The following is a 56,272-nucleotide window of genomic DNA, read 5'->3' on the forward strand; positions in this document are numbered from 1 at the left end:
GTTGACGCCGGTGACGGCATTGACCGTGCCGAGGGGCCGGCCGGGGGCGTCCGGCGACGCCTGCGCCTGGGCCTGGGCGGCGAACAGCGAGCCGCCGAGGGCCGCCACGACGAGCGCGCCTGCGGTCATCCGGCCGGCGCGGGTCACGAGTGTCCTGGACATGGAACTCCCTTGCGTGGTGTGAAAGGTGGAACAGGGCAATTGCCCAGGTTCCACATGACATCCCCCAATAAACGGGGACAAGTGAGTGAAGGACCCTGTGGGACACCGCCGTTCGGCCGAGCCTCAGCCTCCGCCATCTGGCCGCTTCCTGGCCCGGCTCGGCTGGACGCGCGGCGGTTCGCCCTTCATCTTGGGATGTTCGGGCGGATACGGCAGATCGCCCAGGCCGTGCTCCTGCTCGTCGCGGCGCGCCAGTTCCAGCGCGGCGTCCAGGACGCAGCGGTGGTCGTCCATGGCGGCGTGCACGTCGCCGAGCTCGGCGTAGCGGGCGGGCATGGTGACGATGTCGAAGTCCTCGGGGACGGCGCTCTCCAGCTCGTCCCAGCGCAGCGGGGCGGAGACGGGGGCATGGGGGCGGGGCCGTACCGAGTAGGCGCTGGCGATGGTGCGGTCGCGGGCGGTCTGGTTGTAGTCCACGAAGATCCTGGCACCGCGCTCCTCCTTCCACCAGGCGGTGGTGATGCGGTCCGGGTCGCGGCGCTCCAGTTCGCGGGCGACGGCGATGGCGGCGCGGCGCACCTGGACGAAGGTCCAGCGCGGGGCGATGGGGACGAAGACGTGCAGCCCCCGGCCGCCGGAGGTCTTGGGCCAGCCGGCCAGGCCCAGCCCGTCGAGGACGTCGCGGAGTTCGAGCGCGGTCCGCACGGCGTCCGCGTACCCGGTGCCGGGCTGGGGGTCGAGGTCGATGCGGAGCTCGTCGGGGTGGTCGGTGTCGTCGCGCCGCACGGGCCAGGGGTGGAAGGTGAGACAGCCAAGGTTGGCGGCCCAGAGCACGGCCGCGGTCTCCGTGGGGCAGATCTCGTCCGCGTACCGGCCGCTGGGGAAGGAGATCCGGCCGGTCGGGATCCACTCCGGAAGGTTCTTGGGCGCGCGTTTCTGGAAGAACGACTCGCCGTCGACGCCGTCGGGATAGCGCTCCAGCGTCGTGGGGCGGTCGCGCAGCGCGCGCAGGACGCCGTCGCCGACGCTCAGGTAGTAGCGGGCGACGTCCTCCTTGGTGAAGCCGCGCTCCGGGAAGTAGACCTTGTGGGGGTTGGACAGCCGTACCGTCCGCCCGCCGACGGTGAGCTCCAGCGTCTCTGCCATGCGGCCACGCTAGGTTCTGCGGGGTACGGCCGCCCGCCGGACAATCGGGATCATGGACCTTCCGGTGATGCCGCCCGTCGCCCCGATGCTGGCCAGGCCCGCCGCGGCGATCCCGCCGGACATGCAGTACGAGGCCAAGTGGGACGGCTTCCGGGCGGTCGTCTTCCGGGACGGCGCCGAGATCGAGATCGGCAGCCGCTCGGGCCGCCCGCTGACCCGCTACTTCCCCGAGCTGGTGACAGCGTTCACCGAGCACCTGCCCGCACGCTGCGTACTGGACGGCGAGATCGTGATCGCGCGCGAGGGCCGCCTCGACTTCGACGCACTGCTGGAGCGCATCCACCCGGCCGCCTCCCGGGTGCGTCACCTGGCCGAGGTCACCCCCGCCGGCTTCGTCGCGTTCGACCTGCTGGCCCTGGGCGACGCGGCGCTGCTGGAGACCCCGCAGCGCGAGCGCCGCACCGCGCTGGAGGAGGCGCTGCGCGACGCGGAGGACCCGGTGTTCACCGCGCCGGTCACCTACGACCTGGAGGTGGCCCGCGGCTGGTTCGAGCGCTACGAGGGGGCGGGCCTGGACGGGGTGGTCGCCAAGCCGCCCGGGCTGCCCTACCGGCCGGGCGAGCGCGTCATGGTCAAGGTCAAGCACGAGCGGACCGCCGACTGCGTGGTGGCGGGCCTGCGCCTGCACAAGAGCGGTCCGGTGGTCGGCTCGCTGCTGCTGGGCCTGTACGACGCGGCCGGGCGGCTCCAGCACGTCGGCGTCTGCGGCGCCTTCCCGATGAAGCGCCGCGCGGAGCTGATGGACGAGCTGGCGCCGCTGCGCATGCCCACCGCCGAGGGGCACCCGTGGCAGGACTGGGCCGACGCGGACGCCCAGGCGGCGTCCCGGCTGCCGGGCGGCCCCAGCCGGTGGACGGGCAAGAAGGACCTCTCATGGCTCCCGTTGCGCCCGGAGCGGGTCTGTGAAGTGGCCTACGACCACATGCAGGGCGACCGCTTCCGGCACACGGCCCGGTTCCGCCGCTGGCGGCCGGACCGGGAGCCCGGCGAGTGCGCCTACGCACAGCTCGAGGAGCCCGTGCGCTACGACCTCGCGGAGGTGCTCGGCAGCTGACCGCCCCCCGTACGGCGCAGCCCCCGACCCGTACAGCCGAACAAAACAAAACCTGACGACCCGCCATATTTGAGGCTGGTGTGGACCCCTGTTGCCCAGGTGAAGGGTGGAGTCCATGCACAGGCCGCGTACGGCCCGCATTTTCGTCGGCGCCCGGCGGACCGTCGTCCTGCTGGCGAGCGCGGGCACCATGTGCCTGCCGATCTTCGCCGTCCAGGCGGACGCCACGGGTGCCGGCCCGAATCCACCGTCCCCGTTCTGGGTGGAGCCGCTCGGCCGCGCGGCCCGGCAGGCACGCGTCTGGCGGGAACGCGGCCGGGAGGACGACGCGGACGCCCTGCGCCGCATCTCCGACCGGCCGACGGCCGTGTGGCTCACCGGCGACGACCCCCACGACCAGGCGGAGGAGGTCACCCGCCAGGCGGCCCGGAACGGCCGTGTGCCGCTCCTGGTCGCCTACAACATCCCGCACCGCGACTGCGGTCTGTACTCCTCCGGCGGGGCGTCCGACGCCGACGCCTACCGCGACTGGGTCGCCCGCGCCGCCGAGGGCATCGGCCCGCGGCGGGCCTGGGTCGTGCTGGAACCGGACGCGATCGCCCACCTGGCCTCGGGCTGCGTCGCCCCCGCCGAGGTCGCCCGGGAACGCCCGGAGCTGCTGGCCGAGGCCGTCCGCACCTTCAAGTCCCTGCCCCGCACCTCCGTCTACCTGGACGCGGGCAACGCGGGCTGGATCTCCGACCAGCGGCAGCTGGCCGGCCTGCTGAAACGGTCCGGGGTGGAGGAGGCGGACGGCTTCGCGCTCAACGTCTCCAACTTCCACACGACGCCGGTCACCCGCGAGTACGGAGGCCGGCTGTCCGCCCTGCTGGGCGGGGCCCACTACATCATCGACACCAGCCGCAACGGGAACGGGCCGCTGCCGCCGTCGCCCGGTGACAGGGAGACATGGTGCAACCCGCCCGGACGGGCGCTGGGCGCACCGCCCACCACCGTCACGGGTGACCCTCTCGTCGATGCACTGGTGTGGGTGAAACGACCGGGGGAGTCCGACGGGGCCTGTCGGGGGGCGCCGCCGGCGGGGCACTGGTGGGCGGAGTACGCGCTGGGGCTGGCGACGACGACGCCGTCACCGGTGGCGGAACGGCTCCCGGCGCAGCCACCGGCACCGTCCGCGGCCCCCGCGGCCCCCGCGCCGACGATTCCGACGCCCGCCGCTCCTCCTGCGCCCGCTCCGGTGCCGGCGCAGCAGCCGGCACCCGCGCGGGCGCCGGGGGCGTGAGAGACGCCCCTGGCCCGCCGGACGGGCTGAACAGCCCGTCCGGCGCTTGAGGACTAACGCGGCGAAGCCGCGTTGCGGGTCCGGGCGGAGCCCGGAAGAAACGGTGAAAGGGCGGGCCAGGGGCAAATCCCCCCCCCGCCTCACACCCGCGTCCGCTGCCCCACCGGCCGCACCGACTCCCCGTCCGCCCCCGCCCCCGCAACCGCCCCCTGTCGCCGCAGCGCCAGCAACTCCCCCTGCCACACCGCCAACGGCAACAACGTCGTCGTCAGCCCCAGCAACGCCCACACCCGCATCGCCGTATGCGCATGGCCGAGCACCACCGACGCGACCAGCGACAGCGTCAGCACCCCCGCCCACGTCAAGTGCGTACGGAACGTCACCACCCGGTCCGGGCTCGCGGAATCCCCCTTCGGGGTCACGACGAACCGCGAGCGCCGCCGCAGCAGCGCCTGGCTCAGGGAGCGGGCGTACACGGGCGCGGACAGCGCGGACATCAGCATGCCCGCCGTGCCGGAGGAGCCCGCCGGCTCGTGCGGGCTCACGTTGTGGCGGCGGTTCCAGACGTACAGCCCGATCTGCAGCGCCGCCGCGTCGCCGTAGAGCATCAGCCACACCTGCGACTCGACGTTGATCCCGGCCGCCCCGAGCCCCAGGAACAGGACGCACGACACCGCGCCCAGCACCCAGTTCATGGCCGCCATGGGGTAATAGGCCACCATCAGGCAGTAGTTGAGCACCCGTCCGGGCGACATGCTCCACACGGCCCGCCAGTACTGCCGCAGCAGCGTCTCGTACGTCCCGCGGGACCAGCGCAGTTGCTGGGAGAAGAAGTCGGTCCAGGAGGACGGGCCCTCGCCCACCGCGAGGACGTCGGGGGTGTAGACGGAGCGCCAGCGCCGGCCCGTCGCGGGGTTGCGGCGCCGGTGAATCTCCAGGCCGGTGGCCATGTCCTCGGTGATGGAGTCGAAGAGGCCGCCGATCTGGCGGAGCACGCCGACGCGGACGCAGTTGCTGGTGCCGACGAACATCGGCGCCCCGTAGGCGTTGCCCGCCCGCTGGATCAGCGCGTGGAAGAGGAACTGCTGGCTCTCGGCCGCCTTGGTCACGGCGGCCGTGTAGTTGCCGTAGACCTGCGGCCCGACGACGAACGCCACGTCGGGGTCGCGGAAGTAACCCAGCATCCGTTCGAGGAAGTTGGGCAGCGGGACGTGATCGGTGTCCACGCAGGCCATGAACTCGTAGTCGTCGCCGTGCGCGTCGAGCCAGGCGTTGTAGTTGCCGTGCTTGGTGCGGGCGCGGAAGCACCCGGACGGCTGGTTCCACCGCTCGATGCCCTTGCGGGTGAAGTGGCGTACGCCGAGCCGCTCGCAGAGCCTTTTGACCTCGGCGTCGTCGCCCTCGTCGAGCAGCCAGACGTCCAGCAGCCCCTCGTGCTTCACCTGCACCGCGCCCTCCAGGGTGGCGCGGACCATGGAGAGCGGCTCCTTGCCGGGGACGAAGCTGGTGAGGAACGCCACGCGGGTGCCCGGCTGGGCCCGTACGGGGACGGGGTCCCGCGCCACCCAGGTCGCATGCGCGTTGGAGACGACGTTGACCAGGCGGAACGTCTCGATGAGGCCGATGGAGACGATCAGCAGGACGTCCCCGGCGCGTTCCCAGCCGCTGATGAACGGCCGGGCCGCCCAGTGGTCGGGCAGCATCAGCCACACCAGCAGGACCAGGGACACCAGGGGCGCCGCCGTCACCAGGAGCAGCGCGCCCGCCTGTCCGCGCAGACCGCCGCGGACCAGCCGGCGGTAGCGCACCCGGTAGATCCCGGCGGGCGGCTCGGTCAGCTCCCCGGCGAGCCTGCTGAAGGTCGCGTAGTCGTAGTCCGGCCGGGCGCCCTGCGGGGACGGGGCGACGGGTCCGTCGGGACCGCCCGCCCCGGGTCCGCCGGGACCCTTGGAGCCACCGCCCGAGCCGGGGGAACCGGGGCCTCCGGGCGCCGATCCACCTCCGGGCCCGGGCACGCCATCGGCTGACGCTCCGTCATCTTCCGCCCTGCCCAGGGCTGTTCCCCCGGCCGTCCGGCCCGCGGCCCCTTCGCCGGGCGCCCGTGCCGCGGCGGGCTTCTCACGAGCCGCCGCCCGCCGGGCCTCACGTGCTGGAACCGCCACCACTACACCCCCAGCCACAAACGGACGAACAGGAAAGAGCGGAGAAAAACTAACAAAAAGGACCTACGATCATGTGACAAATTCACCGGACACACCTCGGCATCACCCACATGGCCCACACGTCGACGTACAACGCCCATGAGCCCTGGAAGTCATCGGTGAACTCGGACGGCCCCGATCCGGCCCGGCACCCTCCCGGCGCCGTGTTCTACGATGAGCGGATGGCGTTCGACGACCGGCCCACGGCGTCGGCGGGAACGACCGGCGACGGAAGAGCGGTAGGACAGTGAGCGGCGACGACGAGAAGTACGCCGAGAAGGCGATCGGCTGGCGCGTGCTGATCTACATCGTCCTCGGACACCTGCTGGCCGGCTTCATCTGGCTGCTCTTCTACCTCGGCTCGCACGCCTCGCACTGACCGGCGCCTCAGGGGCGGCCCACCTCCGGGGATCATCCCCATTCGCCCCATATTTGCCCGGAATTCCCAGCGCCCGGCGCCCTGCCGCACCACTGCCGCGCGCTATCGCATTTCACAAGGACAGGTGATTTCGGGAATCGCGGAATCCGGCCATGGGTATCCATGGATGCCACTCGGAATACCCGTCTGTCCTATGCCAGCGGAGATAACCGCGGCCGGGGCCCGGAGGCACGCCGCGCACGGCCGCGGGCACATGCCGAGGCGAACCGTACACCCTGGTCAACTCGCAGGTCAGCACTGCGGATCCATCCCCTCGAACCGGGGGCGGGGGCGGCCTTCCGCTGCTACTGTCCCCGGTCATGGAGGAGCTGTTCACCCCGGACGAACTCGACCGTATTGAAGCAGCGGCACACCGAGTGGGCCGTTCCCCGCACGATTGGGTCCGCGATCTCGTACTCAAACGTCTCTCGGGAGACTCGGAGCAAACGCATATTTCCCATCGCCGAACAATGCGCCCCGATTTCGAGGACGCGATCTGGCCGGTGACCCTGCACCGCCGCTCCGGTGGCGTCCTGCAGGAGCTGCACCACGCCGGATGCTGGGTGCCCAAGGGCGGCGAGGCCACCCTGACGACCGCCGAGGCCCGGGTGCAGATGGCCACGCACGATGTCCGCCCCTGCGACGCCTGCCAGCCGGAGCGTTTCCTCACCCCCTACTCCTGAGGCACCCTGCGGGCCTCCCCGGCCCACCAACTACGCTGTCCACGTCAAGATCATCAGACGGCGGGCGGGGTAGCGGGGCATGAGGGCAGGGACGCGGTTGACCGGGTGGGCGACGTTGCTCGTCGGGTACGCGACCGTACTCCTCGGCGCCCTCCCCGACCGTGAGCTGCCCCTCAAGCACGACCTGCCATGGTTCCTCGCCGCGACCGGGCTGTGCGGCCTGGGCTGGATCCTGGCCTCGGTGCTCGTCCGCGCGCAGCGGCGGGCCAGGCTGCGGAAGAAGACCTGGCGGCGGCGCTACGAGCCCTGGCCCGAACCGCGCGGGTCCCATGCACTCTCCTGGGCCCTGGGCCTCGGCATCGCCCTCGCCAGCGCCGCCGCGCTGACCCAGGGCGTCGGTCCCGACGGCGCCGACGGCAAGTGGCTCTCCGAGGTCACCCGGGCCGGCGGGCACACCCAGCAGCTGCGGGTGGCGAAGGTCGTGGGCCAGCCCGAGACGACCGGCTCGCGCACCGACGACGTGGAGGAGTTCAGCTCGACCATCGTGGTCACCGTCCCCTTCGACTCCGGTCCCCGGCAGGTGGCCGTGGAAGGGGTCCGCACCCAGGGCGAGCTCGAACAGGGCCGCTCCATCGAGCTGTTGTACGCGCCCTCCCGCCCCGACCTGGGCGTGCGGCCCCCCGTGGACAAGGACATCTCGTCCACCGTCGGCCGCCTCATCGCCCTGCCCGTCATCTGGATCCTCACCCTCACCGCCGGGCTGAGCAGCGCCGTCGCCATGCACCGCCGGGAGGCCGCCGTGGCCCGGGCCCGGCGCTTCGAGCCCTGGGTGCACCTGCCCGCGGCACTCCTGCTGCTGTGCGGCGCCCTGCTCGTCCTCCCGCTGCTCACCGGCTTCCCCGACACCGGCACCGGCTGGAGCCTGGCGATCGGCTCCGCGGCCACCCCGTGGCTGGCCCTGGCCTGGGTCACCCGCACCAGCTGAGGACGGAGACACGAAGCCGGAGACACGAAGAGGGCCGCCGGACGGCGGCCCTCTTCTTTCATGCGTGCCTGCGGTCAGCGGCGCCGGAACGCCTTGCGCACGAAGTGAACGATCAGCCAGATGACGGCGATGACGATCAGGATGAAGATGATCACCAGCACGATCAGGAAGATGCCCAGCTTCTTGAAGAAGCCCTTCTTCTTTTTCTTCTCCTTCGCCAGCGTCACCTGGCCGGCGTCCGCCTGCCGGACCTGAGCGACCGGCCGAACGCCCGTCTCCTGTGCTGCGGCGGCCGTGCCGCGGGTCTCCGTGCCCGTTACCGCCGCCGTCGCATGCTGTGCCGTACGGGCCGACGGGTGTGCGCTGACGGCCGACGCGGCGGGCGCGGCCAGCAGAGCGGTACCCAGCGCCAGAGCCACGACGGCGGAGAACCGGCGGGCCAGGCGCCCCCGGTTCCGTCCCTCGTGCTGCTGCTCGCTCTTCATCGACGCCCCCTGTATCTGGTGCTGATTGTCTGTCGGGTGCCCCGCGGCGCACGGCCGCGGTGCAAACCCCATTATCGGCACATCAGCACCGCCCCCAGCAGGGCGCACGGCTCCCTCAGCCGCTCTTGCGCCGGAACGAGCGCTGCCCGCCCGCCTTTCCATGGGTGCTATGGACCTTGGAGCCCTCCTGGCCCCGGCCGCCGGCGACCGCGTCGGCCGGCCGGCCCCGCTTGCGGTCCAGCGCCTCGCGGAACTTGCGCTTCACCTCGTCCTCGCGGGCCGCTCCTGCCTCGGTGCCGCCCTGCTCACCCGGCGTCGATTCGGGCATCAATACCTCCTGGGCCTACCGGTGTTCGCCACAGCTTGGCACAGACCGGGCGCGGAGGTCCCGTGCGAGGCGCCGTCAGACCGCCGACGCGTCGGGGCCGAAGCGGTCGACGGCCGCCGTCTGCACCTCGGCCTCCTCCGCCGGATCGGCGGCGAGCCGGCGCAGCTGCTCCACGACCCGGGCGTCCGCCGTGGTCGCATGGCGCGCCGCGAGCTCCCGGGTGGTCTCCTCGCAGTCCCACAGGCACTCGACGGCGAAGCCGGCGGCGAAGGAGGGGTCCGTCGCCGCGAGGGCGCGCGCGGCGCGGCCCCGCAGGTGCGACGAGGAGGTCTCGCGGTAGACGTGGCGCAGGACGGGGGCGGCGCAGCGGATCGCCAGGCGGCCCGTGCCGTCGACGAGGTCCCACAGCACCGGGGCGTCGGGCCCCTCGGTGCGCACGGTGCGCCGGAGGGCGGCCAGGACGAGGGCGGCGTCGTACTCGGCGCCCCGGCAGGCGAGCATCCCCGCGGCGGCGGCCCCGAGGCCGTCGGCGCGGTGGACCCAGAGGCGGGCGCGCTCCAGGGCGGCCGGTCCCCGCATGCGTTCGAAGGCGGTGACGGCGGACTCGGCGACGAAGGCGGAGACCTCGGCGGCGGCGTTCTCGATGAGGTCGAGGGCCTGCGGGTCGTCGTGCTCGGCGAGGTAGCGCAGGGCGGTGGCGCGGGCGGCCTCGGGGCCGAAGGCGGCGGCCTCGATGATCTCCAGCCGGTCCTCGGGGCCCGCCACGGCGTTCAGGCACCGGGCGCCGGCCGGGTGGCGCCACTGGACGGGGTGCAGGGCGAGGCCCTCCTGGACCCAGTCGAGCACCTCGCGCACGCTCCAGCCGGGCCGGGGCCCGGTGGGGCGCAGCTGGCGCTGCCAGCGGTCGAAGGCGCCCTGCTCCTGGGCGGCGCGCACCCGGGCGGCGGTGGCCGGGGCGTACTGGTCGTCCGCCCAGATCCGCCAGGGGCGCGGCTCGAAGGCGTCGCGCACGGCGGCGGCGAGCTGTGCCTCGCCCTCGGGGGTGCGCGGGAAGCGGGCGACGATCCGCTCGCCGAGGGCGGCGAGGGCGGCGTCGTCGTCGCGCAGCGCCAGCTCGTCCAGGGCCCACTGCCAGTTGCCGCCGGTGGCGGCGTAGCGGCGGAGCAGCAGCAGGGCGTCCTCGCGGCCGTAGGAGGCGAGGTGGCCCAGGACGGCTAGGGCGAGGCCGGTGCGGCCCTCGTCGGGGTCGAGGAGGTCGTCGGGGTGGAAGAGGTGCTCCTCGATCTCCGTCAGGCCGCCGTCGAGATCCAGATACAGGCGCGCGTAGTACAGGGACCGGTTCTCGACCTGCCAGTCGTGGCGGGGGTCGCTCCGGACGCACTGGTCGAGCGCCGCGAGCGCCTCGGCCCGCGGCGCCGCGAGGGCGTGCAGAGTCCCGTCGCCGCGGCCTCGCTGCAGGAGGCCGAGCAGGGTGCCGCTGGGCGCTATGTCTGGATCGAACATGAGGTCAGCATCCGGTGCGGGAGTCGGCGGGGCAACGGGATTTCCGTCGTCCGGCATTCTTGCCGGTGTCCACCGGGCTATGCCTGGTGAACTGGGAACTCGGCGGACCGAGCGCCCGCAGCCTACCCGGAGTCGGACGTTCCGCCGACCCCTCGCCCGATATGCCCCTTCACGCCTCCGGCATATTCCCATGTCACCACCGAACCGGGTATGGCCAAACGCCTTACGGGCAGTCGCCCACTGTGCAAGAGTCATCACGCAGTCCTCCCGGCCGCCCCGCGGGCCCGACCGGCGTCGGCCGCGCCCGCACCCCCACGGAGTACCTGATGCCGTCCCCTTCTTCTGCCTCCCCCGCGGAGTTCCCAGCGGACCACGCCCCGGGCGGACCGCCCGCAGGCGTCCTCGACGAGCTCATCTCGCAGACCCGGCGGCTGCGGGGCGGCATCGACGCCGTGCGGCGCGTGACGGCCGGCCCGCACGCCACGGAGGACCCGCTGGGCCGCTGGCAGCGCGCCCTGTGCGACCTCGCCACCCACCATCTCGACGACTTGGACGTCCACCTCGGCCAGCTCCGGGACGGCCCGCCCCTCCCCGACGCCGCCCCGGCCCCCGGGCCCGCCCCGGACCCGGGCCTCGGCGGCAGCGCCGAGTGGAACCTGCTCACGGACGAGGTCACCTGGTCCGAGGAGCTCTTCCGGCTCTTCGGCCGCTCTCCGCAGGACGGCGCCCTGACCCTGGACGAGCTGCCCTCCTGCCTGGTCGAGGAGGACCGGGAGCTGCTCGCCGCCCTGGTCACCGACTGCCTGGTCGACGGCAAGCCGATCGACGGCGAGTTCCGCATCGTGCACCCCGACGGGCCACGCACGGTGCAGATGCGCGGCGAGCCGGTGCTCGACGACGACGGCTGCACCGCCGCCATGTGGGCCGTCCTCCGGGACGTCACCGAGCTGCACCGCGGCCGGGACGCCGTGGCCGCCTCCGGGGACTCCCTGCACCACCACCGCCGGCTCGCCCGGGCCGAGCAGCAGCTGGCGGCCGGGCTCCAGGAAGCCGTGCTGCCGCCCTGGCAGGGCCCGCTGCCGCGCGCCGCGGGCCCCGGCGCCGCCCTCGACGTCGCCGGGCACTACCTCCCCTCCGCCGACAGCGCGCCCGTCGGCGGCAACTGGTTCGACGCCCTGCCGCTGCCCGACGGGCGGACCCTGCTCGGCGCCGGCGGTCTCACCGGGCGCGGAGTGGCCGCCGGCGCCACCATGGCCGTCCTGCTCGGCGCCGTACGCGGCATGGCCATGACGGGGACCGAGCCGGGCCCGCTGATGGGCTGCCTCAACCAGCTGGTCGACGCCTCCGGACAGCCCGCCCTGGGCAGCGCCGTCTGCTGCCGCTACGACCCCCGCACCCGCACCCTGGACTGGGCCCAGGCCGGACACCCCGCCCCGCTGCTCTTCCGCGGAGGCACGGCCCGCCCGCTGCCGCGCCCGGACGGAGTGCTCCTGGGAGCCATCGCCGACGCGCGCTACGAGCAGGCCGAGGAGCAGCTCCTGCCCGGCGATGTGCTCCTGCTGCACACCGACGCCTGCGCCGGGTCGAGCCTGCTTCCCGGACTGGCGGCCCGCTTCACCGAGGCGCGCAGCGCCCAGGAGTGCGTGCGCTCCGTGCTGGAGGCATGGAGCGGGGAGCGGCGGCAGGACGACGCCTGTGTGCTCGTGGCCCGCATCGGCGACTGAGCCCCGGCGGCCGGCCTCGGCCGGACCGGCCGCCCCGCGCCGGGCTCAGGCCATCGCCGTCCGGCTCTTGGCCGGGCCTTTGGGCAGCGCCCGCTGGATCTCCTGACGCAGGTCGGCGATGCGGGCGTACCCCGCGTACTTCCCGGTCAGCCGGTACATCTCGCGCAGCCGGTCCCAGGTGCGGTGGGAGGAGGTCTCCCCGATGGAGACCAGCGCCAGGCGCGCATAGGTGTCCGCCTGCTCCGGGTCGTCGCTGATGAAGCACGCCGAGGCCATCGAGATGTAGTCGAAGACCGTGGAGCGCTGGTGTCCGCCCTTCCGCAGCCGCAGCGCCTCCTTGGCGTGCCGCTGGGCGACGGCCGCCGCCCCGGGGTCGTGCTCCGCGAGCGTGCGATAGGCCAGGGCCTGCATCCCATGCAGGTCCGCCTCGTCGAAGTGCTGCATCCAGCTGGGCGGCGGGACGTCCTGCTTGTCGGAGACGAAGAGCTCCTCGGCCTGGCCCAGCGTCCGCCGCATCGCCTGCCCCTTGCCCATCGACGCCTGCGCCCAGGCCTCGATGGTGTAGAGCATGGCGCGGGTGCGCGGCAGGGTCTCGCTGCCGGAGCCGGACTTGGCGAGCTTCATCAGGTCCAGCGCGTCGTCCGGGCGGCCCAGGTGGACCATCTGCCGGGCGGCCCGGGAGAGCGCCTCGCCGGCCCGCGGCCGGTCGCCGCCCTCGCGGGCCGCATGGGCGGCGATCACGAAGTACTTCTGGGCGGTGGGCTCCAGGCCCACGTCGTGGGACATCCAGCCGGCCAGCACCGCCAGATTGGCCGCCACTCCCCAGAGCCGGCGCTGCAGGTGCTCGGGGTGGCGGTAGGCGAGCATGCCGCCGACCTCGTTGAGCTGGCCGACGACCGCCTTGCGCTGGAGCCCGCCGCCGCGGGCCGCGTCCCAGGCGCGGAAGACGTCGACGGAGCGCTCCAGCTCGTCGATCTCGGTGGAGCCCACCGGGGCCGCCTCGTACCGGTCGTAGCCGGCCTGCTCGGCATAGCCGGCACGGACCGTCTCCCGGTGGAGGGGATCGTCGAAACGGGGGGCGTCGGCCACGAGGACCGGATCGGTGTGCAGCCAGTCGTGCATCGCCCCGCTGAGTGCTGAGCCTGCGGCGAGCGCGGCGCCCGCGCCCACCAAGCCGCGTCGGTTGAGCATGAGGTCCATTCCCGTGAATTCGGTGAGGACCGCGGCGGTCCGCTCGGGCGGCCAGGGCAGTCCGTCGTGGGACTGTCCCCTGCCGGCGCGCCCGCGCCGGCCGAACCCGAGGTCCTCGATGGTCACGACACGGCCGAGGCGCTCGGTGAAGAGGGCGGCCAGCACCGTGGGCACCGGATCGCGGGGGGACTCCCCCATGTCGATCCAGCGCCGCACCCGCGAGGTGTCGGTCGCCAGCTGCGGATGGCCCATGACCGCCGCCTGCCGGTTGACCAGCCTCGCGAGCTCGCCCTTGGACCATCCGGCCAGGCCGAACAGGTCCGCAAGGCGGGTGTTGGGTTCCCTCGTCACGTCAAGCCCCCAGGTTCCTCGGCTGACTTGAAGGTATCGGTCGCTCAGGGGCCAGGCGAGTATTCGCCAGGGTTCGCCAGGGTCCGCCAGATGGTGTGCCACCCGCGGACGGGTGTGATGTAGGAACGCGCCACCCCGGCCACCCGGCGCGCATTCCCCAGGGTGCGCGACGACTGCACGCACGACCTGTTCCACCGCAGTCCCCGCACTCGCGGGGGGTGATCCGCGGGGGTGGCCCCTCGACGGCACACGAAGGGATCTGTTCCGCCCATGTATGCAGCATCGACCTCCGTGTCCGCTCCGCTCCGGCCGTTGCGGCCGCCCCAGCAGAGCGGCGGACCGTACCTCGATCCCTCCCATGCCGTGGGAGCCGCGTTCGGGGGCGGCCGGGCCCGGCGGGGCCCGGGGATCGGCGCGCAACCCCTCAGCGGAAGACTGGATCTGTCGGGCGCTCAGGGAGCCGAGCTCCGCCCGCTGATCGCCTCGGTGCACCGCATCTGCCCGGAGTTCAACCCCGTGCAGGTGCTGCGCCGGGGCAGCCGCTCCGTGCTGCTGGTCGGCACCGCCGGGCGGAACACCGCCGTGGCCAAGTGTTTACTCGACCACTCCCCCGCCTCCGCCGAGCGGTTCCAGCACGAAATAGCGACATACCGCGCGTTCGTGCGGCACCGCCCGCCCGTCCGCGTCCCCCGTCTCATCGCCGCCGACCCGGACAACGGCACCCTGGTGATCGAGCGGATGCCGGGCCGCCCCGCCGCGGCCCAGCGCCACCCGTCCGCCACCCCGCCCCGCGCCGACGTCCGGGTGGCGCTGGGCGCACTCTGCCGGGTCAATCTGTGGCGGCCCCCGGCCGGCATGTTCGACATGCCGCTGGACTACGGCCGGCGCATCGCCCGCTACCACGAGCTGGGCCTGCTCACCGACCGCGACCTGGGCGACCTCCAGAAGCTCCTGCACGGACTGGCCCATGTCCAGGGCCAGTTCTGCCACGGCGAGGCGGTCCTCTCCAACATCCTGCTCTCCCCCGCCGGCCCGGTCCTGGTCGACTGGGACCACGCCGGCTGGTATCTCCCGGGGTACGACCTGGCGACGCTGTGGGCCGTCCTCGGCGACGCCCCGGCGGCCCGCCGGCAGATCAGCCAGCACGCACAGGCCGCAGGGCCGACCTCGCGTGACGCCTTTCTGGTGAATCTGATGCTGGTCCTCACCCGGGAGATCAGGACGTACGAGACGGCCGTCCAGCGCTCCCTGCAGGAGCCGGCGCCCCCGGGCGCGCCCGACACCGGCGAGGAGCAGCGGCTGTTGCTGCGCCGGCTGCACGACGACTGCGCCATGGCCCGTCGTGCCGTACGAGCTGCGGTGGGCACCCGGTGAAGGGCCGCTGAAGGGCCGTCCGCCATCCGTCGACACGCCGCGCCCCGAGCGCGGCGTGTCGGCGTTCACCCCCACGGCGCAGCCTGCTCGGAAGTTGCCCCAGCCCAGGCCGTTGACGTGGACATAACACCCCGTCCAGTCTGTTTGACGGATCGTCTACTCGGCTTCTGCGCTTGGTAGTTTCGGGGCCCCGTCACTGCCCCCGCCACTCCGGCGCATGGCACGGCCCGCCTAGAGGAGGCTGCATTGCGTGGACCAGCCCCGGCATTCCGGATCGCAACGAGAACCGCGCGCCGCACCGGACGGGCGGCCGGGGCGGTGGCGTCGGCCGCCCTGCTGCTGCCCCTGGTCGCGGCCCCGCCCGCCGCCTCGGCCGCCCAGGCCACCGACGCGCTGCAACGGGAGTTCGCCGAGGCCGCCGCGGAGTACCACGTACCGCAGAGCGTCCTGCTCGCCGTCTCCTATCTCCAGTCCCGCTGGGATGTGCACGGCGGGGCCCCCAGCGTCACCGGCGGCTACGGCCCGATGCATCTGACGGACGCCGCCACGGCCCTGGCCTCCACCGCCCCGCCCGCCGAGCCCGGCGGCGACGCCCGCGGCGACTCGGCCGGGAGCGGAGCCCCCCGGCACGAGGCCGCGCCGCCCGCCCCTTCGCCCTCCGCCCTGCCGGAGCGGCTGCGCACCCTGCCCCGGGCCGCCGCGCTGACCGGTCTTCCGGCCGCCGCGCTGCGCGAGAGGACGGCGGCCAATCTGCGCGGCGGCGCCGCCCTGCTCGCCGACGCGCAGAAGCGGCTGGGCCTGCCGGCGAGCGGCAGCGCGAACGACTGGTTCGGGGCGGTGGCGAGCTACTCCGGCGCCTCCGACGCCGCGGCCGCCCGGTCCTTCGCCGACGACGTCTTCGAGGTGATCCGCTCCGGCCAGGAGCGCACCAACGACGCCGGCCAGCACCTGGTGCTCGCCGCGAGCAAGGCGCTCGCCCCCCGCACCGACCAAGTGGCGCGGCTGGGCCTGGCCACACCGCCGCCCTCCGGGGCGGAGTGCCCCCCGTCGGTGTCCTGCGAGTCGGTCCCCGCGCCCTACCAGAAGCTGGAGGGCTCGGACTACGGCAACCACGACGTGGCGGACCGGCCCTCCTCGCAGAAGGTGGAGTTCATCGTCGTCCACGACACGGAAGGAACGTGGGAGACGACCCTCCGGCTGATAAAGGATCCGGCGTACGTCTCCTGGAACTACACGGTCCGCTCCTCCGACGGGCACATCGCCCAGCACGTGCCCACCAAGGACGTGGCCTGGCACGCGGGCAACTGGTACGTGAACAGCAAGTCGGTCGGCATCGAGCACGAGGGCTTCCTGGCCCGCCCGGACGCCTGGTACACGGAGGAGATGTACCGCACCTCGGCCCGCCTGGTGCGCTACCTGGCCCAGCGGCTGGACATCCCGCTGGACCGCCAGCACATCCTGGGCCATGACAACGTCCCCGGCACGACCCCCGGCACGATCAAGGGCATGCACACCGACCCGGGCCCGTACTGGGACTGGGCGCACTACTTCGAGCTGATGGACCGGCCCTTCCACCCCACCGCCGGCCCGTTCGGCGGCCTGGTCACGATCCTGCCGGACTACGAGGTCAACGAGCCCGTCTACACCGGCTGCGAGAAGCCCGGGCAGAAGTGCCTCCCCCACGGCTCGGGCGCGGTCCGGCTGCACACCGCCCCCGGGGAGAACACCCCGCTGGTCAAGGACGCGGGCCTGCGCCCCGACGGCTCCCCTTCGACGACGGACGTCAACGACACGGGAGCGCGCGCCTCCACGGGCCAGCAGTTCGCGGTCGCCGACCGGCTGCCCGGCTGGACGGCCGTCTGGTACCTGGGGCAGAAGGCCTGGTTCCGCGACCCGTGGTGGTCGCCGGTCGCGGTGGGCGCGTACGGGAGGGCCGTCACCCCGCGCGCGGGGCTGAAGGAGATCCCGGTCTACGGGCGGGCGTATCCGGAGAAGGAGGCGTACCCGCCGGGCGTCCCGGTGCAGCCGCTGGTCCCGCTGCCGTACAAGCTGTCCGCGGGGCAGGCGTACGTGGTGGGCGCGGAGACCCCCGGCGAGTTCCTGTGGGCGGGCAACTTCGACGCGGCGGCCCACAGGGTGGTGCGGGGCAAGGAGCGGTACTACGAGATCCAGTTCGGCCACCGGGTGGCATTCGTCCGGGCCTCGGACGTGACGGTCCGGCCGGCCGGCCATTAGGGCCCGTGCCGACCCATCGGACACGCCCTAACCGGGGGCGGTGGCCCCGGGCGACCGGGGCCACCGGGCCTCAGCCCGCCTGGAACATCTCCGCGGGCAGCGGCTTGAGCAGCTGGTAGAGGTCGTCGGTGATGGGCCGGTCCCAGCTGGCGATGGTCACCAGGACGCCGTCGCTGCGGTCGAACTGGGTGCAGGAGATCCGGCTCTCGGAGCACTTCAGCCGGCGCACGATCAGCAGGTTGTCCTCGTGCATGACCGGCATGTCCTCGGTCTCCAGCACCTCGACCGGCTCGTCGTTGCCGAGCGCGGCCAGCAGCTGTGCGACCTCGAAGGGCACCTGCCCCTCGGCCAGCTCGCGGGCGGGCGAGCCCTCGGGCAGATTGCCGATGATCATCGCCGGGCCGCGGCCGCCGAAGAGGTCGTAGCGGAGGAAGACGCCCTGGCAGCTGCCGTCGGGCGCGGGCAGCAGCCCGGCCCCGAGGTCGCCCGGCCAGTCCCCGGGGTCCATGGCCAGGACGTCGAAGTCCGGCCCCGTGGGAGTGGCGGCGTTGCGGCGGCGGAGGAAGGACATGCGCACATCGTACGTGCCCGGCGAGTGCGGACGCCCCCGGGGCGACCCCGTGTAAACGGCTGGTACGGTCGCCGCTTCCCGGGAAACCGGGGGATTTGGGGAGAGGGGCAACGGGGGATGCCGGAGCGCACGCTCGACTACTGGAGACAGGGGCGGGGCCGGGTGCCGGACGAGGTCTGGGAGACGCCCGGTCTGCGGGTGCTGGTCCTCGCCGACAACGGCCTGACCGCGCTGCCCGCGCGCATCGGCGGGCTGACCGCCCTGCACACCCTCGACCTCGGGCACAACGCGCTGACCGCCGTCCCCGACGAGCTGGGCGCCCTCACGGGCCTGAGCCGCTGCCTCTATCTGCACGACAACGCGCTCACCGCACTCCCGGAGGCGCTGGGCCGGCTGACCCGGCTGCGCTACCTCAACATCGGCGGCAACCGCATCGGCCGACTCCCCGACGCCATCGGGGACATGACCACCCTCGTCGAGCTGCGGGCCCAGCACAACCGCCTCGCACGGCTGCCCGACACGATCGGCGGCCTCGGGGCGCTGCGCGAACTGTGGCTGCGCGGCAACCTGTTGGAGACCCTCCCCGCGTCCACGGCCCGGCTCCGCGAGCTGCGCGTGCTGGAGCTGCGCGAGAACGCGCTGGCCTCCGTACCCCCGGCGCTGCGCGGCCTGCCCCTGTTGCGCCAACTCGACCTGCGCGCCAACCGGTTGACCCGGCTGCCCGACTGGCTGGCCGAGCTGCCCTCGCTGGAGAAGCTCGACCTGCGCTGGAACGCCGTCGAGCCGGCGCCCCGGCTGCTGGAGGCGCTGGCGGAACGGGGCTGCGTCACCCTGTTCTGACCACGCACCCGGATCAACGCACCCGGATCAGGTGAGGTCGAACTCGCCCTCCCTGGCGAGCTCCACGAAGGCGCGCCACTCCTCCGGATTGAAGATCAGCGCGGGCACCTCGGGCGTACGCCGGTCGCGCATGGCGACGTACCCCTCGATGAAGCCGATCTGGACGTCACCCTTGCCCTGACTGCCCGACTGCCAGGTGGCGTTGGCCAGGTCGAGCCGCCGCCTCATGTCGCCCGCCAGGTCTTCGGTCGTGCTCTTCGCCACGTCCGCCGCTCCTCCCGGTTCGCCTTCTCCCGCCACCCTAGCGAGCGCTCCCCCGGACGGACAGGCCGCGGTCCGCCCCGGCGCTTCACCCGGACGGGCGATCGACGGCGACGGCGGGGCGGGCCCGGGAGCCACCCCTTGACGCCCGCCCCGCGTGCTGATTACTTGATCGCACACGGAACTACCGAATGATCGGTCGGCACACGGGGGTGTGGACGATGACGGATCCCGTCCTGGACGCGGCGGAACGCCTCACACGCGGGCAGCTGGCGGAGCTCCAGCGCGAACGGCTGCGCACCACCCTCCAGCACGCCTACGCCAATGTGCCCTTCTATCGCCAGGCGTTCGACGCGGCCGGGGTACGTCCGGAGGACTGCGCCGGCCTCTCCGATCTCGGCCGTTTCCCCTTCACCACCAAGGCGGACCTGCGCGCCCACTACCCCTTCGGGATGTTCGCCGTGCCCGGGGAGCGCATCCGGCGCATCCACGCCTCCAGCGGCACCACGGGGCAGCCGACGGTCGTCGGCTACACCGACCGCGACCTGAGCACCTGGGCCGACGTCGTCGCCCGCTCGCTGCGCGCGGCGGGCGCCCGGACCGGCGACAAGGTCCATGTCGCCTACGGCTACGGCCTGTTCACCGGCGGCCTGGGCGCGCACTACGGCGCGGAGCGGCTCGGCTGCACGGTGATCCCCGCGTCCGGCGGCATGACGGCCCGTCAGGTGAGGCTGATCCAGGACTTCGGGCCCCGCGTCATCATGGTCACCCCGTCCTACATGCTCACCCTGCTCGACGAGTTCGAGCGCCAGGGCGTCGACCCCCGGTCCACCTCGCTGCGCGTCGGGATCTTCGGCGCCGAACCGTGGACCGAGGGGATGCGCCGGGAGATCGAGGACCGCTTCGCCCTCGACGCCTGCGACATCTACGGCCTCTCGGAGGTGATGGGCCCCGGCGTCGCCCAGGAGTGCGTGGAGACCAAGGACGGGCTCCACATCTGGGAGGACCATTTCTACCCGGAGGTCGTCGACCCGGTCACCGGCGAGGTGCTGCCCGACGGCGAGCACGGCGAGCTCGTCCTCACCTCCCTCACCAAGGAGGCCATGCCCGTCGTCCGTTACCGCACCCGCGACCTGACCCGGCTGCTGCCCGGCACCGCCCGGGTCTTCCGCCGGATGGAGCGGATCACCGGCCGCAGCGACGACCTGATCATCCTGCGCGGCGTCAATCTCTTCCCCGCGCAGATCGAGGAGATCGTCCTGCAAGTGCCCGGCGTCGCGCCCCACTTCCAGCTGCGGCTGACCCGCGAGGGCCGGATGGACCGCCTGACGGTGCGCGCCGAGGCCCGCCCCGGCACCACGCCGGAGCGGCGGGCCGGGGCCGCCGGGGAGATCGCCCGGCGGGTCAAGGACGACGTGGGGGTCACGGTGGCCGTCGAGATCGTCGAACCGGAGTCGCTGGAGCGGTCGGTGGGGAAGATCAAGCGGATCGTGGACCTCCGGGAGCGGCCCGCCATGTGACCGGTTTTCCCTCAACCCCCGGAGGAATCAAGGGAGTCCTACTCCCACAGTGGAGTCCTACTCCCACAGTGGAGTCCTACTCCCACAGTGACCTCCGAACATCGAGGAGAAGAGGAGAACCGGTCTTGCGTCTGCGACATCGTCTGCGCGCCGCCACCGTCGGCGCGCTCGTCCTGCTCACCGGCGCCGGCGCCCTGCCGGCCGCCTCGGCGGCGGCCGCCGCCCCCGGGGACAGACCTTCGGGCAACGGCCTGTCCGCCACCATCCGTTACACCGAGTACGGCATCCCGCACATCCTCGCCGAGGACTACGCGGGCCTCGGTTTCGGCGACGGCTGGGCCCAGGCCGCCGACCAGGTCTGCACGCTGGCCGACGGGTTCGTCACCCTGCGCGGGGAGCGCTCGCGCCACTTCGGCCCGGACGCCGCCCCCGGCAACGACCTGTCGAACGCCTCCACCAACCTCTCCAGCGACCTGTTCTTCCGGGGCATCCGCGACGCCCGGACCGTCGAGAAGCTCCTCGCCCGGCCCGCCCCCGAGGGTCCGTCGCGTCAGGCCCGGGAGCTGGCGCGCGGCTGGGCCGCCGGTTACAACGCCTGGCTGGAACAGCACCGGATCACGGACCGGGCCTGTGCCGGCGCCTCCTGGGTCCGTCCCGTCACCGGCCTCGACGTGGCCCGGCGCGGCTACGCGCTCACCGTCCTCGACGGCCAGGGCGGCACCGTGGACGGCATCACCGACGCCCACCCGTCGTCCGGCGCCGCGCCGCGCGCGGCCGTGCGGAACGATCCGGTGGCCGCCGCCAGGGCCCTGTTCGCGGCCCGCGCCGGTGACATGGGCTCCAACGCGGTGGCGTTCTCCGGGGCGGTCACCGCGAACGGTCGCGGTCTGCTGCTGGGCAATCCGCACTACCCCTGGCAGGGCGGACGCCGCTTCTGGCAGGCGCAGTTGACCATCCCGGGCGAACTCGACGTGTCGGGCGCCTCCCTGCTCGGCATGCCGGTCGTCGAGATCGGCCACAACCCGTACGTCGCCTGGAGCCACACCGTCGCCACGGGCGTCCCGTTCGGCCTGTACGAGCTGAAGGCCGCGCCCGGGAATCCGCACGCCTACCTGGTGGACGGCAGGCCGGAACGGATGACCGAGCGCCGGGTCACCGTGCCCGTACGGGGCGAGGGCGGCCGCGTCACCGAGGTGACGCGCAGCCAGTGGTGGACGCGCTACGGCCCGGTGGTCACCTCGCTCGGCGGCGGGCTGCCCCTGCCCTGGACCGAGGGCACGCTCTACGCGATGACCGACCCCAATTCCGCCCAACTGCGCTTCACCGACACCTCCCTGGCCTTCGGCAGGGCCCGTGGCATCCGGGACATACAGTCGGCGCTCCGCCGCACCCAGGGCCTCCCCTGGGTCAACACGATCGCGGCCGACTCGTCCGGGCACAGCCTCCTCACCCAGTCCCAGGTGCTGCCCCGCATCACCGACGACCTCGCCGGACGCTGCTCGACGGAGCTCGGCAAGCGGCTCTACCCCGCGACGGGCCTGGCCGTGCTGGACGGTTCGCGCCGCGCCTGCGCGCTCGGCCGGGACGGGGACGCGCTACAGCCGGGCGTCTTCGGCCCGTCGGCGATGCCCACCCTGGTCGACGCCCCGTACGCGGAGAACTCCAACGACAGCGCCTGGCTGTCCAACGCGGACCGGCCGCTCACCGGTTACCCGCGCGTCTTCGGCGACATCGGCACACCGCGCTCGCTGCGCACCCGGGGTGCGGTCGAGGACGTCGCGGCCATGGCGCGGCGCGGCCGGCTGACCGTGGCCGACCTGGAGAAGCAGCAGTTCGGCGACCGGGTGCCGACCGGCGCCCTGGCCGCCGCCGACACCGCGGCCGCCTGCGCACAGTTGCCCGGCGGACGGGCAACGGGCAAAGACGGCAAGGTGGTTGACGTATCGGGGGCCTGCGGGGTGCTGAAGCGCTGGGACCGGACGGTCCGTAAGGACAGCAGGGGCGCCCTGCTCTTCGACCGCTTCTGGCGCGGGCTCGGGAACGACGTGCGGTGGCGCGTGCCCTTCTCCGCCGACGACCCGGTGCACACGCCCCGTTCGCTCGACACCGCGAACCCGGCCGTGGCCCGCGCCCTGGCCGACGCCGTCGCCGAGCTGCGGGCCAAGGGCACCGCGCTCGACGCACCGTGGGGCGAGGGCCAGTTCGTCGAGCGCGGCGGCAAGCGCCTCCCCGTCCCCGGCGGGGCGCACCGGCTGGGCGTCTGGAACGTCGTCGAGGGCCGCTGGGACGCCGCACGCGGCGCGTACACGGACGTGCGGACGGGTTCCAGCTACCTCCAGGCCGTGGGCTTCGACGGCGGCGCCTGCCCGGTGGCGCGCACGCTGCTCACCTACTCCCAGTCCTCGGAGCCGGGTTCGCCGCACTCCAGCGACCAGACGGAGCTGTTCTCGGCGGGACGGATGGTGAAGGGCCGGTTCTGCGAGAAGGACATCCTCTCCTCGCCCGCCCTGCGGGTGGTGCGGGTGGGCGAGCGCTGATCCGCCGGCCGGCCGCGGGGGCGACGGGATTCCGCCGCCCCCGCGGTCCGTTTTCCGTGGCGGTCGGTCCGTTTCCGGTACGGGAGACAGGATCACGGGAAGCGGGATCACGGAAGCGGGATCACGGGAAACAGGATCAACGGCCCGAGTATTGCGGAGGCTCAATCCCCTCGGTTACGCTCCCGAACACTCAATCGGAGACCCGTCGAAGATCCCGGCCATTTTCCGATCTGTGTCAGCCCCTCCCGACGACGGAAAGCGGGTCGGTCATGTCCGGAGAGCGGAACTCCCCCTATTCCTCAGGGAATTCACGGCGAAGAAACCACGGGGAAACCTCGATATGACCGACAGGGAGTGCGGATTACGCACCGGAACCGAAGCCGTTCCTTCCGGCGGGCCCGACCGCGCCGCCCGCGCCCGCCGGGACTTCCTGGTCTTCTGGATCTCCGGCGCCGTGGACGGACTGGGCACCCACGCGTCGTCCCTCTTCCTCCCCCTGATCCTGCTGGCCGCGGGCGGCCCGCCCGCCCTCGCCGGCGCCGTCGCCTCCGTCTCGCTCGTCGGCCATCTCGTGGCCTCCCCGTTCGCCGGGGTCCTGGCGGACCGCGCGGACCGCCGGACCCTGATGGTCCGTTCGGCCCTGGTCGCCTCCTGCGCCATGGGATCCGTCTTCGCCGCGGTGGCCTGCGGACGGATCAGCGCCGTGCACATCCTGCTCGCCGCGCTCGTGGAGCGTGTCGCAAGTGCCCTGTACGCGGCGGCCGGTCAGGGCATGATCCGCAGGATCGTCCCGCCCGGCCGCTACGCCACCGCCGTCTCCCGCCTCCAGGCCCGCGACGAGGGCGTGCAGATCGCCGGCCCGTCCCTGGGCGGGGCCCTGTTCCAGCTCGCCCGCTGGCTCCCCGTCCTGGCCGACGCGCTCTCCTTCCTCTGCGTCGCCGCCCTCACCCGCGCCCTGCGCACCGACGGCGCCCCCACGGGCCCCGCCCGCACCACCCGCTTCACCGACGACCTCCGCGAAGGGCTGCGCTTCGTCCGCCACGAGCCGTTCCTGCGCTTCGTCGCGCTGTGGTCCTCGGGCGTCAACGGTGTGGTCGGCGTGCTGTACTTCGCGGCCGTCCTCGCCGCGCAGGAACGGGGCGCCGGCGGTGCCGCTACCGGCCTGATCCTCACCGTCAGCGGCCTGTGCGGACTGGCCGGGGCGCTCGCCGCGCCCTGGGCGGTACGGCGACTGGGCCCCGCCCTCATCGTCGTCTCCGGCTCCTGGCTCATGGTCCCGGCCGCGGCCGGGCTCGGCCTCGTGACCTCGACGTGGGCGTACGGGCTGCTCCTGGGCAGCGTGAGCTTCACCGCCCCCGCCGCGGGCGTCGTGCTCCGCGCCCGCGTGGTCCTGCTGACCCCGGACCGCCTGCAGGGCCGGGTGAGCACCGTGCTGGGCACCGCGAGCCGCGCCGTGGCCGCCCTCGCCCCCGTCACCGCGGGCCTGCTGGCCTCGGCGGCCGGCGGCCGCACCGTCGCCTTCGGCAGCGCCGGGGCGCTGGCCGTCCTCGCCGTCTACTGCACGCTGCGCGGCGACCGCACCCAGGGCGCCGCCGTACCCCGGGGAGCGGCCGGATGAACGGACCGCTCCCCCACAGACGTCCGGACGGCGCACACCGTCCGGCCGACCGGCACCACCCCGTCCGTACAACTCCGTACGGCTCCACAGGGATTCAAGGGCTCCGTACGGCTCCATACAGCCGAGGAGGCGAACTCCATGCACAAGGACGTCATCCAGCACGACCCGCTGAGCGCGGGCGAGGCGAGCCGCGCCATCCACATCTCGGTCATCATCAGCGCCGACGCCGGTGAGGGCATCACCGAATAGCCGGTCCGTCCGCATCTCATCCCTACCCAGGAGAGGCATCCCATGCACAAGGACGTCATCCACAACGACCCGCTGAACGCCGACCAGAGGCACCGCAGCATCTACATCGACATCGACTTCGCCTCCCACTCCGTCGAGGACGCCGACGAGTAGGCGGAAAAGGGTGCCGGGCCGCCCGAGCGCGGCCCGGCACCCGCTCCCACGCATGCACGCACCCGTCAACGGACCGGAGGAGAGCGACACCGTGCGCGTCATTCTGGTGAACATGCCCTGGGCCCCCATCGATCTGCCCTCGCTCGCCCTGGGAATTCTCAAGCGCTGCATCGACGACGACGTGCCGGGGGCCCGGGCCGAGGTGCTGCACGCGAATATCGACTACGTGGACTGGATCAACGCGCGGAGCCGTGAATTCTCCCCGGCCGATTACTCCTACTACGCACTCGACTCCTATTTCCTCGGCTGCGGCGACTGGGTGTTCTCGGCAGCGCTCTACGACGACGACACCTGGCGCATACCGGAGTTCACGGCGGCAATGGCCCGGAAGGTCGACGGCCCACGTATGGAGACCACGCTCCAACTCCACGCGAACGCCGCCGCGTTCGTCCGGGAGACGGCCGAACGCATCGCCGCGGCCCGGCCGGACGTGGTGGGCTTCACCTCGACCTTCCAGCAGAACACCGCCGCCCTCGCCGCCGCCAGGTACGTCAAGGCGCTCGACCCGTCGATCGTCACGGTGCTGGGCGGGGCGAACTGCGACGGCAAACAGGGCGAAGCCGTGCACCGCAACTTCCCCTTCGTCGACTTCGTGGTGCGCGGCGAAGGCGAGCGCACCTTCCCCGCGCTCGTCACCGCCCTCAAGGACGGCACCGGGCTCGACGCCGTACCGGGACTGTGCCGGCGCGACGCCGACGGCACGTCCGTCGCCCACCCGATGAGCACCCGGCCCCTCCCGCCCGCCGCGATCCCCCGCCCCGACTACACCGGCTACTTCGAACGGCTGGCCGCCTCCTCCGCCCGGTCGTGGGTCGAGCCCAAACTCGTCGTCGAGGGGGCGCGCGGCTGCTGGTGGGGCGAGAAGCACCACTGCACATTCTGCGGACTCAACGGCTCGTTCATGCAGTTCCGCAGCAAGAGCCCCACGGTGTTCCTCGACGAGATCACCGAACTCGCCGAGCGCCACCGGGTGCTGGACATGTACGTCGTCGACAACATCCTCGACATGGGCTATGTGACGTCGCTCCTCCCCCGCATGATCGAGAGCGGCTACGACCTGCGGCTGCACTACGAGATCAAGGCGAACATGCGCGGCGGCCAGCTGCAGACCCTGGCGGACGCGGGCCTGATCTACGTCCAGCCCGGCATCGAGAACCTCAGCACCAGGGTCCTCACCATCATGGACAAGGGGGTCAGCGGCTGCCAGAACGTCCGCATGCTGCGCGACGGGGCCGCCACCGGACTCTCGGTGTCCTGGAACTACCTCCACGGCTTCCCGGGCGAGGAGGCCGCGGACTACGACCGCATCACCGCCCAACTGCCCGCCCTGGAACACCTCATGCCGCCGGGCGGCGGCTCCGCGCGCCTCGCCGTCGAGCGCTTCAGCCCGTACTTCGACAACCCCGGACTCGGCTTCCGCGACCTGCGCCCGGCCGAGCCGTACCGGCTCATCTACGACCTGCCGGAAGAGGAACTGTACGACCTCGCCTACATCTTCGACGCGCCGCCGATGGGCATCGGCCAGGACGTGGTGCAACGCCTCGACGACGCGCTGCGCCGCTGGCGGGAGTCGTATCCGGAGAGCCGGCTGACCCACTGCGACCTGGGCGACCGGATCGTCCTGGTCAGCCGGCGGCGGGCGTTCGCCTGGCGGACGCTGGAGCTGACCGGCCCGCTGGAGACCGGCCTCTTCCGGCTGCTGGAACAGCCGCGCACACCCGCCTCCACCGCCCGGAAGCTCGGCGCACCGCAGGAGGAGATCGAGGAACTGCTGCTCCTCTGGCGCTCGTTGGGCCTGGTCTTCACCGACGACGGCCAGTACGTCCACGTGGCCCCGCCCGCGGTCAACGGGGAGCTGCTGCGCATCGACCACAAGCGGCACGAGGAGGACGGGGCCGGGGCCGACGACCCGGCGCCGGAACTCCAGCCCACCACTGTCTGACGACCCCACCGACCCCATGACGGAGTCCTCGTGACGCTGACGCTCACCCTGTGGCGCGACCACGACCCCGACGCCTGCGCCCTGCCCGGCATGCGCATCGGCACCGAGCACCTCGACGACCCGGGCGCCCACCACGCGCAGCGCCTCTTCGACGCCGGCGCCCGGCACGTCGTCCTCCGCCAACCCGTCGACCTGACGGGCCCGTTCGACGACGGGCGCGCCGTTCGCACCGTCCGGACGCTCAACCTGATCGCCGCGCTCACCGCCCTCGCGGTGAGCGTCGACTGGACCGTACGGCCCGGCCCCGGACCGCGGGACTGGCTGCGGCTCGCCCATCTCGCCCCGCCCACCGCGGTCCTCGGCGTCCCCGACCCGGCCTCCGTGCTGCGCACCTGGCGGCACGACCACTACATCTGCATGTGCATGTACCGGCGCGGCCCGGGCTTCGTCCAGGTCCGCGACCGGCGGTACCGGGAGCTGCGCCGCTTCACCATCGACGAGCCGCACTACCTGGCGGCCATCACCGCCCTCGAACAGGGCGCCCCGCGCGCCGAGGACCTGCCGCCGGACGCGCTGGCGGACTTCCTGGCCGAGGAGTTGGCGGTACGCGTCGGCGACCGCGCCTGGTGGGCCCCGTACCGGGTGCGCCGCTGGCCGCAGGGGCACACGATCATCTGAGGCCGTGCCGCTCGCGCCACACCCGGGCCGAGATCCGGGCCAGCAGCCGGGCCGCCGGGTCGTCTACGTCGTGCCCGGAGGCGAGGGGCCCGCTGTAGCAGGCGGCGACGGCGTACGGGCGGGCGTCCTCGGGGTACACCACGGCGGCACAGTGCCGTACGCCCTCGATCCAGCCGTTCTTGCTCGCCAGCCGGGTGCCGGGCGGCAGGCCCGCGGCGAGGTCCACCCGGTGCGCGTTGCGCTCCAGCAGGGCGAGCACCTCCGGCTCCAGGGATTCCAGCAGCCGGACCAGGTCGCGCGCGGTGACCACATTGAGCAGCCCGGCCGCCCGCGCGGCCAGGTCCTCGATCCCGCGCGGACTGGTGCTCCCCGTCGCCCCGGCCCGCCGCCACACCTCGGCCACGGCCTCGTGCCCCACCTCGGCAAGGCAGAGATTGGTGGCGAGGTTCGACGAGTGCGTGACCATGCGCCCGGCCAGCCAGCGCAGCGGGGCCGTACCGCCCAGCCGTTCCCAGGGCAGCGGGTCGCTGTCCTCGGCGGGGTCGATCGCATACATCCGGCCGCCCGCCGCCGAGACGAACGCGTTGCGCACGGCCACCGGCCGGTCCAGGTCCGTCCCGCTCCGGTACACCGCCGCGAGCACCGCCACCTTCATGGTGCTCGCGGCGGTGTGCGGCACATCGGGACGGCGCAGGACCACGGGAGCGCGCCCCCAGGGCGCGACGACGAGGGAGAGCACCCCCCGACTGTAGCCGTCAGGCGTTCTTGGGCGCCGCGCTCTGGACGACCTCGAACGCCCTCAGCTGCGCCCCGGTGGCCGCCGGCTTGCGCTGCTCGCCGTCACCGCCCTGGTGCCCCTGCCGCATCGTGCCGCTGAACCAGTTCTGGTAGTCCTCCTCGCTGCGCCAGCGGGTGTAGACGAAGTACTCGTCCGTCCCGTCCACGGGCCGCAGCAGTTCGAAATGCTCGAACCCCTCCGCCCCCTCCACGAGCCCGGCACGGGCTCCGAAGCGCTCCTCCAGGAGATCACGCTTGTCGGCGGGAACGGTCAGGACGTTGATCTTCACTACGCTCATGCCCCAATGGTGCCCGATGTCCCTTGTTACCGCCGAGGCGGGGTGGCACCCGCGCGGCGGTCGGCGAACGCCGGCGGCGCGACGGACCGACACCGGCCGTTCACCCGGCGCCCCTGGTCCGCACCCCCTCCGAGTGCTGACATGTCCATATCGGCATGTCCCAACTCGGAGCCCCCCATGCACCCTTCCCACCGCCTCGCCGCCGTCGCGGCCTCCCTCGCCCTCGCCGCCACCGGCCTCGCCGTCGGCGCCGCCCCCGCGACCGCCGCCGGCGTATGCAGCCGGTCGCACCTCCCGCTGCCCGACCCGTCCTGTCAGCCCGGGGCCTACAACCCCGACGTCACCCAGCGCACCATCGGCTCGACGATCTGCGTCCCCGGCTGGACGAAGACCGTCCGCCCGCCCACCTCCTACACCAACCGTCTCAAGGTCCGGCAGATAGCCGAGTACGGCTACAGCGACACCGACACCTCGGACTACGAGGAGGACCACCTCGTTCCCCTCGAACTCGGCGGCGCCCCCAAGGACCCCAAGAACCTCTGGCCGGAGCCGCGTTACGGCGACAGACCGGCCCAGGACAAGGACGTCGTCGAGAACCGGCTCAAGCGGGCCGTCTGCGACGGGCGCGTCGGTCTGGAGCCGGCCCGGTCCGCCATCGCCAAGGACTGGACCACGGCCTTGGCCAAGTTCGGCCTGAACGGCTGAGGTTCCCTCATCACCGCGCGGTCCGCCCGGGCGCACTCCTCCGGCGACGGAGCCACCACCTGCGGCACCTCCGGCGGGCGCAACGCGCCGTAGTCCGTGAAGCGGCGCGTCCCGCAGCGTGTGCAGCGCTCCTCGCCGTTCCCCGATTCCCAGCCCTCACGGTGCGGGCAGTTGTCCATGAGCCTGCCGACCGAGAACGTCACTGTCCCTCCTTTCTTGCGACCGGAAGGATCGCTTCCCGCAGTGGGGTGGCCGGAACCGTCTCAACCGGAATCCATCCGGCATCCGCTACGGCCGACGGGGCCTCGAAGAGGTACCAGAAGCGGAGGCGGTGGGGCGGCTGTTGTTCGAGCCACAGCGGAGGCGCTGCGGCAGGGGCGAGGAGCAACCCCGTTCCCGCACCGGCGACACGGGCCGCCGCGCCTGGCAGCGAGGCATCACGCGGCGACAATCCGCCCTGCGTCAGCCGCACTCTGCCGCCCGCGTGCACCACGGATCCGACGGCCACCCGTAGGCAGCGGGAGGTGCAGCGTCGCCCCGCCGACCGGTGGTCGCAAGCGCGGCGCGTGAGGCGTACGACGTCGGCCAGGCGCTCGGGGCGTGCGATCCCGTAGCGGAAGATCTCGCGGACGACGTCCGTGCCGTTGACGGCCGGGGCCGCGCGCGGGAGGTCCAGCAGGCAGTGGACCTCCTTGCCGCCGTCGGCCGTCGGCACGACGTGCCAGCGTTCACGCGTGAGCGCGCCGACGAGGGCCAGGCCGCGGCCTGTTGTGCCGGTGGGCGCGTGGCGCCTTACAGGGAGGGCGCGGTGGCTGTCGCGCACGCTGATGTGCAGCGTGTGCGTCCGGCGCTCGACGCGGAGCGTGCAACGGGGGTCGGGGGTGTGGCCGACGACGTTGGCCAGGAGCTCATTGACGACGGTCAGCACGTCGTCGACGAGGGGGCCATGGAGGCCCCAGTCGTGCAGTCGGGTGCGGACGAGGTGGCGCACTATCCGCAACTCCACGGGCTGGAGGACCAGTTCGAGCGTGAGCCCTCGATCGGTGTGGGCGGTGCGGATTGCCATGTCCCCCTCCAGGGAGCGCAGGCCGACTGGACGTCGGCGATCCTGGCCTCAGGGACTTCGCTTAGGCAAGTATTTCTGGATGGAAGTTCACTATCGAGTGAACGGGCAGGCATGGGGCCCCTGTGTCAGTACGGTGCGTCATCATGCAGCCATGGCTCAGAGCGACATGCCCACGATGCGAAGCAGGCGCCTCGGCAACGAGCTGCGGCGCCTGCGGCTGGCGAACGACCTCAAGGTGGCGGAGGTCGCCGAAATCCTGGAGTGCGGCCAGCCGAAGATCTCGCAGATCGAGAACGGGAAGCGGGGGATTCGTCAGATCGATCTGACGTTGCTGCTCGACCGGTACGGGGTCGAGGACGACCAGTATCGGGTCAGCCTCAAGCAACTGGCCCGGGACATCCACAAGGTCGACTGGTGGTCTTACCAAGGCCCCCTGCTGGGGGACACGTTGCGTGACTACCTCACGTTGGAGTCGGACTCCGAGGTGATGCGTAACTACGAACCGGCCCTCGTGCCCGGGCTTCTGCAGACGGAGGCATATATGCGTCAGCTGTTCACAGCGGTGCTGCCCGTCGAGCGCGTCGAGATGATGGTGACCACACGCCTCAAGCGCAAGGAACTGATCGAGAAGCAACCGGACTTCCGGCTGCGTGCCATCGTGGATGAAACGGCACTTCGCCGACTTCCCTGGCCGGGGGACCTGATCAGGGAGCAGCTTCAGCATCTTTGCGACGTCGGCCACCTGGCCAATGTGACTCTGCAGGTTCTCCCGCTGAAAGCAAGATTCATCAACCATCAGATGCAGCCCTTCGTACTCTTCAGCCTTCGCGGGGAGCCCGCCATCGACGTGGCATGGCTTGAGCACATGACCGGAGGTACGTTGCTGGAACAGCGGACCGATGTGCGGGCCTACGCCCAACTGTGGGCCGAGCTCACGGCCTACGCTCTGTCGCCACACGAATCGCAACGGCTCATCGAAGACATTGCCAAGGAATACACATGATGACGAGCAGAGCTGCCGCCTGGCACACCAGCAGCTACAGCGGTGAGGACAACAACTGCATCGAACACGCCCTCTTAATGGGCTCTCGGCAGGCCATAAGAGACACCAAAGACCCCGCCCGCCGCACCACCCTCCTCTTCACCTCCACCGCTTGGCAGGCATTCGTGGACGCCCAGAAGGGCCGTTGACGCCGAGCCCACTGTCCATAAACACCCGAAGGAGGCAGTAACTGCACATAATTTCCCAATACACCGGGGCATCCGGCCCCCAATACGCTCTTCCCGACATCCTCGTCGGGAACACGTACGGGAGGCCCCGTGTCCGCTCCCCGCCCCCGCCCTCACCTCCGCGCCCTCCTCTCCCTCGCCGCCGCGACCCTCGCCCTCGCCGTGACGGCCGTCGGCTCCACCCACGCCAACCCCTCCGACGATCAGGACGACCGGTCCGACGCCCGCCCCTCCACCGCTCCGTACGAGGCCCAGGGCATCCAAGGCGTCGTCCACAGCACGGACTTCGCTCAGCTCTCCTCGGCCGAGGACCAGGTCCAGGACGGCTCCGTGAAGACCGTACGGCTGGAGCAGGACGACGCGCACCACGGCGTCAAGGTCACCGACGACTCGGTCACGGTCGAGCACGCGGGGACGTACCTCATCGTCGTCGCACCGCAGGTGCTGACGGACAAGGGCGGGGTGCAGCAGGGGAAGGACCCGACGGAGGGGTGCGTGGACACCTGGTTCACGATCAACCATCAGGCCCTGCCCAACAGCGGCGTCCGCCTCTGCCAGGCGGCCGCGCACAGCACGCACGTGGTCGTGTCCCAGTCGGCCGTGCCGCTCAAGGCGGGGGACACGGTCCAGGTCAGGGCGAAGGGCGACAACGTGCGCTTCAACGCCGTCCAGCCCTCGGAGGGTCCGCTGATCCCGAGCGTGATCCTCACCCTGGCCCGGCTCTCCTGATCGGACGGCCGGACGACCGGACAGCCGGACGACGCGACGAGGGGGCGGCCGGTGGTCGTACCACCGGCCGCCCCCTCGTACACCCGCCCTACTCCTCGTTGAGCGGCGAGACGAACTCCAGGGTCCACGTCTCCTGGAACTCGGGCTTGGGCGCGACGAGTTCGATCTGAGCGCCCCGGTGCCCGGCACGCAGCGCGAGCCCCTTCTCCGACAGGATCTTGACCCCGCCGATGACCCGCTCGAAGGTGAACTTCGCCCACTCGGCGGGCGGAACGCTGTTGACCCAGAGCTTGTCCTCGGGGATCACCAGGCCCGCCGCCTCGTGCTGCGCGAGGTGGATGGTGTACGGAGCGCCGGGCACCGGCTCGACGGGCCGGACGATCCACTCCTGCTCGATCGGGAGGGGGTTGAGGCGGTCGGTGATGACGGGAGCGCCGTGCTTGACCGCGTACTCGGTGGCCGTCAGCAGGCTGGTCGGGCCGATGATGTGGGCGTGGATCTTGTAGATGCCAGGCTTGACCGGGATCGGAGGCATGTACGGGTCTCCCTCTCTCACGGTTCACATCCGCTGGTGGCTGGTCGCCGCCGGCGCAGGCCCCACCCTTCCGGCGCATCCGGCGCCGCGTAAGGGCCGGATGCGGCCATCGTCATGACGGCGCGGACCGTTCGGTCACAGGTGCGAACCGAGCGGTCCCGGCCCGGCCCGCCACCGCCGCAGCCGGTCCGCGCCACGGGCGATCTTCTCCAGGGCCTGCGCCAGATGGTCCTCGGCGCCGGGCCGCAGCATCGCCGTATGCGGGACGACCACCGACGTGCGGTGCAGGGCGGCGCAGTTGGGGAGGTCGGAACGCGCCGGGTCGATCGCGTTCCAGTACGCGGCCGACAGCCAGTGCTTGCGCTTGGTGCGGGGCCGGTAATGGGGGGAGTCGCCGAGCGGCTGGAAACAGGGGCCGACGGGAACGGAGAGTTCCGCCGCGAGGGCGGCGCGGAAGGTCTCCACGGGGACGCCGTCCAAGGCCCGTTCGTCGTAGGAGAGGGCGAGCGCGTGACCGGGCGGGCGGCGGACGCCGGGGAGCAGCCGGGCCGGGCGCAGGAAGCCGCTGCCCTCGGCGGCCTCGCGCCAGACGGCGGCGACGCGCTCCCGGCGCTCGCGCTGCTCCTCGAACCGGTCCAACTGGGCGAGGAGTACGGCCGCTTGCCACTCGGTCATCCGGTGGTTGCCGCTCTGCACGGGACGCCAGAACGGGGGCGGGGTCCCGGAAGGGGGCCGTCCGCAGTCGCGCAGACTGCTCAACTGGTCGGCCAGGACGGCATCGTCGGTGGTGACGCATCCGCCCTCCCCCGCGGTGAGCGTCCGGCCCGCTCCGAAGCCGAAGACGGACAGCGTGCCGATCGCGCCCGCTCCGCGCTCGCCCCACCGGGCGCCGTGGGCATGGGCGCAGTCCTCGATGAGCGCCAGGCCGTTCTGGGCGGCGACGAGGGCGGCGAGCTCGGTGAGGTCGGGCATCGCCCCGTACAGATGCACCGCGATCACGGCCCGGGTGCGGTCGGTGATCGCGGCGGCGACGGCGGCCGGGTCGAGGCACCAGGTGTCGGGCGAGACGTCCACGAGCACGGGGACGGCGTTGGCGTCGAGGACGGCGCCGGCGGTGCCCTGTTCGGCGAGGCCGGGGACGACGACCTCGTCCCCGGGGCCGAGGCCGAGCGCCTCGCAGGCCAGTTGGAGGGCGGTGGTGCCGCTGGTGACGCAGCGGACGTGGGTGAGCCCCTGGAGCTCGGCGAAGCGGCGTTCGAAGCGGGCGGTCCGGGGGCCGGCGGGGGCGGACCATGCGCCGTCGAGCAGGACCTCCTGGAGGAGGCGGGCCTCCTCCTCGCCCCGCTCGGGCCAGACCGGGGGGTCGGGCGCGACGGGCCGGCTGCCGCCGGTGAGGGCCGGGCCGGCCGCGACTGCGCGTTCCACGGTGTCGGGCATGAGGCACCTCCAGCGGCTCTCTTCGGCTCCTTCGGCTCCTTCGGCTCCTTCGGCTCCTTCGGCTCTCTTCGAACGTCGCAAGGAGCGCCGGCGGATGTCCAATAGTTCGCTCCATAACGTGGCGGCATAAAAGGGCCGAGCCCGCGCGGGCCGAATTGCGGCGCGGCCCGGTGGGCACCCGCTGGGCAATTCGGGCCCGCCGGCTACCGGTCCCGCTCCGCCGTCTCCACGCACGCCGTCACGAAATCCGCGACGATCCGCCGCTGGTCGTCGGCCCGCCAGGCCACCACCACTTCCGTGGGCGTGATCCTGTCGATCGGCCGGTACACGACGCCCGGTCTCGGGTAGTAGCGCGCCGTCGACGCCCCCGTGAGGCACACGCCGAAGTTGTTGGCGAGGGCCTCCATCCACTCGTCCGAGGTCTTGACCTCGGCCCCGACGACGACGGGATGGCCGCCCCGGTGGTCGAGGGCCAGCCAGAAGTCCCGCCAGGCCCCCGCCTCCTCCGGCAGCGCGATGAACGGTTCGTCCAGCAACTGCTCGAAGCGGATCACGTCCTGGCCGGCCAGCGGATGGGAGGCGGCGAGCGCCAGCCACCGCTCCTCCGCGAACAGCACCCGCGTACGGATCCGCACGGCCCCCTCGGGCAGCGGGGGCCGCAGCAGGGCCACGTCCACGTCCCCGTCGGCCAGCCCGGCCGTCGCGTCGGTCCAGGGGACCTGGAGCATCGCCACCCGCCAGTCCGGGCGCGCCCGCGCGAACTCGGCGAGGATCCGCGGGGTCAGCTCGCACGCCGCGTTCGCGATGAAGCCGACGCGCAGCGTCCGGGCCTCGGAGGCGGCCGCCTCCTGGACCTCGCCCAGCAGCCGGTCCCAGGTGTCGAGCAGATCGCGCGCGCCGGGCAGCAGCGCCTGCCCGGCCGGGGTGAGGGCGACCTGGCGGCTGGAGCGTCTGAGCAGCCGCACCCGCAGGTGCCGTTCCAATTGGTCGATCTGTTTGGACAGGGCGGGCTGGGACACCAGCAGACGCTCCGCGGCCCGGGTGAAATGCAGCTCTTCGGCGACCGCGACGAAGGATCGCAGGACCCGCAGATCCACATCCATGCAAAAAGGTTATCAACGAATCTATTGGACATGCTCGGCGAGCCGCTGCCACATTCGAATTGCCGGACATCGAGCATTCCGTGATTGGGGGTTCTCATGACGGACCGGACGAGAAATCGCAAGCTACTGGTGAGTGTGTTCAGCCCCCAGGAAGCGCGCGAGGCCGTGCTCGGCGGCGCCCGGATCGTCGACAGCGAGGATCCGCGCAGCGCGCTGGGGAACATCAAGCCCCAGCAGATCATGGCCATCAGCGACGCGGTGCTCGACTACCGACGGGACCTGGACGTCCAGCTGTCCACCAACATCGGCGAGGACCAGCTCCTGTTCCGCCGCTCGGCGACCGGGCAGGCGATCGAGAAGACCCCGTACGAGATCGCGGGGAAGGCGTCCCAGGCGGCGCTCGGCGTCGCGCTCTCCATGGGCACCCGCGTCCACCCGTGCAACATCGTCAAGGTGGGGCTGGACGGCATGCCGCTGGACCTCCTCACCCAGGTGCTGGGCGAGTGCGTCCTCACGCTGCGCCGGACCGAGCAGTTCCCGCACTCCCAGGTGATGTCGGTGCTGTTCGTCCAGGACCTCGACCTGTGGCGGGAGCGGCGGCCGGTGCCCGCGATCCGGCGAGCGCTGGTGGAGCTGCGCGAGTACCAGCCGTGCGAAGCGGGCGCGGCGGACGACGTCTTCGACCTGGCCGACTACGCGGTCGGCACGCTGCGCGCCCCGGACGGCGGTCCGCTGTTCACCGATCCCGGCCAGGTCGACCTGGACTCCCTGATCGAGAAGGGCGCGCTGCCCGCCGGGGCCACGTGCACCACCGTCGCCCTCAACGACCTCTTCCCGCACGCCCGTTACGGCCTCACCGACGATCCCGCGTGCCGTCGTACGGACCGGAAGGTCATCGCGAACATGGTGGACGCGACGGCCCGGGCCGGGGCGAACGCGATCATGCTGGACACCAGCATCCTCCTCAAGACGGCCCGGGTCGGCCTCGTCGCCACCGAACGCAGCCCGGAGATGGCCGACTTCGACTCCCTGGACGTCGACGAGGCCACGGGGCTGGAGCGCAGGGGCATCCTCTCCCTCGACGACATCCGGTTCTTCGTCGACTACTGCCACTACCGGGGGCTGGGGGCCAATCTGGCGGGCTCGATGACGAGTTACCAGGCACAGCAGCTCTGGCGGCTCGTGCCCGGGACCGACCAGATGTCCACCCGCGGCTATGCGTCCGCCGTCTCCGAGGACCCGTCGCACCCCGGCGAGACCGGAGCCGACTCCCGGCAGGACCGGGTGATCGTACGCGACCTCGTGCGCGGGCTGGTCCCGCCCGAGCAGGGCGGCTATCTGTGGCTGCCCGAGGAGATGAAGCCCACGGCGACCGAGGCGGCCCGCGCGCTGGTCGGGCAATGGCCCGGGCTGGTCGGCCACTGGGCCGACAAGCGGGGCCGTCTGAGGCCCTTCGACTGAACCTGCCGAGGAAGCGAGTGAGTGCCATGTCCGATCTCATCCAGCCGTCCGCCCCCGGTTCCCGGGTGCCACCGATGCCCATGGACCACGCCGACCCCTACGTCGTCACGGAGTTCGACAAGAGCGCCCGCACCTGGGGCATACCGAACAATCTCTTCCGCACCATGGCCTGGCAGACCGGCCTCGCCCGGACCGAGGTCGACTACGCCAACTCGTTCATCTTCGACCCGCCGCGCTACGGGAACGTGCCGCGGCCGTCCGGTGACGTCCTCTTTCCGCAGACCGGCCTCGTCGACCGAGTCGCCAAGGAGCTGGTGATCAACCTGGTGAGCCTGCTCAACCGCAGCCGGTATTCCGTCACCCACCACACCTTCATCGGTTTCACGACGCTCTGCCAGGACCTCCCGTACGGCGATCCGGCCGAACGCGCCCGCCGGGCCGAGGAGATGCTCTTCCATCTGGTGGACTGCACAGGAAAGCCCGACTTCGAGAACCAGGCGTACGACAGCGGGCCGCTCTACACCGAACCGCAACTGCTCTGTCTGCGGCTGGCCGAGGCGATCCAGCGCGATCCGCACTCCGTGACGGACGAACAGTTCGCGGCGCTCCGCGCGGCGTTCCGGGACCGGGCCGAGGAGACCGTCGCCAAGGGCCCTCTCGGCGGGCAGCCGGGCACCGGGACGGACGGCTATCTCGACGCGTACGTCAACGCCATGCTGGTCGAACTGACCTGGTGCATCGCCCACTTCAGCGGGCTGCTGAACACCTGGTTCACCGTGCTGAAGGTGATGGACGAGACCGACCCGCAGCAGGACGGCACCGACTTCGTCGCCACGTACAACCAGCGGGTACCCGAACGGATCAAGGTCCGCAACAACAACCTGCTCGGCGCGACCGGCTGGGGGCGATGACGATGGACGACACCCTCGCCACCGCCGGCTGGCTGATCCTGCGGCTGGGCATGGGCGGCCTGTTCCTCAACGCCGCCTGGGCCTGCGGCAAGGACCGCGCGGCCTTCCGGTGGACGCGGGACATGGTCGCCGTCATCGCTCCGCGACACGCCGTCCCCCTGGCGGCCGCGGGCGTCGCGATGATGGGCCTGGGCGGGCTGTCGGTCCTGCTGGGCGGGTACGGACGGATCGGCGCCGCCCTGCTGGCGCTGTTCCTGGTGCCGGGCACAGCGGTCCACCTGCGCAGCCGGACCGTGGCCGGGGCCCTCGCCGCCCGGCTGTCCCCCGCCCTGCCCGCCAAGCTCCGGCCGACGCTGACCGAGCTGGACGTCTCGGCCCGTATGGCCCATTACAGCTCGGCGCTGAAGAACGTCACGCTGCTCACCGTGTCACTGTTCCTGGTCGCCGTGGGCACCGGCCCGTACAGCCTTGCCCCGTTCTGAGAGAGGGGGTGCGTCGCCGTGACCGCCGCCACCGAGACCGGCTACCCGGTCCCCGACCGGCCCGTCATCCGTTTCACCTGGCACACGGGCGACTGGTTCGAGATCTTCCAGAAGCACACCGCCCTGATCCAGTCGGACATCGCCCGCGCCCGGGCCGAGGACCGCATGGTCGTCTACCTCAGCTGCCCGGTCAGTTCGCGCGGGGGCAGCCACGCGCGCACCAACACCGAGGTGGCCAACTTCGTCACGCGCCGGCTGGCCGACCGGTGGGGCGAGCGGTTCTTCGTCCTCAACCCGGCGGCGTACCAGCTGGAGTCCAGGGAGGGCACCGGCCTGATCATGCGTCATATCGCCGAACTCGCCTGGGAGACAGGCCGGGACATCACGCTGGAGACGCTGAAGGCCGAGGCCGAGCCGGGCGGCGGGGACTACATGCGGATGTGGACGCGCGTCATCACGGAGGACGGATACCTGGAGGACGGATATCCGGGCGATCCGCCGGACCGGACGCGCCGTGGGCGACAGCTCGCCGGGCTCTTCGACGCGGTCTACTTCCTGGGGCCGGACGACGTCCACGCGTTCTTCGACCCGGGCGGTACGGGGTCCCTGGTGCGGGAGGTGGAGGAGTACTTCGCCCGCAAGTCGGCTGTGGACCCCGGATTCTGCGCCGACTTCGGCACGGTGCCGAGCGGGGGGACGCCCCGGCTGCTCTGTCTCACCGACCCGGCGGATGCGGCGGTGTGGGAGGAGCGCCGGAAAGAGTTCGTCCGCTACTACACCGTGCGGGCGGGGGCGGCGTACAGCCGCGGCTCGCACGACGAGTGGAACATCTTCGTACGGCTCAACCGGCTGCGGACGGCGGACCCGTGCTACGGGCCGGGCGAGCAGGTCGCGTTCTACTTCGCGGGGCGGGCGCGGGGGATGGCGGAGGCGGAGCTGGCGGTCTCCCCCGGGTACGAAGTGCCCGCACCCGCCGGGTGATCACGCCGCGTCAGCCGTCCTCGCGCAGCACCAGACCGAGCAGTCCCGGAAACCGCGCCTCGAACTCGGCGCGGCGCAGCCGGTTGAGCCGCCTCGCGCCCTCGTCCCGCTGCTCGACCAGTCCGGCCGCGCGGAGCACGGCGAAGTGGTGGCTGCACGCGGCCTTGCCGACGGGTACGTCGAAACTCCCGCACGTCCGCGTCCAGTCGTCCGTCTTCGCCAGCTCCCGCACGAGTTGGAGCCGCACGGGGTCGGCGAGGGCGGCGAGGGCGGCCTGCACGGCGACGTCGTCGGGGTGGGTGTGCGCGGGCGCCGAACGGTGACTGGTGCGTGCTGCCATGTCGTTGATCCCCCTATGCCCTATGCGCCGATGCACGCTTGCGAGTGTTCGATGCCGATCTTACACTCCAAAGTGTTCGCTCTTGATTGAACACTCTCGGGAGGGGAGCACGGCCATGCGTGCCATCGAGTTCCAGAAGTACGGCGGCCCCGAGGTCCTGCGGGTGGTGACGGCCGAGCCACCGGAGCCGGGCCCGGGGCAGGTGAGCATCGACGTCGCCTACGCCGGCGTCAACTTCGCGGACGTCAAGGCCCGGACGGAGGGCTACCGCGTCCCGTCCCTGCCCTTCCGCCCCGGCCTGGAGGCGTCCGGCCGGGTGCGCGCCGTCGGCGAGGGGGTCCTGGGCTTCTACCCGGGCCAGCCGGTCGCCGCCTTCACCCCCGGCGGCTCGTACGCGGAGGTGGTCGTCGCCGACGCGACGGCCGTCTTCGCCCTGCCGGAAGGCCACTTGCGCGTCGCCGCGACCGTCCCGACGGTCCTGCCCACGGCCCACGCCCTCCTCCACGAGGTGGGCCGGATCCGCCCCGGCGACTCGGTCCTGGTCCAGGGCGCGGCGGGCGGAGTCGGCACGGTGGTCAGCCAGTTGGCGAAGGCGGCGGGCGCGGGAGCGGTCTACGGCGTCACCTCCTCCCCCGCCAAGGCGGACTACGCCCGCCGCTACGGCTACGACGAGGTCTTCACGACCGCGTCGTTCGCCGACGACGTCCGCCGTGCGACGGGCGGCCGCGGCGTGGACCTGGCCCTCGACCCGGTCGGCGGCGACTCCTTCCGGCAGTGCCTCGCCTCCCTGGCGACGTTCGGCCGCATCGTCTCCTACGGCAACGCGAGCGCCGCCGACCCGTGGCAGGTGGGCCAGTCGGAACTGTTCCCGAAGACCGCCTCGGTGGCGGGCTTCTCCCTGTTCACCCTGGCCCGGGAAGCCCCGGACGCGCTGCGCGAGTTGACGGCCCGGGCGTTCCGCACGATCGCGGACGGCACGGTGAAGCTGCCGGTGACGGCCGAGTTCCCCCTGACGGACGCCCCGGACGCGCACCGCCTGCTGGGGAGCAGGACGAGCACGGGGAAGCTGCTGCTGCGGGTGGGTGATTGAGGCCGGCGGCGGGCAGCCGGTGAAGGTCAGGGGGCGTCTCCGTGAGGGGTCCTCGTCCGGCGCAGGGCGGCGACCTGGCGGTAGAGTTCGGCCGCCTCGGCGGTGCGGCCGAGTTGTTCCAGGCAGTGGGCCTCGTCGTTGCGGCTGGCGAGCGCGTCGGGATGGTCGGCGCCGAGGACCCGCTGGCGGGCCTGGGCGACGTCGCGGTAGACGGCGAGGGCGTCGGTCCAGCGGCCCAGCCAGCCGAGGCCGACGGCCACCTCGCGGCGGCTGACGAGGGTGTCGGGGTGGTCCGCGCCCAGCACCCGGGCGCGGATCGCGCACACGTCGCGGGCCTCGGCGAGGGCCTCCTCCCAGCGGCCCAGGCGGCCGAGGTTGACGCCGAGGCCGTGCCGGGCGCGCAGGGTGTCGGGGTGGACGGGGCCCTGGACGCGGGTGCGGTCCTCGATCAGGGTGCGGTAGAGCTCCAGCGCCTCGGCGCTGCGGCCGAGGCGGCCGAGGCAGATGCCGGCCTCGTAGCGGGCGGCGAGCGTGTCGGGGTGGTCGGCGCCCAGCACCCGGCCACGGGCCGCGGCCACCTCCCGGTAGGTGCTCAGGGCCTCCTCCCAGCGGTCCAACTGCCCGAGCGCGTAGGCTACTTCGTAGCGGGTGACGAGCGTGTCGGGATGGCCGGGGCCCAGCACCCGCGCCCGCGCCTCGGCGACGTCGCGCGCCATGCGGTACGAATCCTCCTGCCGTCCCAGTCTGCTGAGGCTGAACGCCAGGTTGTGCCCGCAGCGCAGGGTGTCGGGGTGGTCCGGGCCCATGATGCGCTCCCGGGCGGCCAGCACGTCGGCGTACACCTCCCGCGCCTCGAAGTGGCGGCCCAACTGCCCGAGGACGTACGCCGTTTCCTGGCGCGCCGCGAGGGTGTCGGGGTGGTCGGCGCCCAGCACCCGGCTCCGGGCGGCCGCCGTGCGCACGAACTCGCGGAGGGCCTCCTCGGGGTGGCCGAGCCGGCTGAGCGAGAAGGCCACCTCGTAGCGGCTGGCCAGGGTGTCGGGGTGGTCCGGGCCGAGCAGCCGCTCCCGTTCGGCGACCACGGCCCGGTGTGCCTCGCCGGCCTCGGCCCAGCGGCCCGCGCGGCCCAGGCGGAGGCCGCCGCTGTGCCGGGCGGCGAGTTCGGCGAGCTGTTCCGGGGAGGGGGACGGGGAGGGCAGCGGGGACGGCGGGGGGCGCTCGGCACCGGCGGGCCGGGGCGCGGGCCGGCGCGGATCGGCGGCGTGCGCCGGGTGGGGCACGCCCGTGACGCGGCGGGCCGTGGCGGGGGACGTCCGCGCCGACACGGCCGTCCGCCGCTCGGGGACGGACGGCGGCCAGCCCGTGTCCGCCGCCCCGCCCGGGACCGGCTTCCGCGGCGCGGCGTCCGGCCCGGACGTCCCGTTCGGCGGGGGCGGCCCGTCCTGCCGTCCCCACGGCGTCGTCCACGAGCCGGTCAGGCCCGCCGCCGGATCCGGCGGCGCCTGCACCGGGCCGGTGCCCGCCGCCTTGGACCCGGTGGTCATGTGCTGGGCCCAGGCCGGCAGCCGTGGCTGCCCGTCCGGCCGGGAGACGGTCTCGCGCGGCTGGCGCGGCAGCCCGTCGGAGAGCGAGAGGAGGGGGCGCGAGGCCGGGCCCTCGCGGCGCGGCCAGGTACCCGTGACGCGCCGCACCAGCTCGGTCGCGTCGTCCGGCCGGTCGTCGGGGTCCTTGGCCAGCAGGTCGAGCACGACCTGTTCGAACGCCTCGGGCAGCTCGGGGCGCAGCTCGCGCAGGGGCCGGGGCGCGGTGTCGCGGTGGCCGACGAGCACGGCCCAGGCGTCGTCCATGTCGAACGGAGGCGCGCCGGTGGCGATCTCGTACAGCACACAGCCCAGCGAGTACAGGTCGCTGCGGTGGTCGACGCTGCCCGCGCCGATCTGCTCGGGCGACATGTAGTGCGGCGTGCCCATGGCGATGCCGGTGCCGGTGAGGCGGGCGGTGAAGCCGATGTCGTGCCCGAGGCGCGCTATCCCGAAGTCGCATATCTTCACGGTGCCGTCGGTGACCCGCATGATGTTGGCCGGCTTGAGGTCCCGGTGGACGATGCCCTGCCGGTGCGTGTAGGCGAGGGCGGCGCCGACCTGTTCGGCGATCTCGACGACCTCGGGGACGGGGAGCGGGTGCTGCTTGTTGTCCTCCAGCAGCTGGCTGAGGTTGCGCCCGTCGAGCAGCTCCATCACCAGGTAGAGGACGCCGTCGCTCTCGCCGAAGTCGTGGACGACGGTGATGCCGCGGTGCTGGAGCGAGGCGGCGACCCGCGCCTCGCGGCGGAAGCGCTCGCGGAGCACCCGAAGGTAGGACGGTTCGTGCTGCGGTCCGAGCGGTTTGAGGCATTTGACGGCCACATGCCGGCCCAGGGACTCGTCGCGGGCGCGCCACACCTCGCCCATGCCGCCCCGCCCGATCCGGTCGAGCAGCTGGTACCGGCCCTGGATCAGCCTGGTCTCCGCCATCCTGCGCCGCCGCCCCCGTCGATTCGCCGTGCTCCCCCGGCCCCCTCAAGTATGGCGGGCCGCCGGAGCCGCTTGTAGGGCGACGGGAGCGGCTCACGGGGGCGCGCGGCGGGCCCTGGCACATTCCGTTCCCGCTCCCCATCGATGTCCCGGGGCCGGGGTCGCCCGGCGTACGGCGACGGCCCGCCGCTCCGGGGAGTCGGCGGGCCGTCGGGGTACGACGCGTCCGGGGTCAGCGGGACGCATGCCTGCGGTGGCGGCCGGAGCGGCGCGGGCCGCCCGGGCCCGGTACGCCGCCGTACGCGCCGCCGCCCTGCTGCGCGGCCAGCTCGGCCTGCTCCTCCTCCAGCCCGAACCGGTTCAGGAGCGGGCTCACCACCGGGATCCGGTCCAGCCTCGGCAGCAGCCAGGCGTGCCAGACGCCCGTCATGAAGAGGATCGCCGAGCCGGCCACCAGCACCGAGCCGAAGGTGTCGGTCGGGTAGTGGGCGCCGATGTACATCCGGGAGAAGGCGACCAACAGCACGGCGCACACGCCCAGGACCGCGACGGTGCGGCGGTGCCGGGAGTTGCGGAAGAGGAAGTACGCGGCGACGACGGCCGCGACGGTGAAGGCGGTGTGGCCGCTGGGGAAGCTGTTGGAACCGATCTCGGGGTCGAGCGAGAACTGCCGGGGCGGCCGGTTCCGCGCGACGATCGCCTTGGCGATCTGGGTGCTGTTCCAGCCGACCGCGACCACGAGGAAGGTGGAGACGGCCGTGACCGGCCGGCGCCGGACGAACAGCAGCCAGCCGCTCCAGACCGCGAGGATGATCACCCCTGCGACCGGGGAGGCCAGGTAGCTGACCCCCTTCATGACGTCGTTCAGCCAGCCGGTGCGGGTGTTGGTCTGGATCGTGCGGTCCAGGTCCAGGTCGTGCGGCTGGATCAGCGACGTGTGCGCGGCGACCAGCCCGAGCACGATCGCTGCCGCGAACAGCAGGACGGAGTTGCGCAACCAGTGGCGCACGTAGGGCATGGGTGGGGCGTCCTTCGTATCGGCATGGCGGCGCCGGGGCGGCTGCACGCACGGGATGACGAGCCGGTGCCGCGCCACAGCGGTGACCGGCGCGGTCCGTACATCAAAAAGTACACGCGAGGACGGGTGAGCTCCCAAGCCCGTCGGCCGCGGGTCGACAGCGGGTGCCCGGTCCGTCACCGGGTGTGATCGATCATGGCGGGTTGTGCGGTGGCCGCCGGGGGCGGGGGCGCGCCCTGGTCGCGCCGCTAGGGTCGGGCGCATGCGACTGCTCGTCCTCGGCGGCACCTCGTTCGTGGGCCGCGCCATCGTGACGGAAGCCCTGCGGGCCGGCTTTTCGGTGACCTTGTTCAACCGCGGCCGGACCGGCGCCGGCCTGTTCCCCGGAGTGCCGCGGCTCTTCGGCGACCGGGACAGCGGGGACTGCGCCGCGTTGCGCGACGGGGGCCCCTGGGACGCAGTCGTGGACGTCAGCGGCTTCCTGCCGCGGCACGTCGGGCAGGCGATGGACGCGCTCGGCGACCGGGTCGGCCGGTATCTGTTCGTCTCCAGCCACGCGGTGTACGCGACGGAGGGACTGGAGCCCGGTTCGGACGAGTCCGCGCCGCGGCGGCGGCCGGTCCGCGACACGGAGGTCCTCGACGGGTCGACCTACGGCCCCCTCAAGGTCGCCTGCGAGGACGACGTCCTCGCGCGGTACGGGGAGCGGGCGACGATCGTGCGCCCCGGGAAGGTCGTCGGGCCGTACGATCCGATGGACACCTTCCCGTACTGGGTACGACGGGCCGCCCGGGGCGGCCGGGTGGCCGTGCCGACGGATCCCCGGCAGCCGGTGCAGGTGCTGGACGTCCGCGATCTGGCCTGCCTGGTCGTGCAGTTGCTCGCCGACGACCGGCCCGGCGCGTTCCAGGCCGTCGGGCCCGAGGTGCCGGTGACGCTGGGCGGCCTGATCGAGACATGCGCACGGGTGGCGGGGTCCTCGGTGGAGGTGGTGCGGGTGCCTCCGGAGGTGGCGCCTCCGATGTTCCCGCTGGTGCGGGGGTGTTGGGCGGCCCAGCGGAGAAGTGCGGCGCGGGCACGGGCGGTTGGGCTGCCGACGACGCCGTTGGGTGTGACGGTGGGGGATGTGTTGGCGTGGGATCGGGGGCGGGGGGAGCCGGGGTTAGGGGTGGGGTTTTCGGTGGAGGAGGAGCGGGTGTTGTTGGGTGGGTGATTTTGCCTCTGGGGGAGGGCCAGAGGCAAAGCCCCCCTCACCCCACCACCCGCACCACCACCTTCCCCGAAACCCTCCCCTTCCCCAAAAACGCCTCCCGTACCTCCCCCAACTCCCGCACCGCCCCCACCCGCGGCATCAGCCTCCCCTCCCGTACCCACCCCGCCAACTCCGCCAGTTGCTCACGGTTCGACTCGACCACGAAGAAGACCGCGCGGCCGTCCGCCGGCCGCACCTTCGGTGGTGCGGCGATCGTGACCAGCGTCCCGCCGGCGCGTACCAGCGCCGCCGAGCGGTCCAGGATCTCCCCGCCGATCACGTCCAGGACCACATCCGCCCGGCCCGTCTCCTCCTCGAAGCGGCCGTCCAGGGGGACGAAGCGCTCGGCACCGGCCTCCAGGGCGACGGCCCGGTCGCGTTCACGGCCGGTTCCCACCACGCGCGCCCCCGCCGCCCGGGCCAGCTGGACCGCCATCCGTCCCACCGCTCCCCCGGCCCCGTGCACCAGCACCGTCTGCCCGGCCCGCAGGCCGCCGTGGTCGAACAGGGCCTGCCGGGCCGTCAGTCCGGCCATCGGCAGAGCCGCGGCCGTGACGTGGTCGATCGTCGCGGGCAACGGCGCCAGGTTGCGCGCCTCGACGGCCACGTACTCGGCGAGCGTGCCGTCCCGGGTCCAGTCCGTGAGGCCGAAGACCCGCTGCCCCACCGTCAGCCCGGTCGTCCCGTAGCCGAGTTCGGCCACCTCGCCGGAGACCTCGTGGCCGGGGACGACGGGGGTGCGGTCCCGTCCCGCCCGGTCCTGCCAGGTGCCGGGCCAGTCGAGCTCGCCGGGGGTGAACGACGCCGCGTGCACCCGGACGATCACATCGTTCTCGGCCGCCGTCGGGTAGGGGGCCTCCTCCACCACCAGCGCCTCGGCCCCGGCCCGTTCGTGGATGCGTACCGCCTTCATGCGTATGCCTCCTTGGGAATCCCCCTCGAAGATCGCTTGCGGTCAGCATGACACCCGCCGCAGGCAGTGGGCCGGGTCGCCACGCCCGGGGCAACGCCCCGGGCCGTTCAGGGTTCAGTAGGAGCCCCGCGTCCCGTCCGTCCCGTCCCGGACGCGGCGGCGCTCCCGCTCCTGCTCCGCGAGCGCCATCATCTCCCTGACCTCCTGCGGCGGTTCCTCGTCCTCGCCCTCGTCGTCCTCGCGGAGCAGGCCCTGCTCCTTCAGCCGGCGGTCGTGCACCATCACCGGCGGCTGGGGGTCGGGGTCGGACGGGCGCGGTCCCTCCGGGCCGTCCGGGCCCACGCGGACGAGCCGTTCGACGCGGACGACCCGGAACAGGCGGTCCATGACGCGCAGTTCGCTGCCGCGCTCCTCGTCCAGGAGGTCGGCGGCCCGCGCGTACTCCGCCCGTTCACGGGCGTCCAGCCGCCGCATCACCGGGGCCATCACCCGCAGGTCCGTCGTCAGGGTGTCGCGGGCCGCCTGCGGGTTCTTGCTGCCGCTGGTGACGGGCTCCCACTGGCTCCCCACCCGCTCCGCGATCATGAACGTGGCGGGCAGCAGAACGCCGCCGGGGTGCGTGTGCGCCGCCCTCACGGAGTCGTCGCGGACGTCGGCCGGCACGGTGCCGGGCCTGCGCACCAGGGAGAGCAGCTCCGCCTTGAGGATCCCCTCCGACATGCCCGTGGCCGTGACCGTGTCGATGACGAAGCCGTCCACCGGATCGGGGACCCGGTGCCCGTGGCCCGGTCTCGCCGGGTCCGGGTCCGAGGGGCGTGGGGGCTCGGGGCCGTCGGGCCCCATGCGGATGAACCGCTCCCCGCGCACCACCCGGTAGCGGCAGCCGCCGACGGTCAACTCGTCGATGGCCTCCCAGTCCAGGAGCTCGTACGCGGCGGCGCACTCCTCGCGCAGGGCGCGGTCGCCGGCCGCCCGCGCGTCCTGCTCGAGCTTGCGGAAGTGCGAGGCGAGGGTGTCCCTGGCGTCCTGCGGGGCGTGGTCCCCGAGGTGGGAGAGGATCTCCCAGCCGCCCTCCTCGCGCTCCCGGGCCATCCCGAACACCGCGCCGCCGGCGCCCAGGATGTCCGGGTAGCCGTCCCGCGCCCGCCAGGCCTCCTCGTCGGCCAGGGCCGCGACCGGCGCGGTCGGCACCGCCATCCTGATCTGTCGGTAACCCGGCACTTGCTCACTGTGATCGGACATGCACCCAGCATGTCGGGCGCGGCGGGGCGCGCGCAGCAAAACGGAACGGACGGACCGGGGTTGGGGACGGCGGGACGGCGGGAGGGCGACGCGGCGGTGCCGGTTCGGGCGGTGACCGGTCCGGGCGTCGACCGGGGCGTTCCCCGCTGACATCATGAGCCGCTGCTCACCGTTGCGGAACAGCCGTTGCGGAACGACCCGTTGCGGACGATCCGCAGCACTGACAGGAGGTTCACCGTGCCCATACGCATACGCGCGCTGCTCACGGCGTTGGCGGTCACCGCGGCCATCGCCCTGAGCACCGGTCAGGCGGCCCACGCCGACCCGCAGAAGCGCGTGTACAACTCCCTGCAGATCATGTTCGGCCCGTCCGACACCGCGCACTTCTGCACGATCGGCGCGGTGGGCTCGGACAAGTACGGGCGGAAGATCGCCATTTCGGCGGGCCACTGCCTCGTCCGGACCCCGTACTCCGACCGCGAGGTCCCCGAGGACGCCATCCCCGTCTACGACCGTCAGGATCCCGCGTTCGGCCCGATCGGCCACGTCCGTTACTACAAGGACCCCGAGGGGTCCATGGTGGGCCATCCGACCAAGGACTACATGGTCATCGAGCTGACCGCCGGAACGATCCCCTCGTCCCAGGGACCGTGGCTGAAGCAGACCGGGGAACTGGAGGTTCCCGGAGGCAAGGCCGGCCCCAACGCGACCGCTCCCGCCCCGGACAACGAGCGCCTGCTGGGCGCCGGCCTCTTCGACAACAACGAGCTCGTCGTGTCCGGCCAGTTGGGCGTCTGGTACGGGCGCGTGACCAACAACGACCGGGGCATCTACCAGTCCCACGCGCCGCACAAGAGGGGCGATTCGGGCGGGCCCGCGATCTGGCACGTGCCGGGCAGCGCCTATCCGTCCGAGGCCAACGGCTACCGGGCGGAGGGCCCTTGGGCCGGCATCACCAAGGCGATCGCGCTCGGCCTCCCGCCGTACGTGTACACCAGCTCGGCCAACATCCTCGCCGACCTGCGCGCCCGGGACGCGGCGACGCCGGGCGGCGTGTACGGCGCCGGGTTCAGGGTCACCGCCAATCCGTGACGGCCGCCAACCCGTGACGACGGAAGGTGCGGGCGGAAATCCCTTGGACGCCACGGGCGCACCGTGACTAGTCTGCCGTCCGTGTCGAGCCCCGAGTCGTCCAGACGCCGGCCACCGGTCATCCGGTGGCCAGGCCCCTGACGTCCCGCCCGCGCCTTCCGCGCCCGGCGTCGACGCTCCCTGCCACCGGATCACCGGAGTTCACCCTTCCGTGATCCCTCCTTGTGTGGCTGTGGAGTTCTGCTGTGCCTTTTGCCCTCTATCTGCTCGGACTCGCCGTGTTCGCCCAGGGGACGTCCGAGTTCATGCTCTCCGGACTACTCCCCGGCATCGCCCGCGACATGGAGGTGTCCCTCGCCACCGCGGGCGGACTGACCTCCGCGTTCGCCGTGGGCATGGTCGTCGGAGCGCCCCTGATGGCGGTCCTGGGCCGCCGTTGGCCGCGCCGGAACGCCCTGCTGGTCTTCCTGACCGCCTTCCTGCTCCTCCACGTCCTCGGCGCCGTCACCACGAGCTTCGGCGTCCTGCTCGCCACCCGGTTCGCCGGTGCACTGGCCAACGCCGGTTTCCTGGCGGTCGGTCTGGCCACCGCGACGGACCTGGTCCGTCCGGACGCCAAGGGGCGGGCCGCCTCCGTCCTGCTCGGCGGCGTGACGCTCGCCTGCGTCGCGGGAGTTCCGGCCGGTGCCCTGCTCGGCCGGGTCTGGGGATGGCGGTCGGCCTTCTGGGCCGTGGCGCTGCTCTCGCTCCCGGCCCTCGTCGCGATCCTGCGCGCCGTGCCGGCCGGTGCGCCCGGCGCGGACGGCGTCCGCGTCCGCGCGGAACTGCGCGTCCTGCGCCGCCCCCGGCTCCTTTTCGTCCTGCTCCTGGCCGCCCTGGTGAACGGCGGCACATTCTGCGCCTTCACCTACCTGGCGTCCGTCCTCACCGGCGTCACCGGCTACGCCCCCGCCTGGATCCCGGCGTTGCTCGCCCTCTTCGGCCTGGGGTCGTTCGCCGGTGTCACCCTCGGCGGACGGGTCGCCGACACCCGGCCGCTCCCCCTCCTCGTGGGCGGCGGCGCGGCCCTGTGCGCGGGCTGGGCCCTCTTCGCGCTGACGGCCGGCGACCGCGCGGCGGCGCTCGTCCTCGTCCCGCTCCAGGGGACGCTCGCGTTCGCCGTCGGCTCCACCCTGATCACCCGGGCCCTCTACGCGGCGGCCGGCGCCCCGGCCCTCGCCGGGGCCTTCGCCACCGCCGCCCTCAACACGGGTGCGGCGGCCGGTCCCTGGGCCGGCGGCGCGGCCCTCGACGCGGGTCTCGGCGAGCGCGCCCCGCTGTGGACCGCGGCCGTCCTGGTGGCGCTCGCCCTGGTGACGGCCGCGCTCACGCCGTCGCGTGTCCGTGTCCCGGTCCGTACCGGTCCCTGATCCCGTCCAGGCCGGGCTCCCCGAACCGCGCGCGCAGCGCCTCGAACGCGGCGGCCTTCTCCGCTCCGAACCGGCCGATGTGCGCGCTGTAGGCGTCCGCCGACACGAACGAGGGAGGGGTGGACTTGGTGTGGAACTTGTCCGCGTACATCACCAGTCGCTCCTCCCCCGTCTCGGCCAGGTAGTCGGCGACGGGCAGGTCCAGGCCCTGCCGGCCGATGTCCTCCCGGGTGATCCCGACCCCCGTGTGGCAGGAACAGAACCGGCACAGCCGCTCCGGGAACCCCTCCTCGCGCAGGATCTCGTGCCCGAGGACGCCGTGGCGGAGGTAGCGCTCCTTGTCCAGCCGCCTCCCGTCCGCGTCGAAGAGGCGGTAGACGCCTATGTCGTGCACGAGGGCGCCGACGCGGACGAGTTCGGGATCCAGGGCGTGCCGGTCGCCGTTGACGGAGAGGAGTTGCAGGGCGATGTCCCGGACGATCTCGCAGTGCGTGTGGACGAGTTCGAAGGCGGCCTGCGAGGGGGCGTACTTCTCGTGCAGGGCGCGGAGGTCGGCGTCGGTGGGGAGGGAGGTCACCGGGGAAAGGTATCCGGTGCCCGGCGCGCCCTGCGCCCCCGCCCCAGCAACGCCCCCGCCACCGCCGCCTGCACCGGGTCCAGTTCCGTCTTCCCGTCCTCCACGTCCCACAGCACGTTCTGCAGCACCCGCCCCAGCGTCCATCCCACCGCCCGCTCCCGCTCCAGCCCCAGCATCTCCGTCAGCAGGTCGAACCGGCGCCGTACCGCCCGTGCGACATCCCCCGTCGCCACCACCGCGTCCCACCGGTTGTCCAGCGCGGGCAGCAGCTCGAAGCCGGGGTCGCCGGCCAGTGGTTCGGGGTCGATGGCGAGCCAGGGCTCGCGGTCCGCGGCGAGGACGTTGTCGTAGTGCAGGTCCCAGTGCAGGAGACGGTCGCCCGGCTCGCCGGCCAGTTCGGCGACGGCGGCGGCGCAGGTGCGTATCAGTTCCCGCCCGGCGGGGTCCCGGAGCGTTCCGAGTGCCCGGGGCGCCCGGTCCAGCATCGCCCCGGCGACGGCGGACAGCCGCCGCAGGCCCGGCGGCGCGGGCACGGAGGTGAGCCGGGCCAGCAGTCCGCCCAGGATCCTCACGGCCGTGTCGTCATCGTCGGCCGAGGACAGGGGCCGCCCCGCGTCCAGCCGTTCCAGCAACTGCGTCCCGGTCCGCTCGTCGTGGTCGAGCAGGCGGACGATCCCGTCGCCGTTCCACGCCCGCAGTCCCGCGGCCGCGCCCGCGGTCTCCTCCCGGAGCTGCTGGAGCTTGAGCACGGCGGGTGTGCCGTCGTCCCGGAGGACGGGCAGGACGAGCGAGGCCATGCCATGGGCGGACGGGCCGTCGGGCCGCAGGCCCCAGCGGTCCAGGAACGCGGCGCCGAGGCGGGGCAGCCGGGCGAGCCAGGCGCGTTCCCCGGCGCCGTGCGCCCCGTAGGACGCGACGAAGGCGTCGGGGACGTCGATCAGGGTGGTGGAGGTGTGCACGGAAGGGCTCCTTCGGAGGGCCGGAGGTCGGGAGGACGGGACGCGGCGGACGAAGGAGTTCTCGGAGGTGCCCGGCTGCCGGACGTGCGTCAAAGCATGCTCCCACCCTAACCACGTGGGGCGGTGGGGCGCCCGTGAATAATTCCCGGGTGCGGAAGGGGCGTTACCGGGTGCGGGCCCGGGAGGGGGTGGGCCCGGTGAGGCGGGTGGGCCGGGCGTTACGATCGGGGTATGCCGCAGGAGGCCCCGGACCCGCTCGTGTCCGTCGATCACGTCGATGGAGGCGAACCGTTCTCTCCTGAGCCGTCCTGTAGATCCTATAGAATCGACGATTTGAACAGCGGGCAGCGGGCAGCGGGCAGCGGGCAGCGGGCAGCGGGCAACCGGCAACCGGCAACGCACCGTCCTGCTCGCCTTCCGGTCCGCGGGGGCCCTGCACCGGCTCCTCGACGTGCTCCCCGTCTTCGACGGCGACGAGCGCGTCGACAGCCGCTTCACCCTGGTCCCGGGCTCCTCGTTCGGCACGGACGCCCTCACCTCCCTCGAACGCTCCGGCGCCCGTCTCCTCCCCTGGGACGAGGCCCGCCGCCGCACCCACGACCTCGTCCTGACCGCGAGCCCCAAGGGCGAACTGCGGGCCCTGCGCGGCCCGAGCGTGCTGCTCCCCCACGGCGCGGGGTTCAACAAGGCGCTCGCGTACGAGGGTTCGCCGGCCCTCCCCTCCGGGCTCGACCCCGGCTATCTGCTCGACGACGGCGAGCCCTGGGCCGCCCTGCACGCGCTCGCCCACGGCAGCCAGCTCGACCGCCTCGCCGAGCACTGCCCGCCCGCCGCGGCCCGGGCGACGGTGGTGGGCGACCCGACGTTCGACCGCCTGCTCGGCTCGCTGGGCCACCGCGACGACTACCGGGCCGCCCTCGGCACCGGCGGACGCCGCCTCGTGGTGCTCACGTCGACGTGGGGACCGGAGTCGCTGCTGGCGCGGCGGCCGGGGCTGCCCGCCGGACTCGTCCACGGACTCCCGCACGACGCCTACCAGTTCGCCCTCGTCCTCCACCCGAACGAGCACAGCGACATCGGCGGGTTCGACCTCGGCCGGCGGCTCGCGCCCGCCATGGACGCGGGTCTGGTGCTCGCCGGTCCCCACGAGGAGTGGGCCGCCCTCCTCGTCGCCTCCGACGCCGTGGTCACCGACCATGGCTCGACCGCCCTGTACGCCGCCGCCCTCGGCCGTCCCGTCGTCGGGGCGTACGACGGCGGGCAGGAGCTGATACCCGGCAGTCCCATGGCCGAAGTCCTCGCCCGCGCACCCCGGTTCACCGGAGCCGCCGGGCTGCCGGACGCCCTGGCCGCGGCCGGCGCCCGCGACTGCCGCACGCCCGCCCGGGCCGCCTTCGCCCTGCCGGGCCGCGCACTGGCGCGGCTGCGCGCCGAGTTGTACCGGCTGCTGGACCTGGCACCGCGGCCCGGACGGCCGGAGGTCTGGCCGCTGCCCCGCCCGGCGCCGCGGGACCACCGCCCCCACGCCTTCGCGGTCCGCGCCGAGGTCTCCGGTCCCCGGGTCGCCGTCGAGCGGTTCCCCGCCGCCACCCCGCTCGTCGCCCATCACCTCGCCGCCGAACTCCCCGGCGCCGGCCGGGCGGCGCAGAGCGCGGCCGTGCTGTGGCGCCGCGCGGCGCCCCTCCCCCGTACGCCCCACACCAGCGCCTGGACGGCCGCCGGGTGGACGGCCCGGGCGCTGGAGGAGCACCCCGGCTGCCGCACCGCCGCCGCGCTCCTCACCCCGGAGCGCCTCCTGGTGCGGCACCGCTCCGCCGGTGCCCTGAGCGTCCGCGTCGAGCCGTGCGCCGAGGGCGGGCGCGTCCTGCGCACGGACCCGGCGGCGGCGCTCTCCGCGGTCCACGCCTGGCTGGGCACGGCGCCGGGGTCTCCGGCCGCCCCGGTGACCCTGGTCTGCGCGGTCGGCCCGCTGGGCGTCCGGGTGCGCGTGGGCCCGGCCGACGACGCGGACCTCGGCTACGAGCTCTGACCCGGCCCGGGAAGACCAGGAAGACCGGGAAGACCGGGAAGACCGGGAAGACCTCCGTACCGTTCCGTCAACCGTCCGGCCAGGGCACGGAGTTCCTCCGCCTCGTCCGCCCCGCCGGTCTCCTCCGCCAGGGCGGCGAGCTCCTCCAGGATCCGGACCTCGTCCGAACCCGAGCCCCGTTCCCGGGCCTTGTCCAGCGCGGCCCGCACGAACGGCAGCGCCTCCCCGGCGCGCCCGGCGGCCCGCAGCGCGCGGCCGAGTTCGAAGCCGGTCCGCGCGGTCATCCGCTCCCGCCGCTGCTCCCGGGCCATCGCATGGGCCTCGGCCAGCAGCTCGACGGCGCGCCCGGGCTCGCCCATGTCGAGCGCCGTCCGCCCGAGGAGATGGGTCTGGAGCAGGACGCCGTAGGCGTTCCCTATGGCCCGGTGCTGTTCGCGGGAGTCCGCGAAGTCCTCGGCGGCGGCCTCCCATTGCCCCCGGACGGACTTCAGCTTCCCCCGGAACTCCGTCACCGACGCCTTCAGCTTCCGCTCCGCCGTCGAGTCCCCCAGCGCCCCGGCCGCGGCCACGGCGCGCCGCAGTTCTTCCTCGGCCTCGTCGTGACGCCCCTGCTCCCACAGGGGCCTGGCCAGCTGGCACCGCATGCGGATCAGCGCGGGCAGGTTCCCGTCGCGCCCGGCGGCGTCCGCTCCGGCGCGGAAGGCGTCCACCACGTCCGCGTAGTGCTGGTGGTCCAGGAAGTGGGTCCACAGCGGCTCGCACAGCGCCCAGGCGTGGCCGTACAGGCCGGAGTCGACGGCGGTCCGGACGCAGCCGTACAGGGCGAGCCGTTCGGTCTCCAGCCACCGCAGCGCGTCCGCCGCACCGGCGAACTCCACGTCGGGAGCGCCATGGACGGGCGGTTCGAGCACCGCGAAGGTCATCCGGGTCCCGGCCGCGAGCAGGTCGGCCCGCTGGGCCTGGCGCCGGTACCAGCGGACGATCCGGTGGCGCGCCCCGGTCCGCAGCGTCCCCTCGGGGTCCGCCCGGCGGGCGCACCGGGCGGCGTGCCCGCGCAGGAGGCCGTGCATCCGGTACCGCTCGCCGTCCCCGTCCTCGCCGCCCTCCAGCAGGCCGGCCGTTCCCAGTTCCTCGAGCGCGTCCCCGGCCGGCGCCGGCCCGTCGCCCAGCAGTGCGGCGGCGGCCGACCCGGTGAGGACCGGGGCGGGGAACTCCGGCAGCAGGCGGTAGAGGTGCGCGGCCCCGGGGCCCAGTCCGGCGTACGCGGCGTCCCATACGGCCTCGACCATCGGGATCCCCTTCTCCCGCAGTTCCGCGGTGAGTTCCGCGACCAGTCTGCCCAGGCTGCGGCGGGGATATCGGCGGATCCAGCGGCCGGCCACCGTGAGCGCGGCGGGCAGGCCGCCGCAGCCCTCGGCCAGGGCGACGGCGGCATCCGGCTCGGCGGCCAGCCGCGGGTCGTCCACGATGTGCCGGAGGAGTCGTACGGCGTCGTCCGCCGCGAGCGGTCCCATCGGCACCTCGGCGGCGACCGCGCGGTCCAGGTCGTACAGCGGTCCCTGGCTGGTGACGATGGCCAGGCTTCCGGCGGAGGCCGGGAGGAGGGGCACCGCCTCCGCCCCGTAGCGGGCGTTGTCGACGACCACGAGCAGCCGTCTGCCCCGGGTCCGGGTCCAGTACTGCTTCGTCCGCCCGGCCAGGGAGCGCTCCAGCCACTCGGCCGTCACGCCCAGCCCGCCGAGCAGTTCGGCGAGCGCGTCGGCGATCTCCACGGCTCCGTCCCGGCGGAGGTCGTCGAGGTCCACGTACAGCACCCCGTCCGGAAAGCGTCCGCCGAGCCGCCGCGCCATGTGGAACCCCAGCGCCGTCTTCCCGACCCCGCCGATCCCGGTCAGGGCGACGACCTGCGGGCCCTCGTGCCCGGATCCGGCCTCGGCGGCGCGCAGAATCCGCTCCTGTTCGTCCCTGCGGTCCTCGAAGTGCGGGAGTGCGGCCGGGACTTGGAAGGGGACTCCGGGGTCCGGCGGGGGCGCGGCGTACAGGTGCAGGTGCTCGATCGAACCGCTCTGGACGAGCGCACCGATGTGCGGCTGTCCGCTCACGGTGTTGTGCGTCTCATCGGCCACGTCCCCACCTTACGGCCCGTCAGATGGGTGGTACGGCCGGGCACCGGGAGCGGCGGGCTTCACTAGCACCCTTCATCCGTCCCGGGACACAGTCCGCCCTCTCTCCCCTCAACTGACCCGATGCCGATCGACTCCGACCGCTCAACCTCGAAAACCAGCCGGATTATTGATCGATCTTCTTCTGCACGTCGGCGGCCCTCCCGGACGTTCCTACAGGTGAGAAAGCCGTGCCCCGGCGGCCCTCCCCGGCCGCCCGACAACTTACGGAGAGCCCGTGCGACAAAGCGCTGCGGCGTGGTTGATCGAGATCGTGCTGACCGTCCGCGTCTTCGGCCCGGACGCCGTCCGTGGTGTCAGGCGGCTCCTCGTCGCCCTGGTGCGCATG

General features: G+C 73.1%; 51 protein-coding genes and 1 pseudogene (2 of these 52 running past the window's edge). 28 read left to right on the forward strand and 24 right to left on the reverse strand.

The window, feature by feature from the left end; all coding sequences use genetic code 11:
• Positions 1-162: the 5' end (the start) of an SH3 domain-containing protein gene (locus AB8735_RS06460; protein ID WP_344022593.1), read on the reverse strand. Its footprint begins 246 nt before the window's first position; 162 of the gene's 408 nt are visible here — the first part of the coding sequence; the start codon lies at positions 160-162; the stop codon falls past the left edge of the window.
• Positions 163-285: 123 nt separating this feature from the next.
• Positions 286-1,308, reverse strand: coding sequence for a non-homologous end-joining DNA ligase (ligD, locus tag AB8735_RS06465; protein ID WP_372405944.1), 1,023 nt, complete (start codon positions 1,306-1,308; stop codon positions 286-288).
• 52 nt (positions 1,309-1,360) lie between these two features.
• Here ligD and AB8735_RS06470 point away from each other — a divergent pair, with 52 nt between their 5' ends.
• Positions 1,361-2,422 (forward strand): ATP-dependent DNA ligase, encoded by a 1,062-nt coding sequence (locus tag AB8735_RS06470; RefSeq protein ID WP_372405946.1) that lies wholly within the window; start codon positions 1,361-1,363, stop codon positions 2,420-2,422.
• A gap of 115 nt (positions 2,423-2,537) precedes the next feature.
• On the forward strand, positions 2,538-3,704 hold the full coding sequence (locus AB8735_RS06475) for a glycoside hydrolase family 6 protein (RefSeq protein ID WP_372405948.1): 1,167 nt from the start codon (positions 2,538-2,540) through the stop codon (positions 3,702-3,704).
• Between the two features lie 140 nt (positions 3,705-3,844).
• On the opposite strand, the gene AB8735_RS06480 is transcribed toward AB8735_RS06475, so the two are convergent.
• Positions 3,845-5,719: a glycosyltransferase family 2 protein gene (locus AB8735_RS06480; protein ID WP_344022585.1), complete on the reverse strand. Its 1,875-nt coding sequence runs from the start codon at positions 5,717-5,719 to the stop codon at positions 3,845-3,847.
• Between the two features lie 433 nt (positions 5,720-6,152).
• Here AB8735_RS06480 and AB8735_RS06485 point away from each other — a divergent pair, with 433 nt between their 5' ends.
• From AB8735_RS06485 to AB8735_RS06495, 3 genes are all read left to right on the forward strand, one after another.
• Positions 6,153-6,284, forward strand: coding sequence for a DUF6126 family protein (locus AB8735_RS06485; RefSeq protein ID WP_277965410.1), 132 nt, complete (start codon positions 6,153-6,155; stop codon positions 6,282-6,284).
• A 509-nt stretch (positions 6,285-6,793) separates the two neighbouring features.
• Positions 6,794-7,006: a DUF6233 domain-containing protein gene (locus tag AB8735_RS06490; RefSeq protein WP_344022581.1), complete on the forward strand. Its 213-nt coding sequence runs from the start codon at positions 6,794-6,796 to the stop codon at positions 7,004-7,006.
• A 79-nt stretch (positions 7,007-7,085) separates the two neighbouring features.
• A complete protein-coding gene (locus AB8735_RS06495) occupies positions 7,086-7,991 on the forward strand; it encodes a hypothetical protein (RefSeq protein WP_372405950.1) in 906 nt (301 codons plus the stop codon).
• A 74-nt stretch (positions 7,992-8,065) separates the two neighbouring features.
• On the opposite strand, the gene AB8735_RS06500 is transcribed toward AB8735_RS06495, so the two are convergent.
• From AB8735_RS06500 to AB8735_RS06510, 3 genes are all read right to left on the reverse strand, one after another.
• Entirely contained in the window at positions 8,066-8,476 is a 411-nt protein-coding gene (locus AB8735_RS06500; protein WP_372405952.1) for a hypothetical protein, read from the reverse strand.
• A 115-nt stretch (positions 8,477-8,591) separates the two neighbouring features.
• Positions 8,592-8,804, reverse strand: coding sequence for a DUF5302 domain-containing protein (locus tag AB8735_RS06505; protein WP_372405955.1), 213 nt, complete (start codon positions 8,802-8,804; stop codon positions 8,592-8,594).
• A 75-nt stretch (positions 8,805-8,879) separates the two neighbouring features.
• Positions 8,880-10,307: a HEAT repeat domain-containing protein gene (locus AB8735_RS06510; protein ID WP_372405958.1), complete on the reverse strand. Its 1,428-nt coding sequence runs from the start codon at positions 10,305-10,307 to the stop codon at positions 8,880-8,882.
• 326 nt (positions 10,308-10,633) lie between these two features.
• Between AB8735_RS06510 and AB8735_RS06515 the strand changes: the two genes are divergently transcribed.
• Positions 10,634-12,031 carry a PP2C family protein-serine/threonine phosphatase gene (locus AB8735_RS06515; RefSeq protein WP_372405961.1) on the forward strand — a complete coding sequence of 466 codons (1,398 nt, stop codon included), beginning with the start codon at positions 10,634-10,636 and terminating at the stop codon, positions 12,029-12,031.
• A gap of 45 nt (positions 12,032-12,076) precedes the next feature.
• On the opposite strand, the gene AB8735_RS06520 is transcribed toward AB8735_RS06515, so the two are convergent.
• Positions 12,077-13,573, reverse strand: a complete 1,497-nt coding sequence (locus AB8735_RS06520) for a hypothetical protein (protein ID WP_344022568.1) — start codon at positions 13,571-13,573, stop codon at positions 12,077-12,079.
• A gap of 270 nt (positions 13,574-13,843) precedes the next feature.
• Here AB8735_RS06520 and AB8735_RS06525 point away from each other — a divergent pair, with 270 nt between their 5' ends.
• Both AB8735_RS06525 and AB8735_RS06530 read left to right on the forward strand, forming a co-directional pair.
• The gene (locus AB8735_RS06525) at positions 13,844-14,947 is read left to right on the forward strand and encodes an aminoglycoside phosphotransferase family protein (RefSeq protein ID WP_344022566.1); all 1,104 of its coding nucleotides are present in this window, start codon (positions 13,844-13,846) and stop codon (positions 14,945-14,947) included.
• Between the two features lie 246 nt (positions 14,948-15,193).
• Positions 15,194-17,182, forward strand: a complete 1,989-nt coding sequence (locus AB8735_RS06530; RefSeq protein ID WP_372405964.1) for an N-acetylmuramoyl-L-alanine amidase — start codon at positions 15,194-15,196, stop codon at positions 17,180-17,182.
• 70 nt (positions 17,183-17,252) lie between these two features.
• On the opposite strand, the gene AB8735_RS06535 is transcribed toward AB8735_RS06530, so the two are convergent.
• On the reverse strand, positions 17,253-17,753 hold the full coding sequence (locus AB8735_RS06535) for a hypothetical protein (protein ID WP_344022562.1): 501 nt from the start codon (positions 17,751-17,753) through the stop codon (positions 17,253-17,255).
• 117 nt (positions 17,754-17,870) lie between these two features.
• Here AB8735_RS06535 and AB8735_RS06540 point away from each other — a divergent pair, with 117 nt between their 5' ends.
• Complete coding sequence (locus AB8735_RS06540) at positions 17,871-18,593, forward strand: leucine-rich repeat domain-containing protein (protein WP_372405966.1); 723 nt, start codon at positions 17,871-17,873, stop codon at positions 18,591-18,593.
• Between the two features lie 27 nt (positions 18,594-18,620).
• Here the strand turns inward: AB8735_RS06540 and AB8735_RS06545 are convergent, their stop codons facing one another.
• Positions 18,621-18,857, reverse strand: a complete 237-nt coding sequence (locus tag AB8735_RS06545) for a DUF397 domain-containing protein (RefSeq protein ID WP_344022558.1) — start codon at positions 18,855-18,857, stop codon at positions 18,621-18,623.
• Between the two features lie 218 nt (positions 18,858-19,075).
• Between AB8735_RS06545 and paaK the strand changes: the two genes are divergently transcribed.
• The 5 genes from paaK to AB8735_RS06570 all read left to right on the forward strand — a co-directional run bounded on the left by paaK (position 19,076) and on the right by AB8735_RS06570 (position 27,611).
• A complete protein-coding gene (gene paaK, locus AB8735_RS06550; protein ID WP_372405969.1) occupies positions 19,076-20,374 on the forward strand; it encodes a phenylacetate--CoA ligase PaaK in 1,299 nt (432 codons plus the stop codon).
• Between the two features lie 125 nt (positions 20,375-20,499).
• Positions 20,500-22,911: a penicillin acylase family protein gene (locus tag AB8735_RS06555; RefSeq protein WP_372405971.1), complete on the forward strand. Its 2,412-nt coding sequence runs from the start codon at positions 20,500-20,502 to the stop codon at positions 22,909-22,911.
• Positions 22,912-23,251: 340 nt separating this feature from the next.
• A complete protein-coding gene (locus tag AB8735_RS06560) occupies positions 23,252-24,529 on the forward strand; it encodes an MFS transporter (RefSeq protein ID WP_372405972.1) in 1,278 nt (425 codons plus the stop codon).
• A gap of 493 nt (positions 24,530-25,022) precedes the next feature.
• Positions 25,023-26,933 (forward strand): RiPP maturation radical SAM C-methyltransferase, encoded by a 1,911-nt coding sequence (locus AB8735_RS06565; protein ID WP_372411783.1) that lies wholly within the window; start codon positions 25,023-25,025, stop codon positions 26,931-26,933.
• A 30-nt stretch (positions 26,934-26,963) separates the two neighbouring features.
• Positions 26,964-27,611, forward strand: coding sequence for a DUF5825 family protein (locus tag AB8735_RS06570; protein ID WP_372405973.1), 648 nt, complete (start codon positions 26,964-26,966; stop codon positions 27,609-27,611).
• On the opposite strand, the gene AB8735_RS06575 is transcribed toward AB8735_RS06570, so the two are convergent.
• The gene (locus AB8735_RS06575; RefSeq protein WP_372405975.1) at positions 27,604-28,350 is read right to left on the reverse strand and encodes a serine hydrolase; all 747 of its coding nucleotides are present in this window, start codon (positions 28,348-28,350) and stop codon (positions 27,604-27,606) included. The genes AB8735_RS06570 and AB8735_RS06575 overlap by 8 nt on opposite strands.
• Positions 28,351-28,366: 16 nt before the next feature.
• On the reverse strand, positions 28,367-28,687 hold the full coding sequence (locus tag AB8735_RS06580; RefSeq protein ID WP_344022542.1) for an antibiotic biosynthesis monooxygenase: 321 nt from the start codon (positions 28,685-28,687) through the stop codon (positions 28,367-28,369).
• A gap of 177 nt (positions 28,688-28,864) precedes the next feature.
• Here AB8735_RS06580 and AB8735_RS06585 point away from each other — a divergent pair, with 177 nt between their 5' ends.
• Complete coding sequence (locus AB8735_RS06585; RefSeq protein WP_372405978.1) at positions 28,865-29,392, forward strand: hypothetical protein; 528 nt, start codon at positions 28,865-28,867, stop codon at positions 29,390-29,392.
• Positions 29,393-29,412: 20 nt separating this feature from the next.
• Here the strand turns inward: AB8735_RS06585 and AB8735_RS06590 are convergent.
• Positions 29,413-29,571, reverse strand: a pseudogene (locus AB8735_RS06590) (DUF6255 family natural product biosynthesis protein); the annotation flags it as partial.
• A 20-nt stretch (positions 29,572-29,591) separates the two neighbouring features.
• Positions 29,592-30,458, reverse strand: coding sequence for an ATP-binding protein (locus AB8735_RS06595; RefSeq protein WP_372405981.1), 867 nt, complete (start codon positions 30,456-30,458; stop codon positions 29,592-29,594).
• A 151-nt stretch (positions 30,459-30,609) separates the two neighbouring features.
• Between AB8735_RS06595 and AB8735_RS06600 the strand changes: the two genes are divergently transcribed.
• The 3 genes from AB8735_RS06600 to AB8735_RS06610 all read left to right on the forward strand — a co-directional run bounded on the left by AB8735_RS06600 (position 30,610) and on the right by AB8735_RS06610 (position 32,417).
• Positions 30,610-31,461: a helix-turn-helix domain-containing protein gene (locus AB8735_RS06600; protein ID WP_372405982.1), complete on the forward strand. Its 852-nt coding sequence runs from the start codon at positions 30,610-30,612 to the stop codon at positions 31,459-31,461.
• Positions 31,458-31,649: a DUF397 domain-containing protein gene (locus tag AB8735_RS06605; RefSeq protein WP_372405984.1), complete on the forward strand. Its 192-nt coding sequence runs from the start codon at positions 31,458-31,460 to the stop codon at positions 31,647-31,649. Before AB8735_RS06600 ends, AB8735_RS06605 begins: the two co-directional genes overlap by 4 nt.
• A gap of 129 nt (positions 31,650-31,778) precedes the next feature.
• Positions 31,779-32,417: a hypothetical protein gene (locus AB8735_RS06610; protein ID WP_344022532.1), complete on the forward strand. Its 639-nt coding sequence runs from the start codon at positions 31,779-31,781 to the stop codon at positions 32,415-32,417.
• An 88-nt stretch (positions 32,418-32,505) separates the two neighbouring features.
• Here the strand turns inward: AB8735_RS06610 and AB8735_RS06615 are convergent, their stop codons facing one another.
• The 3 genes from AB8735_RS06615 to AB8735_RS06625 all read right to left on the reverse strand — a co-directional run bounded on the left by AB8735_RS06615 (position 32,506) and on the right by AB8735_RS06625 (position 35,492).
• Positions 32,506-32,952 carry a hypothetical protein gene (locus AB8735_RS06615; protein ID WP_372405986.1) on the reverse strand — a complete coding sequence of 149 codons (447 nt, stop codon included), beginning with the start codon at positions 32,950-32,952 and terminating at the stop codon, positions 32,506-32,508.
• A 135-nt stretch (positions 32,953-33,087) separates the two neighbouring features.
• Positions 33,088-34,389, reverse strand: coding sequence for a DegT/DnrJ/EryC1/StrS family aminotransferase (locus tag AB8735_RS06620; protein ID WP_372405988.1), 1,302 nt, complete (start codon positions 34,387-34,389; stop codon positions 33,088-33,090).
• A 203-nt stretch (positions 34,390-34,592) separates the two neighbouring features.
• Entirely contained in the window at positions 34,593-35,492 is a 900-nt protein-coding gene (locus tag AB8735_RS06625; RefSeq protein WP_344022526.1) for a LysR substrate-binding domain-containing protein, read from the reverse strand.
• Positions 35,493-35,627: 135 nt separating this feature from the next.
• Here AB8735_RS06625 and AB8735_RS06630 point away from each other — a divergent pair, with 135 nt between their 5' ends.
• The 4 genes from AB8735_RS06630 to AB8735_RS06645 are packed head-to-tail and all read left to right on the forward strand — an operon-like array spanning position 35,628 to position 39,327.
• Positions 35,628-36,953: a hypothetical protein gene (locus AB8735_RS06630; RefSeq protein ID WP_372405989.1), complete on the forward strand. Its 1,326-nt coding sequence runs from the start codon at positions 35,628-35,630 to the stop codon at positions 36,951-36,953.
• A 26-nt stretch (positions 36,954-36,979) separates the two neighbouring features.
• Positions 36,980-37,864 (forward strand): carboxymuconolactone decarboxylase family protein, encoded by an 885-nt coding sequence (locus tag AB8735_RS06635; protein WP_372405992.1) that lies wholly within the window; start codon positions 36,980-36,982, stop codon positions 37,862-37,864.
• Positions 37,861-38,346, forward strand: a complete 486-nt coding sequence (locus AB8735_RS06640; RefSeq protein ID WP_372405994.1) for a hypothetical protein — start codon at positions 37,861-37,863, stop codon at positions 38,344-38,346. The genes AB8735_RS06635 and AB8735_RS06640 overlap by 4 nt, the downstream gene beginning before the upstream one ends.
• An 18-nt stretch (positions 38,347-38,364) precedes the next feature.
• Positions 38,365-39,327, forward strand: coding sequence for a hypothetical protein (locus tag AB8735_RS06645; protein WP_372405995.1), 963 nt, complete (start codon positions 38,365-38,367; stop codon positions 39,325-39,327).
• 10 nt (positions 39,328-39,337) lie between these two features.
• On the opposite strand, the gene AB8735_RS06650 is transcribed toward AB8735_RS06645, so the two are convergent.
• Positions 39,338-39,667 (reverse strand): ArsR/SmtB family transcription factor, encoded by a 330-nt coding sequence (locus tag AB8735_RS06650; protein WP_372405996.1) that lies wholly within the window; start codon positions 39,665-39,667, stop codon positions 39,338-39,340.
• 115 nt (positions 39,668-39,782) lie between these two features.
• On the opposite strand from AB8735_RS06650, the gene AB8735_RS06655 reads away from it, so the two are divergent.
• Positions 39,783-40,757, forward strand: coding sequence for a zinc-binding alcohol dehydrogenase family protein (locus AB8735_RS06655; RefSeq protein WP_372405998.1), 975 nt, complete (start codon positions 39,783-39,785; stop codon positions 40,755-40,757).
• A gap of 26 nt (positions 40,758-40,783) precedes the next feature.
• Here AB8735_RS06655 and AB8735_RS06660 read toward each other — a convergent pair whose 3' ends face one another.
• Complete coding sequence (locus AB8735_RS06660) at positions 40,784-43,270, reverse strand: tetratricopeptide repeat protein (protein WP_344022512.1); 2,487 nt, start codon at positions 43,268-43,270, stop codon at positions 40,784-40,786.
• A 232-nt stretch (positions 43,271-43,502) separates the two neighbouring features.
• A complete protein-coding gene (locus tag AB8735_RS06665; protein ID WP_372406001.1) occupies positions 43,503-44,288 on the reverse strand; it encodes a phosphatase PAP2 family protein in 786 nt (261 codons plus the stop codon).
• Positions 44,289-44,550: 262 nt separating this feature from the next.
• Here AB8735_RS06665 and AB8735_RS06670 point away from each other — a divergent pair, with 262 nt between their 5' ends.
• Complete coding sequence (locus AB8735_RS06670; protein WP_372406003.1) at positions 44,551-45,501, forward strand: NAD-dependent epimerase/dehydratase family protein; 951 nt, start codon at positions 44,551-44,553, stop codon at positions 45,499-45,501.
• Between the two features lie 37 nt (positions 45,502-45,538).
• Here the strand turns inward: AB8735_RS06670 and AB8735_RS06675 are convergent, their stop codons facing one another.
• Together AB8735_RS06675 and AB8735_RS06680 are read right to left on the reverse strand one after the other, a co-directional pair.
• Positions 45,539-46,453, reverse strand: a complete 915-nt coding sequence (locus AB8735_RS06675; protein ID WP_372406005.1) for an NADP-dependent oxidoreductase — start codon at positions 46,451-46,453, stop codon at positions 45,539-45,541.
• A 114-nt stretch (positions 46,454-46,567) separates the two neighbouring features.
• Entirely contained in the window at positions 46,568-47,695 is a 1,128-nt protein-coding gene (locus AB8735_RS06680; protein ID WP_372406007.1) for a DUF5954 family protein, read from the reverse strand.
• Between the two features lie 237 nt (positions 47,696-47,932).
• Here AB8735_RS06680 and AB8735_RS06685 point away from each other — a divergent pair, with 237 nt between their 5' ends.
• Together AB8735_RS06685 and AB8735_RS06690 are read left to right on the forward strand one after the other, a co-directional pair.
• Positions 47,933-48,787 carry a hypothetical protein gene (locus AB8735_RS06685; RefSeq protein WP_344022502.1) on the forward strand — a complete coding sequence of 285 codons (855 nt, stop codon included), beginning with the start codon at positions 47,933-47,935 and terminating at the stop codon, positions 48,785-48,787.
• Positions 48,788-49,032: 245 nt separating this feature from the next.
• The gene (locus tag AB8735_RS06690; RefSeq protein ID WP_372406009.1) at positions 49,033-50,196 is read left to right on the forward strand and encodes a Cmx/CmrA family chloramphenicol efflux MFS transporter; all 1,164 of its coding nucleotides are present in this window, start codon (positions 49,033-49,035) and stop codon (positions 50,194-50,196) included.
• Here the strand turns inward: AB8735_RS06690 and AB8735_RS06695 are convergent.
• Together AB8735_RS06695 and AB8735_RS06700 are read right to left on the reverse strand one after the other, a co-directional pair.
• Positions 50,153-50,773 carry an HD domain-containing protein gene (locus tag AB8735_RS06695; RefSeq protein WP_372406011.1) on the reverse strand — a complete coding sequence of 207 codons (621 nt, stop codon included), beginning with the start codon at positions 50,771-50,773 and terminating at the stop codon, positions 50,153-50,155. The two genes, AB8735_RS06690 and AB8735_RS06695, sit on opposite strands and share 44 nt — an antisense overlap.
• Positions 50,770-51,732, reverse strand: a complete 963-nt coding sequence (locus AB8735_RS06700) for an aminoglycoside phosphotransferase family protein (protein WP_372406013.1) — start codon at positions 51,730-51,732, stop codon at positions 50,770-50,772. The genes AB8735_RS06695 and AB8735_RS06700 overlap by 4 nt, the downstream gene beginning before the upstream one ends.
• Before the next feature lie 451 nt (positions 51,733-52,183).
• On the opposite strand from AB8735_RS06700, the gene AB8735_RS06705 reads away from it, so the two are divergent.
• Positions 52,184-53,761, forward strand: coding sequence for a translation initiation factor 2 (locus AB8735_RS06705; protein ID WP_372406014.1), 1,578 nt, complete (start codon positions 52,184-52,186; stop codon positions 53,759-53,761).
• On the opposite strand, the gene AB8735_RS06710 is transcribed toward AB8735_RS06705, so the two are convergent.
• Positions 53,749-55,887 carry an NB-ARC domain-containing protein gene (locus AB8735_RS06710; protein WP_372406017.1) on the reverse strand — a complete coding sequence of 713 codons (2,139 nt, stop codon included), beginning with the start codon at positions 55,885-55,887 and terminating at the stop codon, positions 53,749-53,751. The two genes, AB8735_RS06705 and AB8735_RS06710, sit on opposite strands and share 13 nt — an antisense overlap.
• A gap of 274 nt (positions 55,888-56,161) precedes the next feature.
• Here AB8735_RS06710 and AB8735_RS06715 point away from each other — a divergent pair, with 274 nt between their 5' ends.
• Positions 56,162-56,272, forward strand: the 5' portion of a protein-coding gene (locus tag AB8735_RS06715) for a hypothetical protein (RefSeq protein WP_372406019.1). It continues 78 nt past the right edge of the window; the window shows 111 of its 189 coding nt (coding positions 1-111); its start codon is at positions 56,162-56,164; the stop codon falls past the right edge of the window.

Origin of the sequence: Streptomyces luteireticuli, from assembly GCF_041519305.1 — a bacterium.
In the GTDB taxonomy this organism is placed as follows: domain Bacteria; phylum Actinomycetota; class Actinomycetes; order Streptomycetales; family Streptomycetaceae; genus Streptomyces; species Streptomyces luteireticuli.

Excerpts from the sequence above, each read along its gene's own strand:
- AB8735_RS06620 (WP_372405988.1), bottom strand. The coding sequence starts at position 34,389 with ATGCCCGACACCGTGGAACGCGCAGTCGCGGCCGGCCCGGCCCTCACC.
- AB8735_RS06500 (WP_372405952.1), bottom strand. The coding sequence starts at position 8,476 with ATGAAGAGCGAGCAGCAGCACGAGGGACGGAACCGGGGGCGCCTGGCC.
- AB8735_RS06635 (WP_372405992.1), top strand. The coding sequence starts at position 36,980 with ATGTCCGATCTCATCCAGCCGTCCGCCCCCGGTTCCCGGGTGCCACCG.
- AB8735_RS06595 (WP_372405981.1), bottom strand. The coding sequence starts at position 30,458 with ATGGCAATCCGCACCGCCCACACCGATCGAGGGCTCACGCTCGAACTG.
- AB8735_RS06670 (WP_372406003.1), top strand. The coding sequence starts at position 44,551 with ATGCGACTGCTCGTCCTCGGCGGCACCTCGTTCGTGGGCCGCGCCATC.
- AB8735_RS06640 (WP_372405994.1), top strand. The coding sequence starts at position 37,861 with ATGACGATGGACGACACCCTCGCCACCGCCGGCTGGCTGATCCTGCGG.
- paaK (WP_372405969.1), top strand. The coding sequence starts at position 19,076 with ATGACGGATCCCGTCCTGGACGCGGCGGAACGCCTCACACGCGGGCAG.
- AB8735_RS06655 (WP_372405998.1), top strand. The coding sequence starts at position 39,783 with ATGCGTGCCATCGAGTTCCAGAAGTACGGCGGCCCCGAGGTCCTGCGG.
- AB8735_RS06615 (WP_372405986.1), bottom strand. The coding sequence starts at position 32,952 with ATGCCTCCGATCCCGGTCAAGCCTGGCATCTACAAGATCCACGCCCAC.
- AB8735_RS06660 (WP_344022512.1), bottom strand. The coding sequence starts at position 43,270 with ATGGCGGAGACCAGGCTGATCCAGGGCCGGTACCAGCTGCTCGACCGG.
- AB8735_RS06650 (WP_372405996.1), bottom strand. The coding sequence starts at position 39,667 with ATGGCAGCACGCACCAGTCACCGTTCGGCGCCCGCGCACACCCACCCC.
- AB8735_RS06580 (WP_344022542.1), bottom strand. The coding sequence starts at position 28,687 with ATGAGCGTAGTGAAGATCAACGTCCTGACCGTTCCCGCCGACAAGCGT.
- AB8735_RS06475 (WP_372405948.1), top strand. The coding sequence starts at position 2,538 with ATGCACAGGCCGCGTACGGCCCGCATTTTCGTCGGCGCCCGGCGGACC.
- AB8735_RS06505 (WP_372405955.1), bottom strand. The coding sequence starts at position 8,804 with ATGCCCGAATCGACGCCGGGTGAGCAGGGCGGCACCGAGGCAGGAGCG.
- AB8735_RS06680 (WP_372406007.1), bottom strand. The coding sequence starts at position 47,695 with ATGTCCGATCACAGTGAGCAAGTGCCGGGTTACCGACAGATCAGGATG.
- AB8735_RS06585 (WP_372405978.1), top strand. The coding sequence starts at position 28,865 with ATGCACCCTTCCCACCGCCTCGCCGCCGTCGCGGCCTCCCTCGCCCTC.
- AB8735_RS06675 (WP_372406005.1), bottom strand. The coding sequence starts at position 46,453 with ATGAAGGCGGTACGCATCCACGAACGGGCCGGGGCCGAGGCGCTGGTG.
- AB8735_RS06515 (WP_372405961.1), top strand. The coding sequence starts at position 10,634 with ATGCCGTCCCCTTCTTCTGCCTCCCCCGCGGAGTTCCCAGCGGACCAC.
- AB8735_RS06625 (WP_344022526.1), bottom strand. The coding sequence starts at position 35,492 with ATGGATGTGGATCTGCGGGTCCTGCGATCCTTCGTCGCGGTCGCCGAA.
- AB8735_RS06560 (WP_372405972.1), top strand. The coding sequence starts at position 23,252 with ATGACCGACAGGGAGTGCGGATTACGCACCGGAACCGAAGCCGTTCCT.
- AB8735_RS06510 (WP_372405958.1), bottom strand. The coding sequence starts at position 10,307 with ATGTTCGATCCAGACATAGCGCCCAGCGGCACCCTGCTCGGCCTCCTG.
- AB8735_RS06540 (WP_372405966.1), top strand. The coding sequence starts at position 17,871 with ATGCCGGAGCGCACGCTCGACTACTGGAGACAGGGGCGGGGCCGGGTG.
- AB8735_RS06605 (WP_372405984.1), top strand. The coding sequence starts at position 31,458 with ATGATGACGAGCAGAGCTGCCGCCTGGCACACCAGCAGCTACAGCGGT.
- AB8735_RS06490 (WP_344022581.1), top strand. The coding sequence starts at position 6,794 with ATGCGCCCCGATTTCGAGGACGCGATCTGGCCGGTGACCCTGCACCGC.
- AB8735_RS06495 (WP_372405950.1), top strand. The coding sequence starts at position 7,086 with ATGAGGGCAGGGACGCGGTTGACCGGGTGGGCGACGTTGCTCGTCGGG.
- AB8735_RS06535 (WP_344022562.1), bottom strand. The coding sequence starts at position 17,753 with ATGTCCTTCCTCCGCCGCCGCAACGCCGCCACTCCCACGGGGCCGGAC.
- AB8735_RS06470 (WP_372405946.1), top strand. The coding sequence starts at position 1,361 with ATGGACCTTCCGGTGATGCCGCCCGTCGCCCCGATGCTGGCCAGGCCC.
- ligD (WP_372405944.1), bottom strand. The coding sequence starts at position 1,308 with ATGGCAGAGACGCTGGAGCTCACCGTCGGCGGGCGGACGGTACGGCTG.
- AB8735_RS06665 (WP_372406001.1), bottom strand. The coding sequence starts at position 44,288 with ATGCCCTACGTGCGCCACTGGTTGCGCAACTCCGTCCTGCTGTTCGCG.
- AB8735_RS06600 (WP_372405982.1), top strand. The coding sequence starts at position 30,610 with ATGGCTCAGAGCGACATGCCCACGATGCGAAGCAGGCGCCTCGGCAAC.
- AB8735_RS06525 (WP_344022566.1), top strand. The coding sequence starts at position 13,844 with ATGTATGCAGCATCGACCTCCGTGTCCGCTCCGCTCCGGCCGTTGCGG.